Consider the following 53,707-nt stretch of genomic DNA (forward strand, 5'->3'; position numbering starts at 1 on the left):
CTTTTGCCATAGCCAAATCAGGATTAACCTATGATAATAATTATAGAAGTGTTTTAGTAGGAAATTAATGAGTTTTTACTTGTTTTTTACCACAGTACTTTGTTAGCACCAGTTATTTTGTTTCTAGTAAAAAATTAATTAACCAAATAATAGATGCACCTCTTTCAAAACCACTTGCATCCGTGTTAATAAAATCGTTTTGTTCATTTGAAATGAACTCTTTTTCATTTGCTAAATAGAGTTCTTCAAGTTGTTTAATATTTTCTATTCCAAGTGCCTTAATTTGACCTATAAGTTTGTCGCTAATTAAATCAGGTGCTTCGCCATATGAGATGAAAACTTCTACTCCACAATCAGCAATTTTATCTTCTATTCTGATGACATTGTCATTTGTTGTTATGAACGAAATTAGAGAAGCTTTATCTATTCCAATCTGTCCAGGTTTTTCTTTTACACCTTTGCCTACTTTAGCTTCGTATTCTAAAATTGTTGATTTCAACTTGACAAATTCAATGTCAGCTTGTTCTAATAAAGCCGCAACTCTATAAAATGTCCTTTTGGCAGATGAAGGAATCTCAAATTCTCCTTTATATCCCAAATCGTGTTCTATTTCAGCCCAAGAATGTTGTAGAATACTTCTTATTTGGAATTCAAATTTTATTTGTTTATAGTCTGAGTATTCTGACAATTTAGTTCTCTCTTCTTTTAAATTTGCTACATAGTGTAGACTTCGATAACCAAATTTATCAGTTTCGCTTTTTCGTTTATCAATGGAGTTCTTTTTGTCAATCTCAAATTCTTTTTTTATGATACTTGCTATTTGGTCTATTTCGTCTTCAAAATATGTTATTATTCGGATACCAACTATGTCAGTAATGTTAGCAAGATTTTCATATTTATTATTTTTTCTTAAGATTTTCTTTTTTAGACTTTCTTTATCTTTAACTCTTGTTTCAATTTGATGTGTCTTTATTCCTTTTTGTTCTAGTAAGGATGTTACAAGAGCTTTTAATGTTGTTGAAAGATTAACTAATTTAATCTTTGATTTATCATATTCTTCTAAAATACTCTTCATTTTTCTTTAATTGGTGCTAACATACAAGTAAACGCACAGTGCATTTACTCCTATTATATTTATACCAAATATATTAAATAAATGTTTAGAGATGTAAAGTATAGTGAATAGGCTCTAGGCTTCTTTCTCATTTACGTGCGTACGACTAGAAAAACGGGAAGCAAACTGTTGAACTAATTACGCGGTTAAAATTTTTAGTTGTTTTTTAGATTTGAGGGGGATTAGCAATTAGAATGGGTGTAGACTAATACTTTTGCTCTGGAGACAACTGTAATTGTTCACTGTTTGTAAATGAGTGAATGGGTTTAAATAATCTTAACCGTATTAGACTTTAAAAAATAAGATCTCATAATTTACTTTTTTTAAGTAGATCTAATTGAACGCGTGTTCATTTTGCATGACTAATACCTGTTTTGTGCCATTTAGAATACTAAGGTTTAGATATTTGGCGTGTTTGTGTTTTGTAATTTTTCACCTGTAATAGTTTTTTTTTAAAATCTTTTAAATTATTTTTGAAATGTGAAAGAAATCTTAAAAAGCTAAAATGGCAGTAGTTATAGAGGCTAAAGTAGATGTTATAATCAGTTTAGATTTGCCATAGCCTTATACTATTTAATCAAGCACCGTTTGCTTATAACGTATAAATAGGGATAACGGTTATTAAATAAACTGATGTATAAGCAAAAAAAATAAACCAATTAATCAATTTTAAACCCGCATGAAACAACTCTCAATCCTGTTATTAGCAGCATTATTTACTTTGCCTTTTCAAACATCTGCTCAAGAATTAAAGTCTGATGTGCAAGATTCCAGTGTATACCCTTACGTATTACCAGTCTGGGGACAAAAAGTAGTAGACAAAGGTTTTGGAGACCAACTTCAACTTCCATTTGGTGTAAACTTGAATTATGTTAATGTATTCATGGATTTGGATATTACAGAGTTTGGCTTGGAAGTAGGAGGTAGAGATTTCTCTGATGTATTAAATGTTGAAACTTTAAATTTCACACAAGTAAGTGCGACTACAAACGGTTTAAATTTTAGAGCAGATGCTTGGGTGTTACCTTTTCTAAGTGTATACGGATTGATGTCTGCGGTAACAGGAGGGACACAAGTGGCGCTTCAGCCAACATGGAAGGATGCTACGGGTGAAATTATTTTACAGCTACCAGAATTTTCATCGGAAGTCGAGTTTGATGCCCGAACATATGGGATTGGTGCCACTTTGGTTTTTGGATGGAATAACTATTTCTTAAGTACAGATTTTAATTATTCACGTACAGATACAGAATTATTAGAAAATCAAGTAGGTTATGCTACGTTATCGGCTAGAGGCGGGTATCGTTTTGGACTATCTCAAAAGAAAAAAGATCTTTTTATAGCACCTTACGCTGGAGTGATGTACAGAAATTTTGTTGGATCTAAAGGAAACTCAGGAGGAATCGGGTTAGATGAAGTTTTTCCTGAATTAGATGCAACGTTTAATGAAACTGTAGATGCAAAAATTGCGAGTAACGAAGATATTATAAACGCTCCAGGTACAACTCCTGCTGAAAAAATTAAACTACAAGCTCAAAATCAAGCCTTAACTACAATTGAGGAAAGAGTAAATGAAAGTGGTCTGTTTTCTACTAGAGTGGATTATGAAATTAGAAAAGAATTGGTTCAAACAGTTACTTTTCAGATGGGATTCAATATGCAGATTAATAAAAATTGGATGCTAAGAGGAGAATATAGCCTTTCTGATGCTCAACGTTTTCTCTTAACAGGATTGCAATACCGTTTTGGTGTTAAGAAAAAAGGAATGAAATAAAAGCTTAAATTATTTAAGTACATTATACCATGAAACAGCTCTTAAAAAGGCTGTTTTTTTTATTGCGAATTCTAGGTGTTAATTAATTTCTTATTAGCGATTCATGGGATTCGGCTTAAGATCGTATCGTTAATACATTAAACGTTAATTAGTTTATAAAGGAATGGGAGTTTTGGTAGTAGTAGGCGTATATTTGCAGCTTATTGAAAAACAAATTTTTTTATTTAAGACTATTTATTTAATCCTCTTTTACTTTTCAGTTACTATGAAGCATCTCTTATTTGTTCTCTTATTTACGCTCAGCCTAACTTCTTTTTCTCAAATTCTAGATCCTGTAAAATGGTCGACGTCTGTAGAGAAAGTTTCAGATACTGAATATAAGTTAATTACAACTGCCAATGTGGATATCGGTTGGCATTTGTATTCGCAATTTGTACCCGAAGGCGGACCAATTCCAACAACGTTTATATACGATAATTCTGAGGAAACTTTTAGTTTAGAAGGGAATACAAGCGAAGGTGAAGGACATGTTATAGATGATCCTATCTACGAAATGAAAATTAAATTACTTGAAGGTCAATCAAAATTTGTTCAGAATATAAAAGTATCGCAACCCATTCAGACAGTACATGGTTTTGTTGAATTTATGGTGTGCGACGATACCAGATGTTTACCTCCTGCAGAAGTAGAATTGGAATTTATTCTCGAAGAATCTTCATCTGCAGTCGCTAAAACTGCCGTAATAGATAATGCTCAAGAAAAAATATTAGAAAATAACATTGAAGACACCGAGAAAGCAGCAACTAACAAAGGACTATGGTCTATCTTTTTTATCGCCTTTCTTTCAGGTTTCGCAGCCTTATTAACACCATGTGTGTTTCCTATGATTCCGATGACGGTGAGCTTCTTTACTAAACAAAGTAAAACGAAGGCAGCAGGTATTAAGAATGCTATTATTTATGGCGTTAGTATTATTGTAATCTATGTGTTATTAGGAACTGCAGTCACCGGAATATTTGGTGCGAGTGCCTTAAATGCCTTAGCAACTAATGTGTGGTTTAATATCATTTTCTTCATATTATTGGTGGTTTTTGCCACGTCATTCTTAGGAGCTTTCGAAATTGTATTACCAAATTCTTGGGCAAACAAAGTAGATTCTCAAGCCGATCGTGGTGGTTTAGTAGGGATTTTCTTTATGGCCTTAGCCTTGGCAATAGTGTCATTTTCTTGTACAGGACCAATCGTAGGAACTCTTTTGGTAGAGTCGGCTTCTAAGGGTGGATTAGCACCTATTGTTGGGATGTTCGGATTCTCGTTAGCCATTGCATTGCCATTTGCATTGTTTGCCGCATTCCCAGGCTGGTTAAATTCTTTACCCAAATCTGGAGGTTGGTTAAATACCGTTAAAGTGGTTTTAGGATTCTTAGAATTGGCTTTAGCGTTTAAATTTTTATCTCAAGCCGATTTGGTTTTACAAACACACTTCTTAGAACGTGAAGTCTTTATTGCAATTTGGATTGCTATTTTCGGAACGCTTGCATTTTACCTGTTTGGGAAAATACAATTACCGCACGATTCGCCTTTACCGCATATTTCGGTAGGTCGATTAAGTTTAGGACTTATCGTATTGTCGTTCACAATTTATATGATTCCTGGGCTTTGGGGAGCACCTTTAAATCTTATTAGTGCATTCCCGCCACCACAAGAATATAGCGAATCGCCTTACGGAGTCGGATTTTCTAAACTTGGAGGGGGAGCTAGTGCAGCAACGCATGCCGAATTGCCAGATGGAGCACATTTGTTAGCGCCTCACGATATTATGGCCTTTAACGATTACGACAAAGGTGTGGCCTATGCCAAGAAAATTGGAAAACCTATTATGTTAGATTTTACGGGTTGGGCTTGTGTGAATTGTAGAAGGATGGAGCAAAACGTTTGGCCAGAGCCAGGGGTTTTAAATATCCTTAAAAATGAAGTGGTATTAATTTCATTGTATGTAGATGATAAACGTCCGCTTGAAGCAGGTGATGTTGTAGAATCTCAATTAAAACCAGGAAAGAAATTAAAGTATATCGGACAAAAATGGAGTGAATTACAAACCATAAAATACAAATCTAATTCGCAACCGTTTTATGTGATTATAGATCACGACGAAGAGAACTTAGTCGAACCTGTGGCGTATCTTCCAGACGCTACAGAATATCAAAAATGGTTAGAAATGGGAGTCTCTAATTTTAAAGAATAGCGGTTTTAGTATTAAGACCTTTAAAACAATAAAAAAGGCTTTGTTATATAAGTAATAACAAAGCCTTTTTTAGTTTGTAACTTTAGAGATTAGAGTTTTAAAATACGATCTAATTCGCTTTTAGAAACCGTTAATAGTCCAGACTTGGGTAAACGTTCTGTCATTGTTCTCCAGTTATTATCTTTTTCGAAAATAGATTTAAAAACAGGTAAAGCATCATCCAATTGTCCTGAATTGGCCATGGCAATGGCCGTCCAATATTTCATTTCTAAATTTTCTGGAAACATACGTTGTGCTGTGCCGTAAGCGTTCATAGCTTTTTCCATATCGCCATGCTCTACAGCTAAATCGCCTTCATTCATAAAATTATACGCATTATGCACCTTTAATAAGCGTTCTAATTCTACTAAAGGTTCTGCGCTATCTTCAACATTTAAATTAACCAATTTGTCTTGCCAAGCATGTGCTGCCAGTTTAGGTCCAACGACAATTAATGCCGCCGATTGTCTCCCGCGAATGTCTCCGCCTGCGGCTTGAGCGGCTTGTAACACTTTAACAATACGTTCGGCCAAAGGTAAATTACTATGCGTTTTAAAAGCACGTTCCATGGCAGGCACAACGGCGTCGTTAAGCATCATATTTGCTTGTACAGAAAAATTATCTCCTATAATGTGATATGCAGATGTTACACAATTGGCTCCTGTAAAAGCATCTACATTACCATTGACATCTAGCATAGCGACCTGACGAAAATCTCGACCCTCATCTTGTTTTACTAAGGTTTGTAAAGCGTCTTTCGCAGAGGTGCCGCTTTGCATTAATTTCAATCCGTTAGGACCGTAAGCCGGATTTACAAACGATTGGGTGGCTACAACTCCAACACCAGATTTTCCCCAAGCGACGATACTTCCTACGTTAAACCAATGGCTTTGCACGCCAACGGCCATTTCTCCTGTGTTAATGTCTTTAGCAACGATAGAAAAGGTGTGTGCAAATTGATCTTTATAAGCTTGTGCGAATGAAAACTGTGTTAGAAATACAACAGCGATTAGAAATACGGATTTAAATGTGTGACTATGCATAGACTAGTTGATGAGTGATGTTTTAAGGATTAATAATCCATTAAATTAGAATATTTAAAGGTATAATGTAATACCGATATGAATTTTTTTGGACTTATTATTTTATATGTGTTTTCAGATTCAGGATCTAAAATGGGACGTAAACGGTCTACTTTAGCCATTTCTTTAATGTAGAAGTCGGCACGTTTAGGATGCGAGTCTGCACACGCATTAAATGTCTCATTCCAGATATTTTGTTCAATAATAGCCATTAATATACCAATACAATCGTCCTGATGAATAAGATTTATAAAGCCTTCAGGGTTGGGAATGGTATTGTGCGAACGAATAAAGTTGCCCGGTTTTCTGTGGTAACCAAACAATCCGCCGAATCTGATAATGGTCGATTGGAAAGATGTATTACGTCTGAAAAGGTTTTCAATTTGAGCTAACGGACTATCATTTGTAGGGCTTTCTTCTGTAACAACGCTGTTGGAACTCGGGTAGACCGAAGTCGAGCTTATGTAAATTACAGATTGGATAGACGAGGTTTCTATCTGTCCTATTAGTCGTTTGAAACTCTCAATATCTTTTGATGTAATTAGAACAATTAAAATATCTGAATTTAGAAATTCGGACGATATGATGTCGTCATTGGTATGTATTAAATAGGGGGAAATGTTAGCCGATTCTAATTCTATTAATTTATCTTCTGTGGTAGTCGACCCTTTTACTGCGTGTCCTTTTGCTAATAAAGCTTCTGCTAGCGGAAAACCTAGCCAACCACATCCTAAAATACTTATGTTTTGCATTGTTGTGTTCTGTTTTTTGAAATATACTTTTTCGTTTTATTAAAAACTCTAAATTAAATATAATATATATGTATAAATTTCGTAATTTTTGACCGTTATTATTGTGATTATCTCTAAAATGCGCGTGTTAGCGTTGTTTTTGTCAATGTCATTATAAATGCGAAAGATCAAAAAAATAAAATATAAATCAGAATATAAATATTAATAACTAACTAAACCAATGGAAAACTCTACAGTAACAATTATTAAAGACACTTCAGCCAATCCTGGTCCTTTAGGACTTTTAGCTTTTGGAATGACAACCGTTTTATTAAACCTACATAATGCAGGTTTTTACGAGCTAAATTCGATGATTTTGGCCATGGGGATTTTCTACGGTGGATCGGCACAAATTGTTGCTGGAATTTTGGAATCTAAAAAAAATAATGCCTTTGGGATGACTGCATTTATATCATACGGTTTTTTCTGGCTAACATTGGTAGGATTACTGTTAATGGAGGAATTAGATATCTATGAAGGTACTTCGACAGCAGGAATGATTGCGTATTTTATTATGTGGGGGATTTTTACAGGTCTATTTTTTATTGGAACCCTTAGAATTAGTAAAGCGCTTCAAGTTGTATTTGGAAGTTTAACCATTTTATTTTTCTTATTGGCTTTAGGCCGATATACAGGAAGTGAACTTATAGGAACGATTACTGGTTACGAAGGCATATTTTGTGGTGCTTCTGCTATTTATGCCGGTGTTGGTACTTTATTAAATGAAGTTTATGGGAAGGTGATAATGCCTCTAGGTCCCGTAACTAAATAAAATATAGAAGTTTTAAAGCTTAAATACTTTAACCTCAACTGCTATTTCAGTTGGGGTTTTTTGTTGAATCTAATTAGAGTTTTGGAGATATAAGTCGCTAATCATTTAAAATTTTATAGTGTAGAACTAAATTTAGAAGAGTAAATTTGATTAATTTTAAATCAACTAACTAACTTAATTACAATCATAATATGAAATGGCAGGGCAGAAGACAAAGTTCGAACGTAGAAGATAGAAGAGGTCAAAGTGGACCTAGTTCGGGAGGTGGTTTTGGAGGAATAAGCCCAATGTTATTGATTCCTTTAGTTAGAATGTTATTCTCTAAAAAAGGATTAATTGTAGTTGGAATCGTGGTATTATTATCTGTGGTTACAGGTTATAACCCGTTAAATTTAATTAGTAAGTTTTTAGGCGGAGGACCTATACAAACAGAGTCTTCTAACTACCAACCCACTGAAAAAGATGAAGAGTTAGCACAATTTAGTACAACTATTTTAGCGAGTACCGAAGATGTTTGGAACCAGCTTTTAACCAATTATCGCGAACCTACTTTAGTGCTTTTTACTGGGTCTGTAGCTTCTGCTTGTGGTGCTGCTTCTAGTGCTACCGGTCCTTTTTATTGTCCTGGTGATGAAAAATTATATTTAGACCTTAGCTTTTTTGATGAAATGGAACGCCAAATGAATGCTCCTGGCGATTTTGCTCAGGCGTATGTTATTGCTCACGAAGTAGGACACCATGTTCAGAAAATCATGGGGATTACAGATAAAATGCAACAATTAAGAAGTCAGCTCAGTGAGACAGAATACAATAAATACTCAGTGCGTTTAGAACTTCAGGCCGATTATTTTGCAGGAGTTTGGGCCCATCATTCTCAACAAATGACACAAATGATGGAAAGTGGGGATTTAGAAGAAGCTTTAAATGCGGCTAATGCTATTGGGGACGACCGTTTACAAAAGCAATCTACAGGACGCGTGGTGCCAGATTCGTTTACTCATGGAACTTCAGAACAGCGTATGCGTTGGTTTAAAAAAGGTTTTGTTTCTGGAGATGTATCTAAAGGCGATACGTTTAATGCAAATCCGCTTTAAGAATATGAAATTTTACACTTTTTAGGTAGATTAAATGGGATCAAAATGAGTGAATATGCTATGGATAGAAACAGTTTGTCTAAACTAATTATAGAGAGATTAACAACCGAAAAAGAAGCTTTAAAGCATCAGTTTGAAGCCTCAAAACATAAAATAGGATATTTTTATATCGATGATATCTTGCCTAAGAATCTGGCAGAAGAACTTCATAAGCAGTTTCCTACTGCCGAAGAAATGGTGCTTAAAAAAAGCTTACGTGAATACAAACATGTAGCCGCTCAAATGGATAAATACAATCCCATTTTGGAAGAAGCTATTTATGCTTTTCAGGATGATGCTATAGTGAAATTGGTGAGCGAAATTTGTGGAGTAGACGATTTATTTCCGGATGAAAACCTATATGCTGGAGGACTTTCAGCCATGCAAAACGGACAGTTTTTAAATCCGCATCTAGATAATTCTCATGATAAAGATAGAAGTCGTTGGCGCGTATTAAATTTGTTATATTATGTATCTCCAGATTGGCACGATAATAATGGCGGGCATTTAGAACTTTGGCCAGACGGACTAGAATCGCCTCAAACTATAGTGCATTCTAAATTTAATAGACTGGTTGTAATGGCTACACATAAAAAATCATGGCATTCAGTAAGTCCTGTTACAGCAAATGCTTCAAGACAATGTGTGTCTAATTATTACTTTTCAAATAGTCCGTTACAAACAACAGATACATTTCACGTTACTACATTTAGAGGCAGACCAGAACAAAAAATTACCAATCAGATTCTAAAGCTAGATTCATTCTTACGGATGAATCTTAGAAAAATATTTAAAAAGGGAATTGTAGAAAATCCGCACGTTTACAAAAAAGAAGACTAACAGTTGTAGCTAAACTTTAGTCCGCTCATTCTTTAAAGCAATTAACCCTAAAATAGGACCAAGAGCTAAAGCTAAATATATAAAAGAAGGATTAATTACGGTTTGTAAATAACCTAGAGTCTGAATGCTTACAATAGTGATGGAAAAGCCAATACAGTTAACAATGGTAAGTGCACTCCCTTTAGTTTCCGGAGCTGTATTGTTAGCAATCAAGGTTGAGAATAGCGGAGAATCTGCCACGACAACCATGCCCCAAAATATTAAAAATACGATAAAAGCAACTTCAAAATTAATGTAGAAGCTAAGCGGAGACAATAGACAGCAAATCCCAGATGCTAGTAAAATGTAAAAAGCCGATGTTTTTGTGCCTTTATATTTAGAGATAATACCACTTAGACAACAGCTTAAACATCCGCTACCAATTACCAAAAATGATATTAAAGCAATGTTTAATTGAGCTTCAGGGTGGAGTGTATTGTAGGTTTTTATCATTAGTGGTGTAAACGCCCAAAAGGCATAAAGCTCCCACATATGTCCGAAATATCCAAATGAAGCGGCTTTAAATGCTTTGTCTTTAAATAGTTTAGAAAGTATAGAGAAATCTATTTTAGAACTCGATTTTCTAAACGGTCCATTAGGGACGAAAATTACAATTAGCAATCCTCCTAAAACAGAAAGTAAAGACGTTGTGTAAATTACGGTTTCCCAAGGCAGTTCTTCCGTAACAGTGCTTAAAAGATGCGGGAATGCTGTGCCCAGAACCAATGCGCCAACTAAAAATCCGAGAGCTTTCCCTAAACCTTGATTGTAATAATCGGTGGCGATTTTCATCCCTACGGGGTAAATTCCAGCAAGGAAGAAACCTGTTAAAAATCGTAATATTAGTAAAATTGTAAGCGTTTGCCCCTTTAGTACCAATCCGAGATTAAAAACAGCTGCTAAAATAGCACTTATCATAAAAACTTTAGAAGGCGAGTATCTGTCTGCAATAGTAAATATAGCAAATACAAATGTTCCTATTATAAATCCAAATTGCACTGAAGATGTAAGAAAACTTAATACAGAAGCATCTAAATGATAGACTTGAATAAGGTCGTCCATAACGCCATTTCCAGCAAACCAAAGTGAGGTACAACAGAATTGAGAAATTATAATAAGCGGTAAAATGCGTTTAGGAATCTGTTCTGTTGTACTTGGTTTAGTTTTTGTCATTTACAATGCTATTCTAATTAGCTGATGTTGTCTTTCGTATTGAACCCTGATCGGTATGTTCTAATTCAAAAATGTGTGTTGGTTTTAATTCGGGTTCTGCTTTATGCGATACATATAGTACCGCGGTATTACTTTCTTTAGCAATTTTCTGAACTAAACGTATAAAAACCATGGCTCCCTTATCGTCTAAACCAACTGTAGGTTCGTCTAAAAGAATTAAAGGCGGGTGTTTAATCATCGCTCTACAAATTAAAATTAAGCGTTTATTGGTTTCCGAGAGGTAAAAATAATTGATGTCTTTTATCGTGTCCAAACCTATTAATTGCAACCATTGTTTCGCTAAATTAACTTCTAAATCTGTAGGAACCTGATATAAGCCAATACTGTCTTTTATACCCGAAATAATCATGTTTAAAGCAGTGTGTTGTCCTTTAAACAAATGCATCATACTCGGCGTAAAATAACCAATATTGCGTTTTATATCCCAAACAGCTTCCCCAGAACCACGTTTATAACCAAACAGATAAACCTCTTGTCCATATGCTTTAGGGTTGTCTCCAATCATCATCGTTACTAGAGTCGATTTTCCTGTACCGTTAGCGCCTTTTAATTCCCAGAATTCCCCTTGATTAATGGTCCAACTAATGTCTTTTAAAATCGGTTTGTCGTTATACGATACATTAACTTTCTTTAATTCGATTAATGTTTCTAGCGCTGGCTTTGCCTGCTTCGAAATCGGTTTAGGAAGCGGATCTTTAAATTCTACATCGTTATCATGGTCTTGATTTAAATATTCTGATAACTGTAAAATAGAGAATGCATTATTTTTATATTCTAGGATATATTGAATACAAGGTAGAATCTCATCTTTTCGACTGAAGAATTGTACAATTGGAGTGTCTTCAGAAATTGAAATTATACGTTCTTTTAATTTTGAAACATTGCTTACATCTAAAGAATCAAACGGATTTACAAGGACTAAAAATTGAGGATTACCTTTTAAAAGATGATCGAATAATGCTTTTTTTCGTTCACCACTAGAAAGCGTTAGTAGTTTTCTTTTAGAGTGTTGTGTTAAGGTGTAGTCGTCGTGTAGTAATTCATCATTTATAAATGTATCCAAAGTGTCATCCGATAAGAATGTACCTTCTTTGTCTTTAAAACCGGATAAAACCGAGGAGTCTGATGTTGTAATGAAGTTTATGTAATCTTTAGTAGTTGGTGCTTTTGTAATGTTTATAGCAATATGTGTCATAATTATCTAATAATTTCAGTTTCAAAACCATCAATACTTTCTGTGTTTTTATCGATCCAATATTGTGCGATGCCTTCAGGACCTTTTTGTGTTGCCCATTGATCTAAAGTGGGTCTGTCTGCTTTGAAATCCATAAATGGAACGCCGAAACCACAAGACGTTTGTACTAAATCTACATCCATTTCAATAATTTGTCTAGAACCAATAGCGTCAGGGAATAAACTGCTATAGTTTTGAAAAGCATCATCTCTTGGATGAAAAATGGTCGCGTTTCCGTAAAGTCTTAAAATAAGAGGTTTGCCTTCAAACGCACAAAACATAATGGTCATGCGGTTATTTTGTAAGAGATGTGCCGCAGTTTCGTTTCCGCTTCCAGTTAAATTAAGCCATACAATTTTGTTTTTATTAATGACTCTAAAACTATCTGTGCCTTTAGGAGATACGTTAACTCGGCCTTCTGTAGCAGCTGTGCCAACAAAAAAGAGATGCTGATTTTTAATAAAATCTTCTATATGAGGTGCAATATGATCTATTTTTTTACCCATGAATATCCTGTTTTAGTGAAGGAAAGGCATAAAAATAAAGAATCTACTTTTTAACTAACGCTTTGTGAGTTAAAAAGTAGATTCTTTTATGAAACTTTAATAAAATCTAAGCTGTTTTTTCTGGAGATATAAATTTGTAAACCACACCAGCGATTATTGCTCCTACAATAGGGGCAACCCAAAATAACCATAATTGTCCCAAAGCCCAGTCGCCAACAAATAAGGCCTGACTTGTACTTCTTGCCGGGTTTACAGAGGTGTTGGTAACAGGAATACTAATTAAATGGATAAGAGTTAGTCCTAAACCAATGGCTAAACCACCAAAACCTTTAGGGGCTTTCGAGTGCGTGGCGCCTAAAATTATCATTAAAAACATGAATGTCATAACAACTTCAGTAACTAAAGCAGATAGCATATTATAGCCATCTGGAGAATGTTCGCCATAACCGTTAGCCGCAAAGCCACCTAGTTCAAATCCTGCTTTTCCTGAAGCAATAAGATATAAAATTCCGGCTCCTAAAATTCCACCAAGTACTTGTGCTATAATATAAGGTACAACGTCTTTCTTATCGAAACGTCCGCCAACTGTAAGTCCGATGGTGACCGCTGGGTTTAAATGACATCCTGAAATATGCCCGATGGCATACGCCATAGTTAATACGGTAAGACCAAAAGCCATTGCGACTCCTACAAATCCTATTCCTAATTCTGGGTATCCTGCAGCTAATACTGCACTACCACATCCGCCTAATACAAGCCACATGGTGCCTATAAATTCTGCTACTAATTTTTTCATAAAGTTGGTTTTATTGATTAATTATTAAATTAATTACGTTTTAAAACAGGAACGCTTCTTAATTTTAACACACTAAATATGCGAAAAATTTAGAAATAATTTAAGAAAACTTTATGAATTAGTGCTTCTTGACGTTTAAGATTTAGTATGTTCTACCCAAATAAGGTCTTCAATATTATAGCCAATTGCCTTAGCTTGATTTAAGAAATCTTGTTTTATATTTTCAGGAATAGTTGTTTCTCGAGATAAAATCCACAGATATTCTAAATTTTTTCCTGCGACTAGAGCGTATTTATAATTGTCGGCTAGGGCAATGACATTGTATCCTGAATAAAACGGACCGAAAAAGGAAACTTTTAATTTTGCAATAGTATCACTACCTATAAATTTAGCTTTTCCGTCGGCTTCTGTCCATTCCTCTTTTACATAATTATAACCTCTATTTACAACTTTAATAGATTCATCTGGGTTGATGGAATAATTTGCCGTGGTGTTGTTCAGGTTTTTTTCGAATTTGAAATCTAAACGTGCAATTTCATACCATTTACCAAGATATTTTTCTTTTTTAAACGGACTAACAGCCTCAGCTTTATCAGGGATTGTGGCGCAAGATGTAAATATTATAGCAGTTAACACGATTAAGGCTCCAGGTATGACGTATTTTGAATATTTCATTAGATACTATTTTAAATATTGAACATGTATTTATGAACTGTAATTTTATCAATTTTAATGCAATAATGAGGATGGTATTACATGTTTTTTTGATTTAAATGAATACACTAAAGATGACAAAATACCTTAGATTTTATATTGAAAAAGGGAAGCTCATGCTTCCCTTATATATTGAGTGATATAAATATAAGTGTATTTAAGCTTGTTTCCTTTTAAGAAAAGGCCCTGTTAATAATAAACCAATGCCACTTCCAAAGGCAATACCTTTAAAGAAATCGAATGCATCATTTTGAAGATAATAATGCAAGAATACTCCTGCACTAATACTTAATATCCCTAAAATAAAAGTTGTTTTCGTTTTCATGCATTTACCATTTTAAGAAAGTAAGTTAATAATTTTTTTTGAAAAAGCATGAGGTTAAATGGTCATTGAAAACAGTTTAGTTTCTGGTTTACTTTCATGCAGTTTTAAATCGAAGGCCATGCAAATATTTCTAATAAACATGCGACCCTCTTCCTTTACAATTAAATGATCTTCAAAAATATCTAGAATGCCATCAGCTTCCATTTCTTTTAAATGCGATAATATTTCAGGAAGTGCATTTAGTTTCATCTCAGGATTTTTCCAAGAGGTTTCAAGATTACACATAATATTAAGAATGTGTTGTCTCACGACTAAGTCTTCGTTATCTAATAAATGACCTTTAAATATAGGTAATTCATTCGCTTCTAAACGGGCATAATAATCGTCTATACTTTTTTCATTCTGGGCAAAACTATACCAAGAATCACTAATAGACGACACGCCTAAACCAATCATGAGTTTTGTTTTTCCAGAGGTATAGCCCATGAAATTACGGTGTAGATTTTTGTTTTTCATAGACACGTACATGCTGTCTGTCGGTAATGCAAAATGATCCATGCCAATTTCTACATAACCGGCATCGAAAAATAATTGCTTCCCTAATTCGTACAACGCACGTTTTTCGTTATCCTGAGGTAAATCGGAGTCTTTAAAACCGCGCTGTCCATTTCCTTTAATCCATGGCACATGTGCATAGCTGTAGTAGGCAATACGATCGGGTTTTAATTCGACTGTTTTTTTAATGGTTTCCCGAATACTATCTTCGGTTTGAAAAGGTAAACCAAAAATTAAATCATGACTTACAGAATCGTAACCAATGGCACGAGAATCTTCAGTAACCCGTTTTACGGCTTCAAAAGATTGTATACGGTGAATCGCTTTTTGTACTTTAGGATCATAATCTTGAATACCAAAACTGTTACGTGTAAACCCTAAATCGAATAAGACTTGCAGTTGTTCTTTGCTAGTGTAATTTGGGTGGCCTTCGTAGCTAAATTCAAAATCCTTAGCTTTATTGGCTGTTTTAAAAATACCATGAATTAATTTCGCTAAATTTTCAGACGAAAAAAATGTTGGTGTTCCTCCGCCCAAATGTATTTCTTTTATGTTCGGTTTGTCTTCTAGAATATCGCAATACATACGCCATTCTTTTAATACCATATCTACATAAGGCACTTCTACACCGTGCTGTTTTGTAATGCGTTTGTTACACGCGCAAAACGTGCATAAACTTTCGCAAAACGGTAGGTGAATGTAAAGGCTAATGCCTTCGGTAGTATTCGATTCTTTAAAAGATTTTTTAATAGTAGTAATCCAGTTTTCTAAAGTAATCCCGTCTTTATCCCAATATGGAACGGTCGGGTAGCTGGTATAACGTGGGCCTGGAATGTTGTATTTCTGAATTAAATTATGCATAATATTATAATATTTTACTTCAGAATAATACACATTCTAAAGCTGATAATCGGAGTGTAAAAATACGATTTATTTAGCGGATGCTTTACTCTTTTATGAATATTGTAAGGGCAGATTAGAATTCATGTTTTCAATTTAAGAATATGAATTTTAAGTCTTAAATAATCACTTTTTTAACAATGAGAAGTGGGCGACTTAAGTTTAAAACAAACTAATTATTAGAGGTTTAAGTGTTGTGCTTTTGATTCAAATTTAGTAAGTCTTCTTAAAATGATGCTATTCATGAAAAATTAAACGTACTTTTGCAACTTCATAAAGAATGATATCAAAATAAATAGGATGTCATTTTCTTCAATACTAATGTATGTCATTTAATTCACTAGGCCTATCTGATGCCTTATTGAAAGCAATCAATAAAAAAGGATACGACACGCCATCTCCAATACAAGAAAAAGCAATTCCACCCATTTTAGAAGGGAAGGATGTATTGGCGTCGGCACAAACAGGTACAGGTAAAACCGCGGGTTTTACATTACCATTACTTCAAATTTTAAGCGAAGGAACAACAAAAAGACACCGCCCAGTGCGCGCTTTAATACTTACGCCAACGCGAGAATTGGCAGCACAGATTTTTGAAAACGTAAAAGAATACAGCGAATTTTTAGATATTAGATCGGCTGTAATTTTTGGAGGTGTGAATCAAAAACCACAAGCAGCAACAATTAAGCGTGGTGTAGATGTTTTAGTAGCAACTCCAGGACGATTATTAGATTTATGTAACCAAAATATATTGTCTTTAGCAAGTGTAGAAATATTTGTTTTAGACGAAGCAGACCGCATGTTAGACATGGGATTTGTTAGAGATATAGAACGTATAATCAAGTTAATTCCTAAGAAACGTCAGAATTTAATGTTTTCTGCAACGTTCTCTAAGGACATTAAAAAATTAGCGAACGGCATCTTAACGTATCCAGTTTCTGTTGAGGCAACTCCAGAAAACACGACTGTTGAGGTTATTCAGCAAAAAGTATATCGTGTGGCTAAAGCTAAGAAAACGGACTTGATTATTAAATTAATTTCGGAAGGTAACTGGCAACAGGTTTTAGTGTTTACAAGAACTAAACATGGTGCTAATAATCTGACTAAAAAAATGATTTCTTCGGGAATTACAGCCGCAGCCATTCATGGAAATAAAAGTCAAGGTGCAAGAACAAAAGCATTAGAAGGTTTTAAAAATGGAAGTATTCGTGTTATGGTAGCAACAGATATCGCTGCTAGAGGACTGGATATTCCGTTATTACCTCACGTTATTAACTTCGAGATTCCTAATATTTCTGAAGATTACGTTCACCGTATTGGTAGAACGGGTAGAGCAGGAGCAAGTGGAGAAGCCATATCGTTGGTAAGTGCAGACGAAACCTCTTTCTTAACTGATATTCAGAAATTAATCGGAATGAAAATTCCTATTGAAATTGTTGAAGGTTTTGAACCAGATCCAAATGCATCTACCGAACCTATTAAACAAGGAGGTGCTAGAAATAGAACCCCAAGAGGAGGTGGAAACAGCAAGTCTAGTAAAAGTACAACTAAAAGTAGTGCTTCTAATTCTGGTCGTAGAACTAGAGATAGAAGAAATTAAGTTATGGAAAGTCAACCAAATAATCCCTTGCATGGTGTAAAACTAGAACAGATTTTAGTTGATCTTGAAGCATATTATGGATGGGAATATATGGGCTACAATATTAAAATACGTTGCTTTACAGAAAATCCTTCTATTAAGTCGAGTTTGAAATTTCTACGACGAACACCTTGGGCGAGAACTAAAGTAGAACAGATGTATTTAAAGATGCTTAAGAAAAAGGGATAGTCTGCTTGAAACAAGATCATTAAAAATCCATAACTATCATATTAAACAATTATCATGAAAAAAATATTAGTAATATTATCCTTAAGTTTTGCTGCCTTTTATAGTTGTGATTCTGCAAAATCAAGTACAAGCTCTAGTTCAACTTCTATTGCTAATTCAGCTATTTCAAGTATGAGTGCAGACCAACTGAAGTCTTTTTTTTTAAATAGCACAGAGGCTCAGAGTCAAGTAAAAAATGCTTTAGTTTCTAATCCGGACGCTTCATTAAGTAAAAAAGTTACAGATTATTTAACTACGAGTTCTGATACTAAATCTCAGATTTCAGATTACTTAGGAGGTTCAGGTACGAAATCAAAATTATTACAATACGCCATGAGTAATCCAGAATTAACAAGTAAAGTAATGAGTTGGATATCTAGTAACCCAGAGATTTTAAAACAAGCTATGAGTTTAATAGGGATGTAATCTTATTAAAATCTAATATATTAAAGCGATTAAGAGCAGTCTTGGTCGCTTTTTTACTTTAAATTGAATTGAAAATAAAGTATTATGTTCGTAAAAGCGGATATAATAAACCAAGGTTGTAACTTTGCAATCACTAAAATGCAGTAAAAGATGAATCATAAAGCAGGTTTTGTAAATATTATAGGTAATCCAAACGTTGGGAAGTCAACATTAATGAACGCGTTTGTAGGTGAGAAATTATCGATTATCACTTCTAAAGCACAAACCACGCGTCATCGTATTTTAGGAATTGTAAATGGAGACGATTTTCAGGTCATTTTATCTGATACTCCTGGGATTATAAAACCAGCTTACGAATTGCAATCGTCTATGATGGATTTCGTGAAGTCTGCTTTCGAAGATGCCGATGTTTTAGTATACATGGTTGAAATTGGAGAAACGGAGTTGAAAGACGAAGCCTTCTTTAATAAAATTACTGCAGCTAAAATTCCTGTTTTATTACTACTTAATAAGATCGATAAATCAGATCAAGGGCAATTAGAAGAGCAAGTGGGTTTATGGAGCAGTAAAGTTCCAAATGCTGAGATTTTTCCAATTTCTGCATTAGAAGGATTTAATGTTTCAGAAGTATTTAATCGTATTATCGAATTACTTCCAGATTCGCCACCATTCTATCCAAAAGATCAGTTAACCGATAAGCCAGAGCGTTTCTTTATTAATGAAACCATTCGTGAAAAGATCCTAATACATTACAAAAAGGAGATTCCTTATGCTGTTGAGGTGGATACGGAAGAGTTTTTTGAAGAAGAACAAATCATTCGTGTGCGTTCGGTAATTATGGTTGAACGTGAAACACAAAAAGGAATTATAATCGGTCATAAAGGTTCGGCTTTAAAACGTGTAGGTGTTGAAGCAAGAAAAGATTTAGAAAAATTCTTTGGGAAACAAATTCACTTAGAACTGTATGTAAAAGTGAATAAAAACTGGCGTTCTAATTCGCAACAATTGCGTCGTTTTGGGTACAATCAGAAATAAAATGCTATAAATTTAGATTATTTTTCATGAACTCATGTAAAATAATCATGTCATTTTTACCTTTTGCTCGGCCTGCACGTCCCATAAAGTACAGTGCAAACCAGAGGGCAATCATGGTTATACAAACTCCTAATTGAACACCATAAGACGTGTTTAAAGCCCAGTTTGTATAGCCCCAAACACCGAAGCCTAGAAAAAGCATCCCCACTACAAAATGTAAAAACATAAATAAGGTCCAAACGGTTGGATTGGGGCCGAAAAGCCCATGAAGCTTGCAGTTCCCGTTTTCTGACTCGTTAATTTCAAGATGTAATTGTGGCGACCAGAAGTGCTGTTTATGCTTCGGAATACGAATAAAAACATGATCGTCTACACGAGAAACCACAAAATTGGTTTGGGTGTCTTTAAGATTTTCAAAGGTTGATAAAACATCTTCATTACACTTAGGTAAATCCATGTTAAACCGAGGACGAAGCACAATGTCGTTTTCTAATATCATTTTTTTCAAATCTTTAGCGAATGCGTGAAAATACAGTTTTTTCTTAAACTTGTAAACACTACCTTTGCAGACAATTAAAAGTATATGAGTAATATAGTAGCCATAGTAGGAAGACCAAATGTTGGAAAGTCAACATTTTTCAATCGTTTAATACAACGACGTGAAGCCATTGTAGATGCCGTTAGTGGGGTTACTCGCGATAGACATTACGGGAAAAGTGATTGGAACGGAAAAGAATTTTCGTTAATCGATACAGGAGGATATGTAAAAGGAAGTGACGATGTTTTCGAGGCTGAGATCGATAAGCAGGTAGTTTTGGCTATTGAAGAAGCTGATGCCATTATTTTTATGGTTGATGTGGAAACAGGAGTTACAGGAATGGATGAAGATGTAGCTAGATTGTTACGTAAAGTAACTAAGCCTGTATTTTTAGTAGTTAATAAAGTAGATAACGGAAAACGTGCCGAAGACGCTGTAGAATTTTATTCTTTAGGTCTAGGTGAATATTTCACAGTTGCAAGTATAAACGGTAGTGGAACAGGAGATTTATTAGATGCTCTTGTTGAAGCGTTACCAGAACAAGAAGAGGAAGAAGAGCAAGAAGCTTTACCTCGTTTTGCTGTTGTTGGTCGTCCGAATGCAGGAAAATCATCATTTATAAATGCTTTAATTGGTGAAGAACGTTACATTGTTACAGATGTCGCAGGAACAACAAGAGATTCTATCGATACAAGATATAATCGTTTCGGATTCGAATTTAATTTAGTCGATACGGCAGGAATTCGTCGTAAGTCTAAAGTAAAGGAAGATTTAGAATTTTATTCAGTAATGCGTAGTGTACGTGCTATCGAGCATAGTGATGTTTGTATTATTGTTTTAGATGCAACTAGAGGATTTGACGGACAAGTTCAGAATATCTTTTGGTTAGCAGAACGTAATAGAAAAGGGATTGTTATTCTTGTAAATAAGTGGGATTTAGTTGAAAAAGAAACAAATTCGGCTAAAGAATTCGAAAGACAAATTCGTCGTGAGATGGAACCTTTTACAGATGTGCCAATTGTATTTATTTCGGTGTTAAACAAACAACGTATTTTTAAAGCTATTGAAACGGCAGTAGAAGTTTATAAAAACAGATCTAAGAAAATTAAAACGAGTGTTTTAAACGAAGTGATGTTGCCTATTATAGAAAGCTATCCTCCGCCAGCATATAAAGCAAAATTTGTTAAAATTAAGTTTATCACGCAGTTGCCTACATCGCAACCACAATTTGCATTCTTCTGTAATTTACCACAGTATGTAAAAGATTCGTATAAACGATTTTTAGAAAATAAATTACGTGAGCATTTCGATTTTAATGGTGTACCCGTAAGTGTGTATATGCGTAAAAAATAGAATTGTTTTTTTATAATAAAAGACCCAAAGCCCGTTCTTATTTAGAGCGGGCTTTTTTTATGTGGTAAGACTTCACTTTTAAAAAATATCAAGACTTATATTAATTTTTTTTATTTTTAGAGTCTAATAATAATATTAGGTGAGCTAATCTTTTTTATATCAAGTTTTTAGCGAAAACATCATAATCTCCCAAGTCGAGTAAAGTATTTAATTCCATGAAGTATTTCCTTGTTTTTTTATTGTCCTTAGTTTCATTTTTATCATTCTCACAAACAAAACGCTTTGAAGTATCTGGAATCTTATATGCAGAAGATTTGGATGAACCTTTAGAGGCCGCAACAGTATATTTACAGCGTATCCAGGATAGTTCTTTAGTTGCTTATGGTATAACAGATCGGAAAGGTGAATTCAAAATTGAAGGTAAAACACCAGATAATCGTTTAAATGTTTTCATGTCTTATTTGGGATATAAAACCTATGCTAAGGTTATTGAAATAGATTCCGAAATCATAAAATTGCCCACCTTAAGATTAGAATCCGAGGATAATGCTTTAGACGAAATAATAATAAAATCTACAGCTCCAATAACATTCAAGACAGATACTTTAGAGTATAATGCGAAGTCTTTTAAAACAAAGAAAGATGCTAATGTAGAAGATGTATTAAAAGTATTACCAGGGGTAGAGATTGATGAAAATGGGACCATTACGGTAAATGGTGTTGCGGTAGATAATGTTTTGGTTAATGGAAAACCGTTTTTTGGTGACGATCCTTCAATAGCAACAAAAAACTTGACTAAAGACATTATTAAGAAAATTCAAATTGTAGATACAAAAACAAAAGATCAAGCATTTGCTGGTGAAGCCGGAGAACAAGAAAGCAAGACGATTAATTTAACGATTGAAGAAGATAAAAACAAGGGTGAATTCGGACGTTTGTCTGCCGCAGGAGGAACCAATGAACGCTATCAAATGTCTGGTATTTACAATCGTTTTAATGATACGCGCAGAGTAAGCGTATTGGCGGGTGGTAATAATATAAATGCTCCTGGATTTAGTAATGCAGAGCTTAATGATACATTTGGGAGAGACCGAGGGTTTTCTGCAGGCGGAAATGGTATAATTACATCTAAGAATGTTGGTGCTAATTATAACAGTTCTCCTTCAAAATATAATGAGTTTAATACAGATTACTTTTACGCTAGGAGTGATTCTGAAGATCACCGAAAAGTAGATAAGGAAATATTTCTTCCAGATACTAAATATTATACATCTAGTGAATCTAGTAATGTAAAAACAAATCAAAGTCACAAGGCTAACGTATCTTACGAAACTGAATTAGATCCTACATTATTACTTTCTTTCAGACCAAGGTTTCAAGCCAATACGAGTACTAGTAATTGGCTAAGTGAAGAGGAATCTTTTAATGAAGATCGCGAAATCACGAATACATCTGTTAGTAATATACATAGTGTGAATGATTCTGAAGAGTTTTCGGCAAATTTACGCGCTACGAAACGTCTTGGTGAAAAAGGAAGTTTTCTTCGTTTTGAAATGGGCGGACTATTAAAAAATAGTGATTCAGATAAATATTTATTGTCAGAGACTAATTACTTTGGAGACGAACCAAGTGATGAAATTAGAGATCAGTATGGTGATGGAAATCTCTCGGAAACACGAACGAACTCTTCTATACGTTTTAGAAAACCTTTGTTAAAAGATAAAATGTCTTTAGATATGGAGTATAACTATAGAAGTACATTGTCTAAAAGCAAATTATCTACGTTTGATTATGACGAAACAGCACAGGCATACAGCGATTTTAATTTCGATCAGAGTACCGATTTCGAAAATGAAAACATAACCTCTACACCAGAAGTTGGTGTAAGATATCGTGGCGATAAATGGTCTTTTAGAACAGAGTTGGGATACGATTTTATAAACTTATCGTCTATAGATGTGCTACGTCCAGAATTAAATTTTGATCAAGATTTTGCTCAGGTTAGAATAGATGCTCGAATGGGATATGATGTGAAGTCTAAAATGTCTTTTCGTACAGATTACCGTTTAAGAAATGAAGCACCAACAATTTCAGAACTTCAACCTTATGTAAATATTAGTAATCCGTTACATATCATTAAAGGAAATCCGGCTTTAGAGATGACTCAAAACCATAGGATTAATACACGTTTTCATACGAATAGTTACAATAAAGGTTTTGGCTTTTTTGGTTACGTTAACTTGAATGTAGTAGACAATAAAGTGGTGAGTAAGTCGGAAGTCGATGAGAATTTGGTAAAGACCACAACCTACGTGAATGTAAATGGGGCCTATAACGTAAATATGGTTGTGAGTATGTCTCAAAAAATAAAATTAGATTCTATTTCAGACCTTAAAGTTGTAGCAGGATTCTGTCCGAATTTACAACGTAATGTCAATTTTAATAACGATGTACAATATTCTAGTACGGTGCGTTCTTTAGCGCCTTCTGTAGGATTAATTTACGATATAACCGATACAGTAGAGTTTGAATCCTATTACTCAGCTCAGTTTTCTGAGGGTACTTACAGTTTGGATAGTTTTAACGATACTGCTTTTACTATTCATAGATTAAAAGTAAACACCGCCGTGTATTTACTAGATAACTTTGAGTGGAGAAACAATATGAATTTCAATTATAATTCGAACATATCCGATGGGTTTCAAAAAAGTTCTTGGTTTTGGAATAGTACATTGTCTTATGCCGTGTTAAACGATAAGGGCTATGTCACTTTAAAGGCTTACGATATTTTGAATCAAAATACCAACGCCAGTCGTGTTGTAAATGAAGATTACATTCAAGATAGCGAAAGTAATGTATTGCAACAGTATTTTTTAATAGGGTTTAGCTGGAAATTTAATAGTATGGGGGCAAAGAGTTAAGTCCGCTTATATTAAGCATTCTTAGATACGCTTAGCGCCTTTATCTCGGGGGTTGATTAGTGGCTTTGTTTTCTATAACAACACGTGTTCTAGGTAAGCTATCTGGATAATTAATTTGAATGTATTCTATCATCTTTTCACGTATGTGTACACGTAAATCCCAAGCCATAGGCGAGTTTCTAGCACTTACTAGAATTCTGGATTCTACAGTTGTTTCTTTAGATTCAGTTACCTGAAGTACATTTACTTTTCCATCCCATAAATCGGAGGCATTTAAGAGTCTAGTCAGTTCTGTTCTTAAGTCGTTAAATGGGATGTTATAATCTGTATATAAAAAAACGGTACCCATAATATCTGCATTATTTCTGGTCCAATTTTGAAACGGTTTCTCTAAGAAATACGAAGAAGGTAATACCAAGCGTCTTTTGTCCCATACGCGTACAACAACATAAGTTAGATTAATTTCTTCAATCCATCCCCATTCCCCCTCAACAACAACGGCATCATCAATTCTAAAGGGTTGTGTTATGGCTATCTGAATTCCCGCAAGTAATGCCCCAACTACTTTTTGAGCAGATAAACCCAGTATAATACCAGCGACTCCGGCTGAAGCAAAAAGGCCGACTCCAATCTTTCTGATGCCTTCAAAAGACAATAAAATTAATCCAACAGCAACAATAATAATAACAAAAATAATCACCTTTTCTAGGATATTAAACTGCGTATATACTTTTCTAGAATGCAGATTGTCTTCTTGAGAAATATCGTATCGTTTTAAAAACCTTGTTTTAAGTCTGCGTAAAATTATTATCGCTACCCATGCAGATACTGCAATAAATAAATTGTTTTGTTGATCGGCTATAGCTGAAAAATCTAAGCCTGTAAGTTTTGTTACAAAATCGGTTATAAGTTGAAGACTCAAGACGAGGATTAATAAAATACCACTGATTATAAGATTCGTGTTTTTTTTCATAGAAGCCATGTGTTTTAATAGTATTACGTATAGTACTCGTAACGTTTAGCTATGAAAAACAAGTAAGCAATTATGTAGTAATTGTAAAACGTAATTGAAGATCACAGCGTTTATTTTAAAGTTAATCAAAAAGGATATAACTAAAAAAACATAGACCTATGAAGTGTTTAGAAATTAGATAAATAAAAAATAAGGGATGTTTAATTATAAATATGATAATAAACTACCAGCTTCCACCGGCTCCACCACCACTAAATCCACCGCCGCCGAAGCCACCACCAAAACCGCCGCCGCCACTAAAGCCGCCACCGCCAGATGATCCAAAACCACCTCCAAAGCTACCACGCCCCATATTACTTAAAATAATGGCATCTAATATACTTGTAGGTCTGCGGTTATTTCCATTACCTCCACCACCGCCTCCGCGTTTGTTTTTAGAAATGGCAATCATAAAAATAATGAACATAATTATCATGAACACCGCTAATCCAGGAGGAAATCCTTCCTGTTTTGTGGTTTCTCTTACGCCTTGATATTCCCCCATAAGGAGCTGAAATATAGCATCAGATCCTTTATCTAAACCATTGTAAAAGCTACCGCTCTTAAATTCGGGTATAATAACATTTCGTGTAATTTCTCCAACAATACCAGCGGTAAGTCTATGTTCTACACCATAACCCGGTGCAATCCAAATATTACGGTCGTCTTTAGCGAGTAAAATAAAGACTCCGTTATCTTCTTTAGCTTGACCAACACCCCAAGATTGCGCCCATTTAGGAGCTAATAGGCCGATGTTTTCTCCTTTGGTTGTAGAAATTATAGCAACTACAATTTGTGTAGATGTCGAGTCTGAATATTTTACGAGTTTAGTTTCTAGATTGCTCTTTTCTGCAGGAGACAATAAATTGATATAGTCGTAAACACTAGTTTGAAATTCTGGTTTTTTAGGAATATCAAATTGAGCAGTTGCAATTTGCGACGTACAGCATGCGATACAAATCCAAGTAAGTAATAACCAAGTGTTTTTTAATTTTTGCACGATTTATCCGTTTGAAATTTCGTTAGGTAATTCGTTAATATCTGAAGCGTCCCAAGGGAAATTAGCTTTAAGTTCTTTTCCTGCTCTTAGAACACCTTGAACAAGACCTTCTTTAAACTGGCCTTGTTTAAAATGGGATTGGATAACATCTTTTGTGGTATCCCAAAAATCATCAGCAACCACATCATTTATACCTTTATCTCCGTAGATAACAAAGGTTTTATCTTCCACAGCCACATAGATAAGTACACCATTTTGTAGTTTGGTGTTATCCATTTTAAGCATATGAAAAACCTCCATAGCACGTTCGTAAACGTCTATGGAAGTTGTTTTTTCAATATGAATACGGATTTCTCCAGAAGTTTCATTTTCGGCCACACGAATAGCTTCAACAATCTCGTTTTCTTCTTTCTGACTTAAAAATCTTTCTACTTTAGAATCCATTGTTTTTTATTTGAAATCGAAATCGACATCTACTGGTTTTTCTGCACCAGCTTCAGCATCGAAATACGGTTTAGCATCGAAGTTAAACAATCCTGCTAATAAAGAATTAGGGAATGTTTTAACGTGATTATTGTAAGGTTTAATCGCTTCATTATAACGAACACGAGCGGTCTGAATGGTGTTTTCAGTACTTGTTAATTCGTCTTGAAGTTTCAAGAAATTCTGATTCGCTTTTAAATCAGGGTAACGCTCTACAGAAACTAATAATCTAGACAAAGCACTACTTAATCCGCCTTGTGCTTCGTTAAATTGTTTTAATTGTTCCGGAGTAATATTCTCAGGGTTAATCGTTGTAGAGGTTGCTTTAGCACGTGCTTCTATTACATCTGTTAATGTCGATCTTTCAAAATCTGCGGCACCTTGTACTGTTTTTACAAGATTTCCAATAAGGTCGTTTCTACGTTGGTAAGAAGTTTGTACATTTCCCCAAGCTTCACCTACGTTTTCATTTAGTCTTACTGCAGTGTTATTAAATCCTACTCCCCATTTGTAGAATCCCATTACAATAACAGCAATAACGATTACAGGAATTAACCATTTTTTCATGTGTGTTCGTTTTTATAGTTGATTTTTAATTCGAATAAGTTGGCTTTTTATATTTTCCAATTTATCTATAATATCAAAGTTAGTTAAAGTTTTCTTTTTTTCTTCCTTTAAATGCGTTTTTGCGCCTTCTAGTGTGAATCCTCGTTCTTTAACTAAGTGGAATATTAGTTTAAGGTTTTTGATGTCTTCAGGAGTGAACTTTCTGTTCCCTTTGGCATTTTTTTTAGGCTTAAGTGCATCGAATTCTTTTTCCCAAAATCGGATTAAAGAGGCATTAACATCGAATGCTTTGGCAACTTCGCCAATACCATAATAGCGTTTTTCAGGTAAATCTATATGCATTAATCTAAAGATTGGTTTTCTAAAGAAGATTTTTCTAGAAGAATACTGTATTCTTCAGAAGTTAAACTTCCGTAATAGAAATTTGTTGGGTTTATACGTTCATCGTCTTTAAAAATTTCATAGTGTAAATGTGGTGCTTCAGAGCGTCCAGTACTTCCTACAAAACCAATTAAATCGCCACGTTCTACCTTCTGGTTTTTCTTAACATTGTATTTGTAAAGATGCGCATATAAACTGACATATCCATAACCATGATCTATTCTAATATGATTTCCGTAACCCGTAGATTGGTTATCTGCTCTTATCACTGTCCCATCGCCTGTAGCGTAAACAGGAGTTCCTCTAGGTGCGGTGAAATCCATACCATAATGAAATTTACGGGCTTTGGTAAACGGATCTGTTCTGTATCCATAGCCTGAAGCAATTCGTGTTAAATCTACATTGTTTACGGGTTGAATAGCGGGAATTGATGCTAATAATTTTTCTTTGTCTTCGGCTAGCTTTGCAATTTCATCTAAAGATTTCGACTGCACTACAATTTGTTTTTGCAGAATATCTATTTTCTTATTGCTTTCAGTAATTAGCTTAGAATTATCGTAGCCTTCTAATCCTTTATATCTATTTATACCTCCAAAACCAGCTTTACGTTGCTCTTCTGGTATTGGGTTTGCTTCAAAATATATACGATAGATGTTATTGTCTCGATCTTCTACGCTCGCTAAAACTTCAGAAGCTTCATCCATCTTCTTGTTAAGCAAGTCATATTGCAATTGCATATTTGTTAATTCACGCTTTAGGGCTTTCTCTTTAGGTGATTCAACAAAATGGCTAGTTACAAAAACGGTTAGAAATCCAAATAATGCTGTTGCTGTAATAAACCCTAAAATGTATTTAAACGTCTTACGTTTTCTACGTTCTATTTTCCTATAGGAAAGCGTCTCAGGATCATAATAATATTTTACCTTACTCATTATTTAATTTATACTATTTTTGCAATTATAAAGGAAAAACAAGGTGTTAAACCAAGAGTGTTCTGGCAAATCTCAAAAATAATTATGTTACAAATTTAAAAAACTAATGACAATATTTTACGACTTGCCTTAAGCAAACCTGAATTTAACAATATATTTGCACTTTATAACCGAAGAACGACTCCTTAAAAGTAGTCAATATAATAACAGTTTGTTACATATAATATGAAATCTCAAGACATTCGCGCTAAATATTTAGAATTTTTCAAAAGTAAAGGTCATACCATTGTGCCTTCTGCACCTATGGTTTTAAAAAACGATCCTACGTTAATGTTTGTTAATTCGGGAATGGCACCTTTTAAAGAGTACTTTTTAGGGCAAGCGAAACCACCAAATACGCGTTTAACCGATTCTCAAAAATGTTTACGTGTTTCTGGAAAGCATAACGATTTGGAAGAAGTGGGGTACGATACCTATCACCATACCTTATTTGAAATGTTAGGAAACTGGAGTTTTGGGGATTATTTTAAGAAAGAAGCTATTGCGTGGTGTTGGGAGTTATTAACCGAGGTTTACGGAATAGATAAGGACATTTTATATGTTACTGTTTTTGAAGGAGACGAGGCAGATGGTACACCAATGGATCAAGAAGCATACGATTTTTGGAAAGAAATTGTGGCCGAAGATCGCATCCTTATGGGAAACAAAAAAGATAATTTCTGGGAAATGGGAGACCAAGGCCCTTGTGGACCATGTAGTGAAATTCACGTGGATATTAGATCTGCTGAAGAAAAAGCTAAAGTAGATGGGAAATCGTTAGTAAACGAAGATCATCCGCAAGTGGTAGAAATATGGAATTTAGTTTTCATGCAATACAACCGTAAGGCCAACGGAAGTTTAGAAATGCTTCCTAATAAACATATCGATACCGGTATGGGCTTCGAACGTTTATGTATGGTTATGCAAGGCGTACAGTCTAATTACGATACAGATGTATTTACACCAATTATTCGCGAAATTGAAACGATTTCTAAAACAGAGTATGGTAAGGATGAAAAAGTAGATATTGCCATTCGTGTGATTTCAGATCACGTTCGTGCGGTTGCATTTTCTATTGCCGACGGACAATTACCAAGTAATACAGGGGCCGGATATGTGATTCGTAGAATTCTACGTCGTGCCGTACGTTATAGTTTTACGTTTTTAGATCAGAAAGAACCATTTATATATAGATTAGTAAATATACTAAGTACAAAAATGGGAGAGGCATTCCCTGAATTAAAAGCTCAAAAGCAACTGATTCAAAATGTGATAAAAGAGGAAGAAATGTCTTTCTTAAGAACCTTAGACCAAGGTTTAGTATTGTTAAATGGTGTTATAGATCACGCGTCAACTTCTGTAATTTCAGGAGAGAAAGCATTTGAATTATATGATACTTATGGATTTCCAATCGATTTAACATCTTTAATCCTTCGTGAAAAAGGATTGGAATTAGATGAAGCTGGTTTTCATGCAGCCATGGAAAAACAAAAATTGCGATCAAGGTCTGCTAGTGAAATGTCTACAGGCGATTGGACGATTTTAATAGAAGATGCTATTCAAGAATTCGTAGGTTACGATACTTTAGAAGCTCCAGTTAAAATTACAAGATATAGAAAAGTAGTTTCTAAAAAAGAAGGAACCATGTATCAATTAGTATTTAACCTGACACCGTTTTACCCAGAAGGAGGAGGACAAGTTGGTGATAAAGGCTATATTGAATCGTCTAACGGAAACGTTACTTATATTTTAGATACCAAAAAAGAGAATAATGTGGTGTATCATTTAGTGAAAGAGCTTCCTGATGATTTGAACGACATTTTAAAAGCGGGAGTAGATGCGACTCAACGTAACCGCACATCGAGCAACCATACTGCAACGCATTTATTACATCAGGCATTACGTGAGATTTTAGGAGAGCATGTAGAACAAAAAGGTTCTGCTGTACATTCTAAACATTTACGTTTCGATTTTTCTCATTTTTCTAAAGTGACTAACGATCAATTACAAGATATAGAAGATTTTGTAAATGCGCGTATCGAAGGAAAATTACCATTACAAGAACAACGTAATATCCCGATGCAAAAAGCGATAGACGAAGGCGCTATGGCATTGTTTGGTGAAAAATACGGAGATACAGTTCGTGCGATTCGTTTTGGGAAATCTATAGAATTATGTGGAGGTACACACGTACAAAACACATCAGACATTTGGCATTTTAAAATCAAGTCTGAAAGTGCTGTAGCATCTGGAATTCGTAGAATTGAAGCGATTACTAATGATGCTGTGAGAGATTTTTATACAGATAACAGTAGGATTTATTTTGAAATGAAAGAACTGCTTAATAATGCGCAAGAGCCTATTAAAGCACTTCAGAATTTACAAGATGAAAATTCATCCTTAAAAAAGCAAGTAGAAGCACTTTTAAAAGAAAAAGCGAAAAATTTAAAAGGAGAACTTAAAAATGAAATAGAAAGCATTGATAATATTCAGTTTTTAGCAAAAAAAGTAGAATTAGATGCTGCAGGGATTAAAGACTTATCTTTCGAATTGGGAGGTACTTTAGATAATGCGTTCTTAGTTTTTGGATCAGAACAAGACGGAAAAGCATTATTATCATGTTATATTTCTAAAGGGTTAGTAGAAAGTCATAAACTAAACGCAGGACAAGTAGTTCGCGAATTAGGAAAATATATTCAAGGAGGCGGTGGTGGCCAACCATTTTTTGCTACTGCAGGAGGAAAAAAACCTGAAGGTATTGCAGAAGCTTTAGAGGCTGCTAAAAATTATGTAGTAAACGCCTAACACATGAAGTTTTTTACCGAGATCCCAATACAACAACAAACCGAAAATCAAATCGATTATCAGTCTAAGGTGTTGTTATTGGGATCTTGTTTTGTAGAAAATATTGGTAAAAAATTTGATTATTTTAAATTTCAAAACCATCAAAATCCGTTTGGTGTCTTGTTTCAGCCTAAGGCGATCGAGCAGTTAATTAACCATGCTGTAAAAGGAAAGGTCTATACTGCGGACGATTTGTTTTATCATAATGACATTTGGCAAAGTTTTGAAGCACATTCTAAATTAAACGGACTCGATCAGGCAGCTGTTCTAAATGGATTAAATGCGGCTGTAAAAGAAACGAGGCAATTTTTAGAGAGCGCAACTCATATTGTGATTACTTTAGGAACAGCATGGGTGTATCTCCATCTGGAGTCTAATAGAATAGTGGCGAATTGCCATAAAGTGCCACAAAAAGCATTTAAAAAGGAATTACTAAGTAGTGATGAGGTCGAACAGTCTTTGCAACGCATGCTGGATGCAATCGCTACTGTAAATCCAAATACAAATGTGATTTTTACCGTATCTCCTATTCGCCATACTAAAGATGGGTTTGTAGAAAATACACGAAGTAAATCGCATCTTATTTCAGCAATTCATCAGCTTTTAGAAGCTTCAGAAACACATCAATTACATTATTTTCCATCCTATGAAATCATGATGGACGAACTTCGCGATTATAGGTTTTATGCGTCCGATTTAATTCATCCTAATCAGGTTGCTATCGACTATATTTGGGATAAATTTAAAGCAACATGGCTTGCTCCATCTACTGTCTCTATTATGAAAGAAGTGCATAGTATTCAGAGTGGTTTACAGCATAAACCTTTTAACGATACGTCCATACAACATCAGAAATTTCTTAATAATTTGAGTCAGAAGATTATAGCAATTACAAAAGATATGAAATGGATTTCATTTGATATCTAGGGAAATACGTTCTACTTAGTTAAATAACTTGCTTTATATCTAGTTTATGTGTTGATCGTCTATAAAAGTAGCTAAGTATTTAAATAACCTATATTTTAGTATTGCTATTAATCAATCTGTTTAGAAGCATCAAAATCGATAAAGCATATCAACTATGTTACTACGGGGTTGATGCTTTTTTTGTGTTTAAAAGCGATGTGTTACAGAACATATTTTATACCTTTCATTAAAATTTAAATTAATGAAAAATATAACTTTTGGAATTCTAATTGCAATTTCCTTATTCTTCACGCTTAGGTATTGTAATGAAAAGAAAGAAGACGATGCCCAGCTTATACAAAACTCGATGTTAATTCAGGAGCAGATAAAAAATGTGGGTAAATTAGTCGTTACCGAAGGTCATTTTAGCGAGGTGTTTTCATATAAAGATTCTAGAGATGTATTTCCGTATTTGGTTACGGCCGAAAAAAAGGCCTTAGTGGTTGTAAATGCAGATGTTACGATTGCTTACGACTTAAGCAAAATTACTTACGATATTGATGAGGCAAATAAAATCCTTAACATTACTTATATTCCTGAGGAGGAAGTTAAAATTAGTCCAGAATTTGAATATTATGATATTCAAGCCGATTTTTTAAATCAGTTTGAGGCAAAAGATTATAATAAGATTAAAAATAAGGTCAAAGCTTCTCTCATGAAAAAAGTAGAAGCTTCTGAATTTAAGAAAAATTCTAAAAATAGATTGATTAGTGAATTGTCTAAATTCTATGTTTTAACCAATACTATGGGATGGACATTGCAATACAACGATACACCAATTACAAGTCCGGAAACTTTAGAAGATTTGAAATTATAGAAATTGTTCTATCAGGCTGGATCTGGTCACTACTATTTTTATTTATTATATAACTTCATTAGAATTTTCTCTAATATAATTGTCATTATTAAATGGTTTTATATTTAAAATAAGTGTTTTCGCATGATAATACAAGGATATCAATTCGCCATATAAAAATTTCAGTATCTTCGATTTTCAATATTTAGGTCATTAAAACATGGAAAAACCTTTTGTAACACAAACCATAGTTGAAGGTGTTAGTACGATAACATTCTATAACCCGTCGCATAATGCTTTACCGAGTGAGCTTCTTTCTAAATTAGAGAAGGAAATCAATTTAGCAAGTGCTAATAATGCTGTTTGTGTTGTTGTTTTGCAAAGTGGAGGAGATAGAACGTTTTGTGCAGGAGCGAGTTTTAATGAGTTAATAGCTATAGAAACAGAAGCAGAAGGAACGCTGTTTTTTTCTGGTTTTGCGCAGGTTATTAATGCTATGCGGAAATGTCCAAAATTTATAGTTTGTAAAGTACAAGGTAAAGCTGTAGGCGGAGGTGTTGGTATCGCTGCGGCGGCCGATTATTGTTTAGCAACGCAATATGCTTCGGTTAAATTAAGTGAATTGAGTATTGGTATCGGACCTTTTGTAATAGAACCTGCGGTTAGTAGGAAAATGGGGGTGATAGCCATGTCTGAAATGACTATAAATGCGACGCAATTTTACGATGCGCAATGGGCTAAGCAAAAAGGCTTATTTGCAGATGTATTTGATGATCAAGCGACATTAAATGAAGGTGTAGAAACTTTGGTGCAGCAACTTAAAACGTATAATCCTGAGGCTGTAAAGGCGATGAAAATCGTAATGTGGCAAAATACAGCACATTGGGATACGTTACTCTTAGAACGTGCAAAAATTAGTGGAACACTTGTGCTAAGTGATTTTACTAAAACGGTACTTAGTAAATATAAAACGACCTAAACGAGTGCTAAATCATATAGCCGATAATTTGCAGGCGCCACCCTATTGATTCGATAGTTTTTACAAACAAAAAAAGGAACCTATTTCTAGGTTCCAAGCACTACTTTTCTTTTTCAGGGAAAGTATTATTTTTCTGCTTTCGGAGGGTAATTTTCTAAAATTTTACCAACAAACTCTTGAATACGTTCGTCTTTTTTATCCATCTTTTCATTTAAATATCCAGAACCAACACCTTGCCAAACTAATTCTTTTTTCTCGGCATCGATTAAATCAATAAACAATGTGCCTTCTGTAGATCGTGTTACTGTAGTGTTGTTAAAATCGTTGTAATAATACGGACTCCAACCCCAACCATAACCATAAGGACCAAAGCCCATGTTATTGTTGTTGTATACGTTAACTTGTTCTCTTGCTTTAGTGAAAATACTTACTAAAATATCAGGGTTTTCAGATTTGGTAAATCCTTTTACGGTCATTTCTGCTTCGATAGCTCGTAAAATACGCTTTTTGTCTAAATCGCTAATTTCAGCCTTATCGATTCCGGTTTTGTAAAAAGCATAGGTTTTGAATTCATTAAATGCTGTTTCTTTATCGTAATCAGACGCTACTTTTATAGAACTACAAGAGCTTACAACAATTAGCACTATTACTACTGGTAAATATTTTAAGAGTTTTTTCATAGATTTTAGTTATAAAGGATTAATTAAATTATTATCAGTCATGTTGTAACACTTCATTTTTTAATTCGATGTCGTTTCCATGTCATGTAATAGTAAATATAGCTTTTTGTTTCTAATTCAACTTCCTTTTCATGCCTACTGAGAATATTTCACAAACACATTAAAGGCTTAACATGCCTTGACGTAATCAATTTATAACAACAATCATACCAAATCCAGTGCATAGCGCTGTCTCTTAGTAGGATCAGCTTCTAAATGTGTTTTGTCTGTATACAATTTTCAGATGTCGATGTGTTTAATAATTTATATTTATAGGACATTTTTATTAAGAAAGCATAGTTTTAACAGATTTCAGCATTGTTCTTAGAATGTGTCTTAAAGCCTTAAGTATTTTGAATACTATATTGTATGAAGTACTAGTCTGCCTTATTTTTTAATGGAATCTGTTTTTTTGTCGTATCCATATGGACAATGTCTACAGCCACTTTTACAGCAATAGCCTCGTTTTAGATGGTATTGAGCTGTGAAACAGCGGTAACCTTCCGGTGTAAGATAGTAATCGCCTTTTTCTACGGGAATTATTTTTTTCATGTTTGACAAAGATAATGTAATTTGGATTGATTTTTGAAATGAACTAATCATGATTTTAATTTCTAAAAACATTACGCCTAAAGGCTACCAAGGGATTACCTTGTATCCGTTTGTGATATTAAGAGACGTTAAGTTGAAAAAGAATGCTGTATTATTGAATCATGAGCGCATTCACTTAAAGCAACAAAAAGAATTGTTAGTAATTCCTTTTTATCTCTGGTATGGGCTTGAATTTTTGATACGCCTAGTTGTATATCGGAATTGGAATACGGCATACCGGAATATTTCATTTGAAAGAGAAGCATATACAAACGAAAAGAAACAGCACTATTTAGTGCTAAGATCTCGGTTTTCTTTTAGGAAGTATTTATAATTGAAAAATCTATACCTAAAGAGACTCAATCGGTATCTGAAAAAAAGTAAGGTGCTTTGTGTAGTGCAGAATATATCCAGAATCAATTATCTTTTGTAATATATTTCATTCTAATAAATTCATAAATTAGTTCTTAAACTCCCAATAGTTTTTAATAGTAATGGAATGTGATGAGCTGCTGGTCATTTTGCCTAATTTTAAGAAAAAGTTATGGTTACCCTTTTAATTTCAATTACTTTTGTAGGTTAATAGATTTAGCTATGCTTTTTTCTTCAGAACTTTCGAATATTGAAAACCAGTCGGTTATTCTTAATTCCGATTCTAATATAAGTCTTTCCATAAAGCGGGAAGATCAGATTCATCCCTTTATTAGTGGTAATAAATACCGAAAATTGTTTTATAATATTTTAAAGGCCAAGGAAGAAGAGCACACTACATTATTAACTTTTGGTGGAGCGTACTCCAATCATATTGCTGCCGTAGCGTATGCCGGAAAAATATCTGGGTTTAAAACTATTGGAATAATTCGTGGAGAAGAATTGGCTTTAGAAACAGATTTAAATCCGACGCTTAAATTCGCGGCATCTTGTGGTATGGCATTTAAATATGTTACGAGAAGTGATTTTCGACTTAAAGAAACCGAGAGCTTTATTACTGATTTGCATGATGCTTTTGGTGAGTTTTATCTAGTCCCAGAAGGTGGTACGAATGCTTTAGCTGTAAAAGGCTGTGAACATATCTTAACACCGGAAGATTCTAAATTCGATTATGTGTGTTGTGCGGTGGGAACTGGAGGAACAATTTCGGGACTTATAAATAGTAGTGAAGCCCATCAGACCATTTTAGGATTTCCTGCCTTAAAAGGTGATTTTTTACAAAACAATATTAGTAAGTTTGCAACCAAAACAAATTGGGAGCTAATAACCGATTATCATTTTGGCGGATATGCTAAAATAGATGATACTTTAGTCGCATTTATCAATGCTTTTAAACGCCAAAACAATATACCTTTAGATCCGGTGTATACTGGAAAAGTGATGTTTGGCGTTATGGATTTAGTAAAGCAAGGTTATTTCCCTAAAGATTCAAAAATATTAGTAATTCATACAGGCGGATTACAAGGTATACAAGGAATGAATAATCAATTAAAGAAAAAGAAAATGCCTCAAATCATATAAATACATGAAGCAAGTAATAGTCCTTTTATTAGTAGTAAGTGTATTGTTTAGTTGTGGGTCGCGAAAACGAAAGTATAAGCCTTCGAAACCTAAGCAAAAAACCGAACACGTTAATCGTAAGCATTCAGAAAAATCGGAAGAAATAAATGAAGATACACCCGCAGAAAGTCAAGTTGAGGTTGTACCTAAAGCAGTAAGCAGCACATCTGAATATATTCAGTTATATGCGCCTATAGCCGTCGAAGAGATGAAATTTTATAAGATTCCAGCAAGTATAACTTTGGCTCAAGGGATTTTAGAATCTGGTTCTGGCCGTGGCCGATTGGCGGCAGAAGCTAATAATCATTTTGGTATTAAATGTCACGATTGGACCGGAGCAACTATTCACCACGACGACGATGCCGATCAGGAATGTTTTAGAAAATATAAGGACGCAAAATACTCGTATCGCGACCATTCGCTATTTTTAACCGAAAGAAAACGCTATTCAGGTTTGTTTCTTTTAGATATGGACGATTACAAAGGTTGGGCGAAAGGATTAAGAGCCGCAGGTTATGCGACCGATAGAAAATATCCAGAAAAGTTGATTTCCTTAATCGAACGTTATCAGTTATATACGTACGATGATGAGGTTACAGGAAATGAACCAAAGCGTACTAAAGCCCCGCGTCCAAGTCATGATGTACATTTTGTAGAGAAAGGAGATACGTTGTATTCCATTTCTAGACGATATAATATATCTGTAAAAGAACTTCAAGAACTAAATAGATTACAAGGCACAACTATTTCTGTCGGACAGGAATTAGTCGTGAAATCTTAAAATAAAACACAATGAAATATACAAGAAGTAGTGCATTATTTGCTAATGCAGAACACGTTATTCCTGGTGGCGTTAATTCTCCTGTGCGTGCATTTAAAGCCGTAGGAGGAACCCCTATTTTTATAAAAGAAGCTAAGGGAGCGTATTTAATTGATGAAGATGATAATACATTTATAGATTATATTAACTCATGGGGACCAATGATTTTAGGTCATGCGTACGAGCCCGTTGTTAATGCGATTATTGAAAAGGCAAAATTAGGAACATCGTTTGGTGCACCTACAGAAATTGAAACCGAGATTGCTGCTTTAGCTGTGTCTATGGTTCCAAATATTGATAAAATTAGATTTGTAAATTCTGGAACAGAAGCTTGTATGAGTGCAGTACGCTTGGCAAGAGGGTACACAGGGAAAGAGAAAATTATAAAGTTTGCGGGCTGTTATCATGGGCATTCCGATTCGTTTTTAATTCAGGCAGGGAGTGGAGCCATGACATTTGGGAGTCCAAACAGTCCTGGAGTTACTAATGGTACTGCTCAAGATACACTTTTGGCGAAATACAATGATATCGAACATGTCGAATCTATAATTAATGCCAACCCAAACGATATCGCTTGTATTATTTTAGAGCCTGTTGCTGGAAATATGGGATGTATTCCGCCACAAGCAGATTTTTTACAAAAACTGAGAACGTTATGTGATGCTAACAACATACTGTTGGTTTTTGATGAAGTTATGACGGGGTTTAGATTGGCGCGGGGAGGCGCACAGGAGTTGTTTAATGTAAAGGCCGATATTGTATGTTTCGGAAAAGTAATTGGTGGTGGATTGCCAGTAGGTGCTTTTGCTGCGTCATCTGAAATTATGGATTATTTGGCACCGCTAGGACCTGTGTATCAGGCAGGAACTTTAAGCGGAAACCCATTAGCAATGGCAGCTGGATTAGCAATGTTAAAAGCATTAGAAGCCGATTCGGAGATTTTTAATCGTTTGGCAGAAAAAACGGAATATTTACATAAAGGTATTTCTAAGGTGTTAAGCGATCATAAGATTGTGCATACTATAAATCGTCTAGGGTCTATGATTTCTGTTCACTTTTCAGAAACCGCCGTGGTCGATTTTGAAACATCGGCAAAAGGAAATAACGAAAATTTCAAAACCTTTTTTCATGGCATGTTAGATCAAGGGGTTTATATTGCTCCGAGTGCATTCGAAACTTGGTTTATAACAGATGCTCTTACATATGCAGATTTGGATGCTACCATAAATGCAGTGCATAAAGTGGCTATTTCTTTGACTAAATAATTTATTGAAAATTTATAAGATTATTACATTATAAATCATAAATCATAAATCATAAAACAAAAACGGGCAAATCCATTAAGATTTGCCCGTTTTTATTTATGTGTTTCACGCTTAACTACGTCTCTCACGTTGTGGTCCATTTTCTTCTTTGTCTCCACCTTGTTGTCTTCCTCTTTTTTGATGATTCATATCTTTCTCCCAAACCGCGTATTGGTCGCTTTTTAAGATACTTTTCATTTGGCTTTTCATCAAAATCTGTTTGTCTAGTCTAGCAACCATACTATCGTATCGTTCCTGTTCTGAAGGTTTTTTTCCTTCTTCCTTAGCTTTTTTCATGGCTTCGCGACTTGCTAGTTTATCAAAAGCTTGAGTGACATTTAAACTATAAATTTCTTTTTGTTGCGATTCAGAAAGATCTAATTTTAATGTCATTTGTTTTGTAAGAAGTGTCGCTTGCTGCTCTGGAGTAAAATCAGATTTCTGCATGCGCATTTCTTTTTGATTCTTTCTTTGGTTGTCACCCTTTTTTTCTTGTGCAAAAGCATTTACAGAGATAAATACTAAAGCTAATAGCATTATTTTTTTCATGATATTTATGTTAAAAAATTATACTATTAGGACATCTTTTTCTTAATTAGGTTTAATTTGAATTTGAATTTTAACAAATTTTAATACTTTATAATATTTAATAAAACCAGAAATTATAATTTGAATTGATAGGAACCAATTAAGAAACCATGATCGGAATTGGTATGAAACTCTTTGTGTAAGGTTATTGGTTGCCATTTTTTGTTTAACCAAATATGGTCAATTTCAAGTATAGGGAAAGTTCTAGGCCAAGTGCCAGTATATCCTGTATTATATTCATGGAAACTTTCGAACTGAGTTTTAAAAGCATCAAAATAATAACTTATATATGGTGTGTTAAAATCGCCAACTATAAAATCTACTTGTTTAGATTCTGCAATATCCAGTAACCTGGTTAAATCTTCTTTTTTAGACAATGCAGGATTCGCTAATAAATCTGTTATAAGAATATTTATAGGTTGTTCATTTATAGTGGCATTAACTAAATTAGATTTAGAGCCCCTAGTGATTTTATTATAATGGACCGTATTTATTTTGCCATTAACGGCGATAAACATTTCTCCTTCTAGTTGCTGTATTTGGTACGTAGGATAATGATTCTTAAAAGTAGCTAAATCTGTTTTAGAAATATCTTTAGCTTCAACCAAAACAACAATGTTAGGGTTATAAGATTTAATATTTTCAAAGATAATATCTAACGGTAAGTGATCTGGTCGAGATATATTCCAATAAAAAATAGATTGTGTACTTATCGTTTTGTTTATGGGGGGATTTTCGTTTTTGTAATGGTAGTTGTTAAACCAATAAACCACTAATAAGCTGTTTAAACATAATAAGAATATGCATAATACTTTATGCTTATATAAACAGAGTGAAACTAAAAAACCATAAGCAATAACAACAATTAACGGACAGGCGTAGAAGAAAAAGATGAGTGGCGATATTCTATCTTTTAATACAAAATGAATGAGTAATAAAAAAGCATACCAAAATAATAGGTATGCTTTTGCTTTATATTTAAAGATAAGTTGGATCATGATTTTTATTCACTTAACGCAACAAACAAGCCGTCGTCAGTTTTTTCTACTTTAGCTACTCCTAATTTAGTTAATCCTTTTATTGTTTTATCCCATTTTTTATTACTTAAAAGAGATTGTGTTTTTAAGGCTGTTAATTCTATAGGTGAATTTGATTTTAAGATATTAAAAACTGCTTTTTCGTCTTCAGACATTTCAACTTGTTTTTTCTCAGGTCTCATTTGAGGAAAAAACAATACTTCTTGAATAGATTGATTGTTAGTTAAGAACATAATTAAACGATCCATACCAATTCCCATTCCAGATGTAGGAGGCATACCATATTCTAATGCACGTAAAAAATCGTGATCTATAAATTCGGTAGCTTCGTCGTCTCCTTTTTGAGCTAATTTTAATTGGTGTTCGAAACGTTCGCGTTGGTCTATCGGGTCGTTTAATTCAGAATATGCATTTGCAATTTCTTTTCCACAAACCATTAATTCGAAACGTTCGGTTAATTCTGGATTATCTCTATGCTCTTTACAAAGCGGACTCATTTCTTTAGGGTAATCGGTAATATAAGTTGGTTGGATGTAGTTTCCTTCACATTTTTCACCAAAAATCTCATCGATTAATTTTCCTTTACCCATAGTCTCATCAACTTGGATTCCTAAACTTTTAGCACCTTCGCGAATTTCAGCTTCTGTTTTACCAGTAATATCAAATCCTGTAAAATGCTTTATCGAATCTGCCATAGTTACACGAGCATACGGTGCTTTAAAGTCGATTTCGTGTTTTCCGAAAGTCGCTTTTGTTGTTCCATTTACTGCAATTGCACAATGTTCTAGAAGTTTCTCACAGAAATCCATCATCCAATTGTAATCTTTGTAGGATACATAGATTTCCATCGCTGTGAATTCTGGATTGTGTGTTCTATCCATTCCTTCGTTACGGAAGTTTTTAGAAAACTCGTATACACCGTCAAAACCACCAACGATTAAACGTTTTAGATATAATTCGTTAGCAATCCTCATATACAAAGGCATGTCTAAACTATTGTGATGTGTAATAAACGGACGCGCTGCTGCTCCACCAGGAATTGGTTGTAATACAGGTGTCTCAACTTCAAAATATCCAGCCTCGTTAAAGAAACCACGCATGGCGTTGAATAATTTTGTTCGTTTTACAAATACTTCTTTAACATGTGGGTTTACTACTAAATCTGCATAACGTTGTCTGTAACGTTGTTCAGGATCTGTAAACGCATCATGAACTTTTCCATCAGCATCAACACGAGGTTGAGGTAACGGACGTAAAGATTTGCTTAAAATGGTAAAGTCTTTTACCATTATGGTTTTTTCGCCTACTTTAGTTGTGAATAATTCACCTTCTATACCAACGAAATCTCCTATATCTAATAATTTTTTGTAAATAGTATTGTACTTGGTTTTATCTTCACCTGTACAAATTTCATCACGATTAAAGTAGACTTGAATACGGCCTTCGCTATCTTGCACTTCTGCAAAACTTGCGTTTCCTTGTATTCTACGTGACATTAATCGTCCGGCAATTATCACCTTCTTGCCTTCTTCAAAATCGGTTTTAACCTGTTTACTTGTATGGGTTAATGGATAAAGGTCTGCTGGATAAGGATTAATTCCTAACTCACGAAGTTTAGTCAGCTTTTCTCTTCTTACGATTTCTTGCTCTGATAATTGCGACATATTAAGTTGTTCTGTTTAATTTTTAACGCACAAAGATAATTACTATTGGTAACACTATCAATATAATATTATCTAAATACGACATAGATTTTTTAAAGTGTAACAATTTAAAATTTGTGGCGTCTTAATAATACATCATCAATCAAAATAAAATCAATTAAAATGAGCATTTGGAGAGTTTTACTTTCAATAATTTGCCCGCCCTTAGCCGTAATAGGTAAAGGTTGTGGGTCTGTACTTATCGTGTTTTTATTATGGCTTTGTGGCTGGGTTCCTGGAGTTATCGCGGCTTTAGTGATTTTAAATAATCCAAAACGTTAATTTTAGATCTGTTTTTTTTATCTCCCTGATTTCAGTGATTTTAACCGGAAGGAGAGTCATTAGGATGAAATGAGACTGCTTTTTATAGATAAGTAAGTTACCTTTGCTTCCAATAATAAATGAAGCCATCCCATGAAAAAAATCTATGTATTAAGCGTTTGTATCCTATTACTTTTATTGAGCAGTTGTAAATTCTCTGAAACTATTCATATAAGAGAGGATGGTAGCGGAGATATGTCGTTTTCTTTTGACGGTTCTCAACTTATGCAAATGGGAGCAGATAGTATGGGAGAAACTGCAGATGTGGTTTTAGATTCTACAATTATATTTAAGGATTATTTGGATGCTAAAAAAGACAGTATTGCAACGCTGTCTAAAGCAGAACAAAAACAACTGAAAGCTTTAGAAAATTTTAAAATGCATATGTTAATGGATCCGAATACTAAAAAAATGGTAATCGACATTAATACTGAATTTAAAGATGTCGATGAGCTAGAAGATATGTATAAAATACTTAGTAAGGCAAATGAGTTAAATGATAAGGGGAGCGCTAAGACTAGTCCCGCTGGTAATATGGGAGTTGCAGAAGGTACAGAAGTACATTATACGTACAAGAAAAATGTGTTTAAACGTAGCGTAAAAGTTACAGATCGTGAACTTTTAGAAGCTACAAAAGATAGTTTAGGAGATTCAGAAATGATACTTGCGGCTTCCACATATACTTTAAATTATCATTTTCCGAAAAAGATTAAATCGGTCTCGTTAAAAAATGCAATGTTTAGTGAAGATCATAAAAGTTTTACTGCAGAATTAAACTTTAAAGACTACGTCACAAATCCTGAAAGTTTAAGCGTGGAAGTTATATTAGAAGATTAATAACTTTTAATATGTGGTCTGTTGTTCGTATTTATAGATGTGGAATCTAAACTTATAACGTTTTTATAATTACGCTTTATTTCGTTTTCGATACTTCTTCAGGCTTTCTCAAATACTCGGAACCGATAAAATTGTATCTTTGCACGCATAATAATATTTATAATACATTACAAATGCCTCGTTTTTTTTTAGTACTTATTTGTCTTTCAGCTTTTGTTTTAACCAGTTGTAATTACACCGAAGAAATCACGTTTCATTCCGATGGTTCTGGAGAATTCCTGATGAATTACGATATGAGTGAAGCTATGGTTGCCATCAAAAAAATTGGAGGAAACGAAGAGGCTTATAAAAAAGAGCCAAAGGTAGATAGTATAATATATTTTAAAGATATTTTAAAGGAGAAGTCAGATAGTATTTCTAAACTGCCACAAGATGAACAGGATGATTTAAAATCTCTAGAATCCATGATGATGCGCGTGCAATCTAATTACGAAACAGATGTTTTTAATCTTGGTTTTGGTTCCGGTTTTAAATCTATAAACGAATTTCCGGAAATCTTAGAAAATATAGATAAAGCAAAAGCGTTTAATACGAAAGGCAGTTCCGAGTTCTCTAAAATGGATGGTGCCGCAGTGGCTAAATCGGTTAATGATATGCTGAAACATATTGATTTTTATTTCGATGGGAAGCAATTTTCTAGGTCGCTTAAAGATGGATATAAACCATCGGCAGAAGCTATAGCTCAGTTAGATAAAGAAATGAATCAGATGGGCGAAGAGGGTGAAGAAACCTTAAAAGCCATGACATATACATTGGTTTATCATTTTCCGAACAAAATAAAATCGGTTTCCAATAAGAATGCATTGATTAGTAAAGACAAGAAAACAGTGACTCTTAAACAGAACTACATAGAAATGATTAAAAATTCGGAATTAATGAATTTAAAAGTCGTTTTAAAACATTAAAAATTCACCCATTGAATAAGACAGTCCAATTACAAGATTTAGGTTTAAAAGATTATAAAGACACTTGGGATTATCAAGAAGAATTATTTAAACAAATCGTCGATATAAAAATTAAGAATAGGAGAGAAGAGACTACAATTCCAACGCCTAATTACTTTCTGTTTGTAGAGCACCCGCATGTGTATACATTGGGTAAAAGCGGACATATGTCTAATATGTTACTTAACGAGGAGCAATTAAAAGAAAAAGGCGCTACGTTTTATAAGATAAATAGAGGTGGAGATATTACATATCATGGCCCAGGTCAAATCGTAGGGTATCCGATTCTAGATCTTGATAACTTTTTTACAGATATACATAAATATTTACGCTTTCTAGAAGAAGTTATTATTCTCACTTTAAATGATTATGGTTTAAAGTCTGAGCGTAGTCCAGGAGAAACAGGGGTGTGGTTAGATGTAGGAACACCGTTTGCTAGAAAGATTTGTGCAATGGGGGTTCGTGCGAGCCGCTGGGTAACGATGCATGGTTTTGCTTTAAATGTAAATGCCAATTTAGGCTATTTCGATAATATTATTCCGTGTGGAATTCGTGGGAAAGCGGTAACATCTCTTAATGTAGAATTAGGCGTAAAAGAAGTAGATGAGGCAGAATTGAAAGTAAAACTCAAAAAACACTTTAGTACGCTGTTTGAATCGGAATTTGTTTTAGTATAAATTAATACCTTATTCTTTAACTGTCTTACTTTTGGTAAAAAAAGCAATGGAGGCAAATATTACGAAAAGAATTACTTTTCCAATTAAGTATCCGTAACCATATTCTGTTAATCGCTCTAAGTCGGTAGATACAATTTGCGCAATATTAATAAACAATAGAAGTGCAATGATTAAAGAAATATAGAATGTTGTTTTTTTCATTTTAGATAATATTAAAAGCGAGGTTGTTAAATATAACCTCGCTTTTCCTGTTCAAAGAACTATTTTGTAACTGTAGTCATTGTTGGTGTATAGATACCAAAAGTAATAGCAGCGATTAAACCATTAACAAAAGTTTGTTGAGTGTTTACAGTATAATCTGTAGCCCCATTTGCCATTTCTTTAGCGTCTGAAACTCCAACTGGTGCTAAACCGTAAATCACATAATGATTCCATTCTTTTGTTTGAGAGTTTCCTTTAGCACCTGCTCCTACAACAGTTGTGTAAGAATAACAAGATGTCAATAACATTGATGATGCAAATAACACAGTCATCATTTTCATTGTCTTTTTAAGCATGTTTTTTAATTTTAATTGTTTTACATTAATTTATAATACACGAGTATTATATTTTTTTTCTATAAAAGTAACAGTGTTTGTTACGATATTATCTTTAATTTATCTAGCCAATAATTTTTTAGAAACCTTATAAGTTGCAGCATACTGCATACCTTCTTGTTCACGCTTTAGGTGACTAAATTCTCGACTATACCAGTTTACATCTGTTGCTTTTTTTCTAAACATATCATGGTTTATAGTTTTGTGCTCTTCACCATCTAACATTGTTTTGATATCGTAAATCGCAATCCCAAAATGTTCAGATTGTTTTAAAACTTCAGCAAAGTCTTCTTCAGAGAAGTAAGAATCACCATTACTTCCTTCAATCTTTGTTAATCCAGTAAATACGTTCTGTTCTAAAAATTCTTCTTGTGTCATTTTATTTATGCTTTAAGTCTATTGTTTCAAGACAATTATTAGTGTTAATATGGTGGAACCTATTGTAAATGTTCTGCCTTAAATTACAAGGGCAAAGTTAAATACTTTTAAGCTAAAAGGTATTATCCTTCAGTATTAAAGAACACCTTATAATAGTACATTTTCTTTTCTTCGTCGAAACCACGCTCTAAATATTCGCTTGCTGCGTCTGGCGCATCAATATCTAGTTTAATTTGTATTTGAGTATCTAGCTTAATTTCAGTTTTAATTTTAGCCTTTTGCTTCTTAACAACAGGTTCTGCAACATCAAACTGATTTAATATTAATAGATCTTGTTCGCCTTCAAAGGACTTTTTGTAATCGTCGAACAACGTTTTATGATTATCATCCTGAAAGACTTCTTCTTTAAAGTTTTCAATATTTACAAATTCATGCTCCTTAAAATAGTCTACTGTTTTGGCTAGAAAGATATTCTGTTCTTGGTTTCCGTAACTGGTTTTCAAGATTTCGGTAGAAAACTCTTTGCATAGCTCGATATAATTCTGGGTATGTGAATTAAAATCGTTGGCATATTTAATATTCAAGAAATGATTAATCCAATATTGTGCATCGTAGTTATTGTTGTCTACAGTCAAAACTATCGGACCTTCAGCATCAGTCTGATTTAAAATCAAACACCCTTTATCTACTTTCTTAGTATTTATTCCTTGTTGTACAGCAACGTCGTAACTGTTACCTTCTAAATAGGTCTGAAAGAAATTCGATTTATTTTCAATTTTAAAAATTCCAATAGCATTGGTTACGATTTCATTAAACTCTATACCTTCAAAAACGGCAACTATTACATCTCCAGTTTTAATCTGTACAGAGTTAGATTGCTCGTATAAATGCTTTACTATATTTTTAGATACCTCGACAAAATTGCTTTCGTCTGCAAAAATATCTCCAGCGTAAGTGTTTATCTCGTTGAGTTTAATATTGGCATGGTGATTAAAACGGTGACTCTGTACCACAGTTCCGAATGGTCTTAATAAGAAAGGTAACATTAAATCGTAACTCGCTTCGTCGAATTGAATTTCGCTCTCTGAAAATGCATTCTTCGTGTCGTTAAATTTATTTCCAACTTTATGAATTATAAATTTCGAAATCGTGGCAATGTTACGTTTTATCATGGTGTTTTAATCTTAAAAATTAAGGGATGCAATAGTACTAAATTAGCTTCAGTTTTAATAATAAAATCAAGCCGTTAATTTGGAGGTCTTTTAATTAATCTGATAAATAATTATAGCATTGTCGTTTCCTTTGGTCACAGCTTCTAGCGGCTTATCTTTATCAAGATTCGCGATGTCTATTGCACTTGTTCCATAAACAGGGAAGTTAGAGATTTCTTCACCTTGGCTGTCGAAGACATATACTTTCTGAGCTTGTAAATCTGTAGTCGTAACGTATATCTTATTGTTAATTAAAAACAACTTAGCAGGCGTATAGCTTCCAAAATCTAACTCTAAAGTTTTATCTCTAATGGTTAGTTTGTTTGCCGATTGCGTGATCATGGTTCTAGTGGTGGCATCTATATGATGGTTTTTTCCAAGATTTAAATTCTCGCTAGAGACTTTCCCGTTTGTATCTACAAGAATTAAATCACCTTGGTCTGTAGTCGTCGCAAATTTATTATTGTAAATATAAACCGCCTCATTAGAATACGTGAACGATTTTTTAGGCGTTACACGTACTTGACCTGTTCGGCTTAATATATAGAGTTTATTGGCAGTTTTAAAAACTAAATAGTCTTTTCCGCGCACTCTAAAATGTTGTGGTTTATGGTTAATGGTGTTGTTTGCTTTCTTAAAGTTGAACCCATTTACCGATTTCCCTTGGGCATCGTACATTAAAACCTCTTGGTTCTGTACCACCAATAGTCTATACTTTTTATTATTGTCGTAATCGAACACAGCCAACGGTTGGGTGACTTGATCTTTGAAATTAATAGGAAAGGGGGGTGCATCCTTTCCATTACGATCGACTACATAAAGATGATGGGCTGTTGTAAATGCCAATTGAAGTCGACCATTTTTATACATGTCTATTTGCGAAACCTCTCCAATAACGGCTTCGTTTAATTGCTTTTTCCAAAGTACTTTCCCTTTGTTAGAGATTAAGTACAGGTTGTTTTTTATATCTTGAACGACTATTTCTTTGTCTCCAGAAATATGATTGGTTACAAATTGTGGACTATTTAAAAGATCGGCATCCAGTTTTATATTTAGTTCCTGGCTCACTGAGTTTTCTTTAACCTTCGTTCTTGTCTTTTTGATCACCGCATTTAAATGTGCAAAATTATGATCGTATATATATTGTATCGCTGAAATTCTATAATCGTTCGTTTTTGCCTTAGTGGTTGTTTTAAAATTAGAAGCTAAAACATCTCCTAAAAGATTAGAATTCCCTACCAACATTAAGGAAGAGGCATCGCTTAAATCTTCGGTAATACTCGTATAGAAGTCACGTTTGTTTAGTGTTGAATTATTCTGAAATGCAATAATTATATTTTGAAGCATCTCCAAATCGTTTGCAAACACAAAAAACGAATCTAATACTGCATAAAATGAAACTGTTTTTGTCTTTATTAACGGATGAAAAGTTCTTGCAAACCAATCTGGATATTCGAATTTTTTAATTTCTATCTGTCGGAATTCCTCTAAAACCTCTTGCGAATCTAACAAGGCTTCATCAGTTGCCATTTGATCTAGACTGTGTAAAACAACAGCACGTTTGTCCTTATTATATATCACACCAATTTCATCGGTATTGTCAAACAAAGTTGTTTCTGGTGGTTCCTGATTATTTAGTGCGACTAAATTCGCTTGTAGGTTGCTAAAGTCTTGATACGTTAAACTCATAAACCCATCGCTGTCTTCTGGAGTAATGTGCGCCATTTTGTTTTCTTGTGGCGTCGTATTCTTGAAAATGTTGATTAATTGATTTGTAGAATCTGGCGCTTTTGTAATGCCGTTTAACGTAATTTGATCCTGAGTGATATCTGTATCTAAAGCAATATATTTTGTGAAATTTTGAAGCGGAATAGAATCAGAGCTAAAAAACAAGGTCGATTCTTTTACATGTTCAGTATCTAAAATTACAGCAAACGTTTTTTCGGTAGCTGTAGTATTGTATATTTTTTGAAGTTCGGAACTTACTGGTTTTACATCTAAGCTGTTTTCAATAATGGTTTTTGAAGTCGAACCAATAAATACACTGTCTACAATTGTACTATACAACGTTTCTTTATGCCATAGTGTTTTGGTTATTGTGGCATTCTTAAACTTTATTTGTTCTTGCTTTGGCTTACTTAACGAATCGAATTCAAAAAGGTCGGGCGTGTATTTTGTAATTAAGGTAATTTGAGTACTATCCGATTGGTCTTTCGAAAAACAGAAGAGAGTTTCTGCTTTAGGTTTAAAGGCTGTAGTGTTTTTTAAAATGTGCTCTAAAGACTTATAAAACGGACTCGTATTATATTCCTGAATTAAATCGTTGTTTGTTAAACTACTTTTTAGATCTTCAATATTATTCGTTTTAATTAAAGTCGAAGCGCCTTCTGGAACAAATTCAATCAAACGGTGTTGCGTTGTTGTGTTGGTATCGCAACTTATTAGGAATATACTAAAAAACAGGGCTAAGAAAAGCACTCTCATAAATAGAAATTTTTTACAAATATAGGAAGTTATACTTCTAGTTTTAACTGATCTGGTAGTAATCTAAAAGATAAGCGGTGGTATTTTGTTGGGCCGTATTTTTTTATGGCCGCACGATGTTCTTTAGTCGGGTAACCCTTATTCTGTTTCCAATTATACATCGGGAATTCTTTATGAATAATATTCATATATTCATCACGATATGTTTTTGCTAAAATGGAAGCTGCTGCAATATTTAAATATTTTCCATCTCCTTTAATAATGGTTTCATAAGGCACATCTAAATATGGCTTAAATCGATTGCCGTCTACACTAATAAATTCGGCCTTCGGATTTAGTTTTGCAATAGACAATTGCATGGCATGTATAGAAGCGTTTAAAATATTGATTTCATCAATTTTATCGGGAAAAACATGTGCCACTCCATAAGAAACTGCTTCCAATTCTATTATGGGTTTAAGTAAATCCCGCTTCTTCTCCGATAATTGTTTGGAGTCGTTTAATATCGAATTTTTAAATGTTTTAGGTAAAATTACTGCAGCAGCTGTTACTGGACCGGCTAAACAACCACGTCCGGCCTCATCTGTACCACATTCAAACTCGTATTCTGTATAGTTAAGGGCAAGCATTTAAATTATAGTTTTGTTATATACTGATATCATATTTTGTATTTACCTTTGCAAGGTCTAAAAAATAATTATGAAGCAAATCATTCTGTCATTCTTTTTATTGTGTTTTACTCAGTTAGCTTTTTCTCAAGTTGAAAATCTAAATGTAGGAAGTCGAACAGAAAGAGGCGATGCTGCAACTCAAAACGAATTATCTCTAAAATCAATCGATACTTCCAATTCTAAAGGAAGTAAACAAAAGGTTGCTAAAATCGAACAATATCTTATTGTGTCCAATTTAAACGATACAACGTATTTGGATACGACCCTATCGATTCACAAGGAATATAAATTTAACGATTTAAGGAAAGATAATTTCAATCTTATGGCGTTTTCCAATATGGGACAAACGTATAATACGTTGAGCTACGATTTTAAATCGCAACGGCTAATGCCGGATTTGGGAGCAAGAGGGAAATCTTTTGCTTATAGAACGGTAGAGGATATAAAATATTACCATGTGCCAACCCCGTTAACCGAGTTGTTTTACAAAACAGGATTTGAACAAGGGCAGGTAGCTCAGGGTTTTTTTACAGTAAATACGTCAGAACAGTTTAATTTTTCTATTTCCTATAAAGGGTTACGATCTTTAGGACAGTATCAGCATATTCTTGCCAGTTCAGGGAATTTCGAATTTACAACCAATTATAAAACGAAGAATGAACGTTACATTGCCAAAATTCATTTTTTAGCTCAGGATATTAGTAATGAAGAAAACGGCGGATTGACTACCGAAGGAATGGGGTATTTTGAATCTGGAGATATCGAATTTTTAGATCGAGGTGTGTTCGATGTGAATTTTGAAGATGCAGATAATGTTTTAAAAGCGAAACGTTTTCATTTAGATCATAGATATTATATCGTTAAACCAAACGATTCTTTGGCCAATCATAGTTTAAATGTGAATCATATTATGTCGTTCGATGATCAGTCTTATCAATTTAATCAAACTTCGGCAAGCGATTATTTTGGTGATTCGTTTAAAACATCAAGCTTAAGCGATCGTGCATCACTCGAAAACTTTTATAACGAGTTTCAGGTAAACTATAGTAATAGGCTTTTGGGAGACTTACAATTTAATGTTAGTCACGATAATTATAACTATGGGTATGATCAGATTGTAATTTTAGAAGACCAACGTATTACAAATCGAATAAAAGGAAATGTTGTAGCTGTTGGTGGAAAGTATCATAACAAATTCGGCGGATTCGATATATACGGGGATGCGGGGTTAAATGTTACAGGAGATTTTGCTGGAAACTATTTTACAGGGAAGGCAGGATACCAATTTACAGATGATATATTAGTGAGCGCAGAAATTAATCATAACGCGTCGCAACCTAATTATAATTTTTTGCTATATCAAAGTGATTATCTAAACTACAACTGGCAGAATAATTTTAGTACAGAAAAAACGCAACAATTAAGTTTTAAGATCGAATCGGATAAGTTACTAAATCTAACAGTCGATTATTCTACAGTTAGTGATTATGCATATTTTGCTAAAGATGATGAAGGAGGAGTGAAGGCGTTTCAAAATAGTGAGACTATTACCTATTTAAGAGTGCGTTTAGATAAAGAGATTAGATTTGGACATTTTGCTTTAGATAACTCTATAATGTATCAGAACGTACAGGATGATAACCAGGTTATGAATATGCCAGAGTTCGTCACACGTAATACACTATATTATAGAAACGAATTTTTTAGTAAAGCATTGCTTTTGGAAACAGGAATTACGTTTAATTACTTTACCGATTATTATATGAATGCATACGATCCTTTATTAGCAGAGTTCTATGTGCAAACAGATCGTGAATATGGGAACTTCCCTAGACTTGATTTCTTTTTGAATGCTAAAATCCAACAAACACGTATTTACTTTAAGGTCGAACATTTTAATGCGGCATTAACCGGGTACGATTACTATTCGGCACCTAACTATCCATACCGTGATTTAGCGATTCGTTTTGGAATTGTTTGGAACTTCTTTTTGTAGATATAGACTTTCCTTTGTCCTTATCTGTTATGTAATTGAGGTGAGCCGTGGAACAGCTAAAACTATAATCCAAAAATCTTCCAAGTGTTTAATCGTTTAATAGGTTTGCATACTTGTTATGATTTAGTGTTAGTAAAGGTCAATGGAGAAGTTAGAAAAGTTTAATATGTACAAGTAACAATTTAGAGTAATATAGAATTAAGAGCTTTTAGAAATGAAGGCTCTTTTTTTTGTGGTGTGATTGTACTGCGGACTTACAGATTGAGAGATGGATATTATAACGCTAGGATCTTGTAAAACTTGGATAGGGGATTCTGTTTAAATTAAGGGGAGGACTTTGGTAATAGTATTTGTACGTATTATATACACTTGCTTTTGCGACTAGTGTATTAGGGGCTTTTATAATGAATACGAGTATAGCTGTTAATTTATGGTTACTATGCCATGATGGTTAGTATATAAGGTATGAGCGCTTAATCATTGTGATGACCTATACGTGATAATAGAACTTAGTCTTTGTTATCATTGAAACGGTATACTATATATAGGAGAAGCACATTATGGTGTTCTTTGCTGTGAGCTCAGTTTATGTTCCATAATGCTTAAAGTTATACATAGTACATGAATGATTGTACTATAATGAATACATGGGAATCTGGTTGCTCTATTTATATATGAAAGCAGAGATGTAAGACTTTACCAAACAGAAGTAGTCTCTGATTTTAATGACTAATACGTTATATATAATAGTGTGTAGATAAGTAAATGGGGTGTTTGAATTGAACCTCTGATTTATTTTCACTTCTAACGCGCTGACGGGTTACAACTTGAGGTTTATTTCAAAATAAACCTCAGAAACATTAGTTTGATAAGAAAGAAAGTATGTATCTTTGCACCCGCTTAGCGACGCAACTACGGTAGTTTAGTAAAGCAAAACGTTCATTAACAGAGTTTTATTTATCGGATTTAGTTTAAATTAAAAAAGATA

General features: G+C 33.9%; 52 protein-coding genes. 24 read left to right on the top strand and 28 right to left on the bottom strand.

Features of this window, described 5'->3' with window-relative positions; translation table 11 throughout:
* Positions 1-112: 112 nt before the first annotated feature.
* A complete protein-coding gene (locus tag ACFFVB_RS16340) occupies positions 113-1,075 on the bottom strand; it encodes a GTP pyrophosphokinase (protein WP_382384299.1) in 963 nt (320 codons plus the stop codon).
* 718 nt (positions 1,076-1,793) lie between these two features.
* Here ACFFVB_RS16340 and ACFFVB_RS16345 point away from each other — a divergent pair.
* Positions 1,794-2,888: an autotransporter outer membrane beta-barrel domain-containing protein gene (locus ACFFVB_RS16345; protein ID WP_382384300.1), complete on the top strand. Its 1,095-nt coding sequence runs from the start codon at positions 1,794-1,796 to the stop codon at positions 2,886-2,888.
* Between the two features lie 265 nt (positions 2,889-3,153).
* Complete coding sequence (locus ACFFVB_RS16350; protein WP_382384301.1) at positions 3,154-5,133, top strand: protein-disulfide reductase DsbD family protein; 1,980 nt, start codon at positions 3,154-3,156, stop codon at positions 5,131-5,133.
* 89 nt (positions 5,134-5,222) lie between these two features.
* Here ACFFVB_RS16350 and ACFFVB_RS16355 read toward each other — a convergent pair whose 3' ends face one another.
* Both ACFFVB_RS16355 and ACFFVB_RS16360 read right to left on the bottom strand, forming a co-directional pair.
* Positions 5,223-6,215, bottom strand: a complete 993-nt coding sequence (locus ACFFVB_RS16355; protein ID WP_382384302.1) for a DUF1028 domain-containing protein — start codon at positions 6,213-6,215, stop codon at positions 5,223-5,225.
* Positions 6,216-6,244: 29 nt separating this feature from the next.
* The gene (locus tag ACFFVB_RS16360; protein ID WP_382384303.1) at positions 6,245-7,006 is read right to left on the bottom strand and encodes an NAD(P)-binding domain-containing protein; all 762 of its coding nucleotides are present in this window, start codon (positions 7,004-7,006) and stop codon (positions 6,245-6,247) included.
* A gap of 220 nt (positions 7,007-7,226) precedes the next feature.
* Between ACFFVB_RS16360 and ACFFVB_RS16365 the strand changes: the two genes are divergently transcribed.
* The 3 genes from ACFFVB_RS16365 to ACFFVB_RS16375 all read left to right on the top strand — a co-directional run bounded on the left by ACFFVB_RS16365 (position 7,227) and on the right by ACFFVB_RS16375 (position 9,790).
* Positions 7,227-7,817, top strand: a complete 591-nt coding sequence (locus tag ACFFVB_RS16365; RefSeq protein ID WP_382384304.1) for an acetate uptake transporter — start codon at positions 7,227-7,229, stop codon at positions 7,815-7,817.
* A 191-nt stretch (positions 7,818-8,008) separates the two neighbouring features.
* Positions 8,009-8,911: a KPN_02809 family neutral zinc metallopeptidase gene (gene ypfJ, locus ACFFVB_RS16370; RefSeq protein ID WP_382384305.1), complete on the top strand. Its 903-nt coding sequence runs from the start codon at positions 8,009-8,011 to the stop codon at positions 8,909-8,911.
* 45 nt (positions 8,912-8,956) lie between these two features.
* Positions 8,957-9,790: a 2OG-Fe(II) oxygenase gene (locus ACFFVB_RS16375; RefSeq protein WP_382384306.1), complete on the top strand. Its 834-nt coding sequence runs from the start codon at positions 8,957-8,959 to the stop codon at positions 9,788-9,790.
* A 9-nt stretch (positions 9,791-9,799) separates the two neighbouring features.
* Here the strand turns inward: ACFFVB_RS16375 and ACFFVB_RS16380 are convergent, their stop codons facing one another.
* From ACFFVB_RS16380 to hemN, 7 genes are all read right to left on the bottom strand, one after another.
* Positions 9,800-11,002, bottom strand: coding sequence for an MFS transporter (locus ACFFVB_RS16380; RefSeq protein WP_382384307.1), 1,203 nt, complete (start codon positions 11,000-11,002; stop codon positions 9,800-9,802).
* A 13-nt stretch (positions 11,003-11,015) separates the two neighbouring features.
* Entirely contained in the window at positions 11,016-12,257 is a 1,242-nt protein-coding gene (locus ACFFVB_RS16385; RefSeq protein WP_382384308.1) for an ATP-binding cassette domain-containing protein, read from the bottom strand.
* A 2-nt stretch (positions 12,258-12,259) separates the two neighbouring features.
* Positions 12,260-12,802: a pyridoxamine 5'-phosphate oxidase family protein gene (locus ACFFVB_RS16390; protein ID WP_382384309.1), complete on the bottom strand. Its 543-nt coding sequence runs from the start codon at positions 12,800-12,802 to the stop codon at positions 12,260-12,262.
* 106 nt (positions 12,803-12,908) lie between these two features.
* Positions 12,909-13,616, bottom strand: coding sequence for an aquaporin Z (gene aqpZ / locus ACFFVB_RS16395; RefSeq protein ID WP_382384347.1), 708 nt, complete (start codon positions 13,614-13,616; stop codon positions 12,909-12,911).
* A gap of 117 nt (positions 13,617-13,733) precedes the next feature.
* Positions 13,734-14,273 carry a lipocalin family protein gene (locus ACFFVB_RS16400; protein WP_382384310.1) on the bottom strand — a complete coding sequence of 180 codons (540 nt, stop codon included), beginning with the start codon at positions 14,271-14,273 and terminating at the stop codon, positions 13,734-13,736.
* A 196-nt stretch (positions 14,274-14,469) separates the two neighbouring features.
* Positions 14,470-14,637 (bottom strand): hypothetical protein, encoded by a 168-nt coding sequence (locus ACFFVB_RS16405; protein ID WP_382384311.1) that lies wholly within the window; start codon positions 14,635-14,637, stop codon positions 14,470-14,472.
* 54 nt (positions 14,638-14,691) lie between these two features.
* Complete coding sequence (gene hemN / locus ACFFVB_RS16410; RefSeq protein ID WP_382384348.1) at positions 14,692-16,056, bottom strand: oxygen-independent coproporphyrinogen III oxidase; 1,365 nt, start codon at positions 16,054-16,056, stop codon at positions 14,692-14,694.
* Between the two features lie 361 nt (positions 16,057-16,417).
* Here hemN and ACFFVB_RS16415 point away from each other — a divergent pair, with 361 nt between their 5' ends.
* The 4 genes from ACFFVB_RS16415 (at position 16,418) to era (ending at position 19,420) form a co-directional block, all read left to right on the top strand.
* Entirely contained in the window at positions 16,418-17,692 is a 1,275-nt protein-coding gene (locus tag ACFFVB_RS16415; protein ID WP_382384312.1) for a DEAD/DEAH box helicase, read from the top strand.
* Between the two features lie 3 nt (positions 17,693-17,695).
* Positions 17,696-17,920 carry a VF530 family protein gene (locus tag ACFFVB_RS16420; protein ID WP_382384313.1) on the top strand — a complete coding sequence of 75 codons (225 nt, stop codon included), beginning with the start codon at positions 17,696-17,698 and terminating at the stop codon, positions 17,918-17,920.
* 54 nt (positions 17,921-17,974) lie between these two features.
* On the top strand, positions 17,975-18,385 hold the full coding sequence (locus ACFFVB_RS16425; protein ID WP_382384314.1) for a hypothetical protein: 411 nt from the start codon (positions 17,975-17,977) through the stop codon (positions 18,383-18,385).
* A gap of 150 nt (positions 18,386-18,535) precedes the next feature.
* Positions 18,536-19,420 carry a GTPase Era gene (gene era, locus ACFFVB_RS16430; RefSeq protein WP_382384315.1) on the top strand — a complete coding sequence of 295 codons (885 nt, stop codon included), beginning with the start codon at positions 18,536-18,538 and terminating at the stop codon, positions 19,418-19,420.
* Positions 19,421-19,424: 4 nt separating this feature from the next.
* Here era and ACFFVB_RS16435 read toward each other — a convergent pair whose 3' ends face one another.
* Positions 19,425-19,919: a GTP-binding protein gene (locus ACFFVB_RS16435; protein WP_382384316.1), complete on the bottom strand. Its 495-nt coding sequence runs from the start codon at positions 19,917-19,919 to the stop codon at positions 19,425-19,427.
* Positions 19,920-20,003: 84 nt separating this feature from the next.
* Here ACFFVB_RS16435 and der point away from each other — a divergent pair, with 84 nt between their 5' ends.
* Positions 20,004-21,311, top strand: a complete 1,308-nt coding sequence (gene der, locus ACFFVB_RS16440; RefSeq protein WP_382384317.1) for a ribosome biogenesis GTPase Der — start codon at positions 20,004-20,006, stop codon at positions 21,309-21,311.
* 215 nt (positions 21,312-21,526) lie between these two features.
* Positions 21,527-24,232 carry an outer membrane beta-barrel protein gene (locus tag ACFFVB_RS16445; protein WP_382384318.1) on the top strand — a complete coding sequence of 902 codons (2,706 nt, stop codon included), beginning with the start codon at positions 21,527-21,529 and terminating at the stop codon, positions 24,230-24,232.
* 40 nt (positions 24,233-24,272) lie between these two features.
* Here ACFFVB_RS16445 and ACFFVB_RS16450 read toward each other — a convergent pair whose 3' ends face one another.
* From ACFFVB_RS16450 to ACFFVB_RS16475, 6 genes are all read right to left on the bottom strand, one after another.
* A complete protein-coding gene (locus ACFFVB_RS16450; protein ID WP_382384319.1) occupies positions 24,273-25,205 on the bottom strand; it encodes a mechanosensitive ion channel family protein in 933 nt (310 codons plus the stop codon).
* Between the two features lie 223 nt (positions 25,206-25,428).
* A complete protein-coding gene (locus ACFFVB_RS16455; protein ID WP_382384320.1) occupies positions 25,429-26,244 on the bottom strand; it encodes a TPM domain-containing protein in 816 nt (271 codons plus the stop codon).
* Positions 26,245-26,247: 3 nt separating this feature from the next.
* Positions 26,248-26,688, bottom strand: a complete 441-nt coding sequence (locus ACFFVB_RS16460) for a TPM domain-containing protein (RefSeq protein WP_382384321.1) — start codon at positions 26,686-26,688, stop codon at positions 26,248-26,250.
* A 6-nt stretch (positions 26,689-26,694) separates the two neighbouring features.
* Positions 26,695-27,294: a LemA family protein gene (locus ACFFVB_RS16465; protein ID WP_382384322.1), complete on the bottom strand. Its 600-nt coding sequence runs from the start codon at positions 27,292-27,294 to the stop codon at positions 26,695-26,697.
* Between the two features lie 12 nt (positions 27,295-27,306).
* On the bottom strand, positions 27,307-27,636 hold the full coding sequence (locus ACFFVB_RS16470) for a MerR family transcriptional regulator (RefSeq protein WP_382384323.1): 330 nt from the start codon (positions 27,634-27,636) through the stop codon (positions 27,307-27,309).
* Positions 27,636-28,607, bottom strand: coding sequence for a M23 family metallopeptidase (locus ACFFVB_RS16475; RefSeq protein WP_382384324.1), 972 nt, complete (start codon positions 28,605-28,607; stop codon positions 27,636-27,638). Before ACFFVB_RS16475 ends, ACFFVB_RS16470 begins: the two co-directional genes overlap by 1 nt.
* A gap of 225 nt (positions 28,608-28,832) precedes the next feature.
* Between ACFFVB_RS16475 and alaS the strand changes: the two genes are divergently transcribed.
* The 4 genes from alaS (at position 28,833) to ACFFVB_RS16495 (ending at position 34,231) form a co-directional block, all read left to right on the top strand.
* Positions 28,833-31,451 (top strand): alanine--tRNA ligase, encoded by a 2,619-nt coding sequence (gene alaS, locus ACFFVB_RS16480; RefSeq protein ID WP_382384325.1) that lies wholly within the window; start codon positions 28,833-28,835, stop codon positions 31,449-31,451.
* Positions 31,452-31,454: 3 nt separating this feature from the next.
* Entirely contained in the window at positions 31,455-32,417 is a 963-nt protein-coding gene (locus ACFFVB_RS16485) for a GSCFA domain-containing protein (protein ID WP_382384326.1), read from the top strand.
* Positions 32,418-32,658: 241 nt separating this feature from the next.
* Positions 32,659-33,273 (top strand): DUF4230 domain-containing protein, encoded by a 615-nt coding sequence (locus ACFFVB_RS16490; RefSeq protein ID WP_382384327.1) that lies wholly within the window; start codon positions 32,659-32,661, stop codon positions 33,271-33,273.
* A 199-nt stretch (positions 33,274-33,472) separates the two neighbouring features.
* Entirely contained in the window at positions 33,473-34,231 is a 759-nt protein-coding gene (locus ACFFVB_RS16495) for an enoyl-CoA hydratase/isomerase family protein (protein WP_382384328.1), read from the top strand.
* Between the two features lie 125 nt (positions 34,232-34,356).
* Here the strand turns inward: ACFFVB_RS16495 and ACFFVB_RS16500 are convergent, their stop codons facing one another.
* Both ACFFVB_RS16500 and ACFFVB_RS16505 read right to left on the bottom strand, forming a co-directional pair.
* Positions 34,357-34,911, bottom strand: a complete 555-nt coding sequence (locus ACFFVB_RS16500) for a DUF4136 domain-containing protein (RefSeq protein ID WP_382384329.1) — start codon at positions 34,909-34,911, stop codon at positions 34,357-34,359.
* Between the two features lie 426 nt (positions 34,912-35,337).
* A complete protein-coding gene (locus ACFFVB_RS16505) occupies positions 35,338-35,502 on the bottom strand; it encodes a C1orf53 family protein (RefSeq protein ID WP_382384349.1) in 165 nt (54 codons plus the stop codon).
* 49 nt (positions 35,503-35,551) lie between these two features.
* Between ACFFVB_RS16505 and ACFFVB_RS16510 the strand changes: the two genes are divergently transcribed.
* The 4 genes from ACFFVB_RS16510 to hemL all read left to right on the top strand — a co-directional run bounded on the left by ACFFVB_RS16510 (position 35,552) and on the right by hemL (position 39,177).
* Complete coding sequence (locus tag ACFFVB_RS16510; protein WP_382384330.1) at positions 35,552-35,875, top strand: hypothetical protein; 324 nt, start codon at positions 35,552-35,554, stop codon at positions 35,873-35,875.
* Between the two features lie 260 nt (positions 35,876-36,135).
* On the top strand, positions 36,136-37,053 hold the full coding sequence (locus tag ACFFVB_RS16515) for a 1-aminocyclopropane-1-carboxylate deaminase/D-cysteine desulfhydrase (protein WP_382384331.1): 918 nt from the start codon (positions 36,136-36,138) through the stop codon (positions 37,051-37,053).
* A 4-nt stretch (positions 37,054-37,057) separates the two neighbouring features.
* Positions 37,058-37,873, top strand: coding sequence for a glucosaminidase domain-containing protein (locus ACFFVB_RS16520; protein WP_382384332.1), 816 nt, complete (start codon positions 37,058-37,060; stop codon positions 37,871-37,873).
* An 11-nt stretch (positions 37,874-37,884) separates the two neighbouring features.
* A complete protein-coding gene (hemL, locus tag ACFFVB_RS16525; protein WP_382384333.1) occupies positions 37,885-39,177 on the top strand; it encodes a glutamate-1-semialdehyde 2,1-aminomutase in 1,293 nt (430 codons plus the stop codon).
* A 111-nt stretch (positions 39,178-39,288) separates the two neighbouring features.
* Here hemL and ACFFVB_RS16530 read toward each other — a convergent pair whose 3' ends face one another.
* The 3 genes from ACFFVB_RS16530 to lysS all read right to left on the bottom strand — a co-directional run bounded on the left by ACFFVB_RS16530 (position 39,289) and on the right by lysS (position 42,505).
* The gene (locus ACFFVB_RS16530; protein ID WP_382384334.1) at positions 39,289-39,765 is read right to left on the bottom strand and encodes a DUF4890 domain-containing protein; all 477 of its coding nucleotides are present in this window, start codon (positions 39,763-39,765) and stop codon (positions 39,289-39,291) included.
* 113 nt (positions 39,766-39,878) lie between these two features.
* Positions 39,879-40,802 carry an endonuclease/exonuclease/phosphatase family protein gene (locus tag ACFFVB_RS16535; protein WP_382384335.1) on the bottom strand — a complete coding sequence of 308 codons (924 nt, stop codon included), beginning with the start codon at positions 40,800-40,802 and terminating at the stop codon, positions 39,879-39,881.
* Positions 40,803-40,807: 5 nt separating this feature from the next.
* A complete protein-coding gene (gene lysS, locus ACFFVB_RS16540) occupies positions 40,808-42,505 on the bottom strand; it encodes a lysine--tRNA ligase (RefSeq protein WP_382384336.1) in 1,698 nt (565 codons plus the stop codon).
* 162 nt (positions 42,506-42,667) lie between these two features.
* On the opposite strand from lysS, the gene ACFFVB_RS16545 reads away from it, so the two are divergent.
* The 4 genes from ACFFVB_RS16545 (at position 42,668) to lipB (ending at position 45,383) form a co-directional block, all read left to right on the top strand.
* On the top strand, positions 42,668-42,826 hold the full coding sequence (locus ACFFVB_RS16545) for a YqaE/Pmp3 family membrane protein (protein WP_084817547.1): 159 nt from the start codon (positions 42,668-42,670) through the stop codon (positions 42,824-42,826).
* Positions 42,827-42,958: 132 nt separating this feature from the next.
* Entirely contained in the window at positions 42,959-43,702 is a 744-nt protein-coding gene (locus ACFFVB_RS16550; RefSeq protein ID WP_382384337.1) for a hypothetical protein, read from the top strand.
* Positions 43,703-43,875: 173 nt separating this feature from the next.
* On the top strand, positions 43,876-44,667 hold the full coding sequence (locus tag ACFFVB_RS16555) for a hypothetical protein (RefSeq protein WP_382384338.1): 792 nt from the start codon (positions 43,876-43,878) through the stop codon (positions 44,665-44,667).
* A gap of 11 nt (positions 44,668-44,678) precedes the next feature.
* The gene (gene lipB / locus ACFFVB_RS16560; RefSeq protein WP_382384339.1) at positions 44,679-45,383 is read left to right on the top strand and encodes a lipoyl(octanoyl) transferase LipB; all 705 of its coding nucleotides are present in this window, start codon (positions 44,679-44,681) and stop codon (positions 45,381-45,383) included.
* 9 nt (positions 45,384-45,392) lie between these two features.
* Here the strand turns inward: lipB and ACFFVB_RS16565 are convergent, their stop codons facing one another.
* The 6 genes from ACFFVB_RS16565 to rnhB all read right to left on the bottom strand — a co-directional run bounded on the left by ACFFVB_RS16565 (position 45,393) and on the right by rnhB (position 50,681).
* Positions 45,393-45,584: a hypothetical protein gene (locus tag ACFFVB_RS16565; RefSeq protein ID WP_382384340.1), complete on the bottom strand. Its 192-nt coding sequence runs from the start codon at positions 45,582-45,584 to the stop codon at positions 45,393-45,395.
* A gap of 59 nt (positions 45,585-45,643) precedes the next feature.
* On the bottom strand, positions 45,644-45,940 hold the full coding sequence (locus ACFFVB_RS16570; protein WP_382384341.1) for a Bor family protein: 297 nt from the start codon (positions 45,938-45,940) through the stop codon (positions 45,644-45,646).
* A gap of 99 nt (positions 45,941-46,039) precedes the next feature.
* Positions 46,040-46,357 carry a hypothetical protein gene (locus ACFFVB_RS16575; protein WP_382384342.1) on the bottom strand — a complete coding sequence of 106 codons (318 nt, stop codon included), beginning with the start codon at positions 46,355-46,357 and terminating at the stop codon, positions 46,040-46,042.
* A gap of 122 nt (positions 46,358-46,479) precedes the next feature.
* Positions 46,480-47,529: a nucleoid-associated protein gene (locus ACFFVB_RS16580; protein ID WP_382384343.1), complete on the bottom strand. Its 1,050-nt coding sequence runs from the start codon at positions 47,527-47,529 to the stop codon at positions 46,480-46,482.
* A 90-nt stretch (positions 47,530-47,619) separates the two neighbouring features.
* A complete protein-coding gene (locus ACFFVB_RS16585; protein WP_382384344.1) occupies positions 47,620-50,052 on the bottom strand; it encodes a ribonuclease HII in 2,433 nt (810 codons plus the stop codon).
* A 29-nt stretch (positions 50,053-50,081) separates the two neighbouring features.
* Complete coding sequence (rnhB, locus tag ACFFVB_RS16590) at positions 50,082-50,681, bottom strand: ribonuclease HII (RefSeq protein ID WP_382384345.1); 600 nt, start codon at positions 50,679-50,681, stop codon at positions 50,082-50,084.
* Between the two features lie 70 nt (positions 50,682-50,751).
* On the opposite strand from rnhB, the gene ACFFVB_RS16595 reads away from it, so the two are divergent.
* Entirely contained in the window at positions 50,752-52,719 is a 1,968-nt protein-coding gene (locus tag ACFFVB_RS16595; protein WP_382384346.1) for a putative porin, read from the top strand.
* Positions 52,720-53,707 lie beyond the last annotated feature (988 nt).

Source organism: Formosa undariae (assembly GCF_042427615.1).
Classification (GTDB): domain Bacteria; phylum Bacteroidota; class Bacteroidia; order Flavobacteriales; family Flavobacteriaceae; genus Formosa; species Formosa undariae.

Coding starts and splice junctions, on each gene's coding strand:
- ACFFVB_RS16340 (WP_382384299.1), bottom strand. CDS start 1,075: ATGAAGAGTATTTTAGAAGAATATGATAAATCAAAGATTAAATTAGTT.
- ACFFVB_RS16345 (WP_382384300.1), top strand. CDS start 1,794: ATGAAACAACTCTCAATCCTGTTATTAGCAGCATTATTTACTTTGCCT.
- ACFFVB_RS16350 (WP_382384301.1), top strand. CDS start 3,154: ATGAAGCATCTCTTATTTGTTCTCTTATTTACGCTCAGCCTAACTTCT.
- ACFFVB_RS16355 (WP_382384302.1), bottom strand. CDS start 6,215: ATGCATAGTCACACATTTAAATCCGTATTTCTAATCGCTGTTGTATTT.
- ACFFVB_RS16360 (WP_382384303.1), bottom strand. CDS start 7,006: ATGCAAAACATAAGTATTTTAGGATGTGGTTGGCTAGGTTTTCCGCTA.
- ACFFVB_RS16365 (WP_382384304.1), top strand. CDS start 7,227: ATGGAAAACTCTACAGTAACAATTATTAAAGACACTTCAGCCAATCCT.
- ypfJ (WP_382384305.1), top strand. CDS start 8,009: ATGAAATGGCAGGGCAGAAGACAAAGTTCGAACGTAGAAGATAGAAGA.
- ACFFVB_RS16375 (WP_382384306.1), top strand. CDS start 8,957: ATGAGTGAATATGCTATGGATAGAAACAGTTTGTCTAAACTAATTATA.
- ACFFVB_RS16380 (WP_382384307.1), bottom strand. CDS start 11,002: ATGACAAAAACTAAACCAAGTACAACAGAACAGATTCCTAAACGCATT.
- ACFFVB_RS16385 (WP_382384308.1), bottom strand. CDS start 12,257: ATGACACATATTGCTATAAACATTACAAAAGCACCAACTACTAAAGAT.
- ACFFVB_RS16390 (WP_382384309.1), bottom strand. CDS start 12,802: ATGGGTAAAAAAATAGATCATATTGCACCTCATATAGAAGATTTTATT.
- ACFFVB_RS16400 (WP_382384310.1), bottom strand. CDS start 14,273: ATGAAATATTCAAAATACGTCATACCTGGAGCCTTAATCGTGTTAACT.
- ACFFVB_RS16405 (WP_382384311.1), bottom strand. CDS start 14,637: ATGAAAACGAAAACAACTTTTATTTTAGGGATATTAAGTATTAGTGCA.
- ACFFVB_RS16415 (WP_382384312.1), top strand. CDS start 16,418: ATGTCATTTAATTCACTAGGCCTATCTGATGCCTTATTGAAAGCAATC.
- ACFFVB_RS16420 (WP_382384313.1), top strand. CDS start 17,696: ATGGAAAGTCAACCAAATAATCCCTTGCATGGTGTAAAACTAGAACAG.
- ACFFVB_RS16425 (WP_382384314.1), top strand. CDS start 17,975: ATGAAAAAAATATTAGTAATATTATCCTTAAGTTTTGCTGCCTTTTAT.
- era (WP_382384315.1), top strand. CDS start 18,536: ATGAATCATAAAGCAGGTTTTGTAAATATTATAGGTAATCCAAACGTT.
- ACFFVB_RS16435 (WP_382384316.1), bottom strand. CDS start 19,919: ATGATATTAGAAAACGACATTGTGCTTCGTCCTCGGTTTAACATGGAT.
- der (WP_382384317.1), top strand. CDS start 20,004: ATGAGTAATATAGTAGCCATAGTAGGAAGACCAAATGTTGGAAAGTCA.
- ACFFVB_RS16445 (WP_382384318.1), top strand. CDS start 21,527: ATGAAGTATTTCCTTGTTTTTTTATTGTCCTTAGTTTCATTTTTATCA.
- ACFFVB_RS16450 (WP_382384319.1), bottom strand. CDS start 25,205: ATGAAAAAAAACACGAATCTTATAATCAGTGGTATTTTATTAATCCTC.
- ACFFVB_RS16460 (WP_382384321.1), bottom strand. CDS start 26,688: ATGGATTCTAAAGTAGAAAGATTTTTAAGTCAGAAAGAAGAAAACGAG.
- ACFFVB_RS16465 (WP_382384322.1), bottom strand. CDS start 27,294: ATGAAAAAATGGTTAATTCCTGTAATCGTTATTGCTGTTATTGTAATG.
- ACFFVB_RS16470 (WP_382384323.1), bottom strand. CDS start 27,636: ATGCATATAGATTTACCTGAAAAACGCTATTATGGTATTGGCGAAGTT.
- ACFFVB_RS16475 (WP_382384324.1), bottom strand. CDS start 28,607: ATGAGTAAGGTAAAATATTATTATGATCCTGAGACGCTTTCCTATAGG.
- alaS (WP_382384325.1), top strand. CDS start 28,833: ATGAAATCTCAAGACATTCGCGCTAAATATTTAGAATTTTTCAAAAGT.
- ACFFVB_RS16485 (WP_382384326.1), top strand. CDS start 31,455: ATGAAGTTTTTTACCGAGATCCCAATACAACAACAAACCGAAAATCAA.
- ACFFVB_RS16490 (WP_382384327.1), top strand. CDS start 32,659: ATGAAAAATATAACTTTTGGAATTCTAATTGCAATTTCCTTATTCTTC.
- ACFFVB_RS16495 (WP_382384328.1), top strand. CDS start 33,473: ATGGAAAAACCTTTTGTAACACAAACCATAGTTGAAGGTGTTAGTACG.
- ACFFVB_RS16500 (WP_382384329.1), bottom strand. CDS start 34,911: ATGAAAAAACTCTTAAAATATTTACCAGTAGTAATAGTGCTAATTGTT.
- ACFFVB_RS16505 (WP_382384349.1), bottom strand. CDS start 35,502: ATGAAAAAAATAATTCCCGTAGAAAAAGGCGATTACTATCTTACACCG.
- ACFFVB_RS16510 (WP_382384330.1), top strand. CDS start 35,552: ATGATTTTAATTTCTAAAAACATTACGCCTAAAGGCTACCAAGGGATT.
- ACFFVB_RS16515 (WP_382384331.1), top strand. CDS start 36,136: ATGCTTTTTTCTTCAGAACTTTCGAATATTGAAAACCAGTCGGTTATT.
- ACFFVB_RS16520 (WP_382384332.1), top strand. CDS start 37,058: ATGAAGCAAGTAATAGTCCTTTTATTAGTAGTAAGTGTATTGTTTAGT.
- hemL (WP_382384333.1), top strand. CDS start 37,885: ATGAAATATACAAGAAGTAGTGCATTATTTGCTAATGCAGAACACGTT.
- ACFFVB_RS16530 (WP_382384334.1), bottom strand. CDS start 39,765: ATGAAAAAAATAATGCTATTAGCTTTAGTATTTATCTCTGTAAATGCT.
- ACFFVB_RS16535 (WP_382384335.1), bottom strand. CDS start 40,802: ATGATCCAACTTATCTTTAAATATAAAGCAAAAGCATACCTATTATTT.
- lysS (WP_382384336.1), bottom strand. CDS start 42,505: ATGTCGCAATTATCAGAGCAAGAAATCGTAAGAAGAGAAAAGCTGACT.
- ACFFVB_RS16545 (WP_084817547.1), top strand. CDS start 42,668: ATGAGCATTTGGAGAGTTTTACTTTCAATAATTTGCCCGCCCTTAGCC.
- ACFFVB_RS16550 (WP_382384337.1), top strand. CDS start 42,959: ATGAAAAAAATCTATGTATTAAGCGTTTGTATCCTATTACTTTTATTG.
- ACFFVB_RS16555 (WP_382384338.1), top strand. CDS start 43,876: ATGCCTCGTTTTTTTTTAGTACTTATTTGTCTTTCAGCTTTTGTTTTA.
- ACFFVB_RS16565 (WP_382384340.1), bottom strand. CDS start 45,584: ATGAAAAAAACAACATTCTATATTTCTTTAATCATTGCACTTCTATTG.
- ACFFVB_RS16570 (WP_382384341.1), bottom strand. CDS start 45,940: ATGCTTAAAAAGACAATGAAAATGATGACTGTGTTATTTGCATCATCA.
- ACFFVB_RS16575 (WP_382384342.1), bottom strand. CDS start 46,357: ATGACACAAGAAGAATTTTTAGAACAGAACGTATTTACTGGATTAACA.
- ACFFVB_RS16580 (WP_382384343.1), bottom strand. CDS start 47,529: ATGATAAAACGTAACATTGCCACGATTTCGAAATTTATAATTCATAAA.
- ACFFVB_RS16585 (WP_382384344.1), bottom strand. CDS start 50,052: ATGAGAGTGCTTTTCTTAGCCCTGTTTTTTAGTATATTCCTAATAAGT.
- rnhB (WP_382384345.1), bottom strand. CDS start 50,681: ATGCTTGCCCTTAACTATACAGAATACGAGTTTGAATGTGGTACAGAT.
- ACFFVB_RS16595 (WP_382384346.1), top strand. CDS start 50,752: ATGAAGCAAATCATTCTGTCATTCTTTTTATTGTGTTTTACTCAGTTA.